Source organism: Streptomyces sp. NPDC003035, assembly GCF_042888285.1.
In the GTDB taxonomy this organism is placed as follows: Bacteria; Actinomycetota; Actinomycetes; order Streptomycetales; family Streptomycetaceae; genus Streptomyces.
On the sequence record NZ_JBIAPJ010000011.1, the window covers coordinates 55,973 to 112,938 of the forward strand.

Here is a 56,966-nt window from a genome sequence, read left to right on the forward strand (position 1 = left end):
CCACGTACACCCTCGGCGAGGTCCTGACGTACGAGCAGCGCCACACCTCCGTCGCCACGGACTTCGGTCACGGCCTCGGCGAGATCATCACCTCCTCGGCCGCCCGACTGCCCGGCGGCGACCTCACCTTCTCCGAGACGATCTTCCAGCTCACGCAGCAGAGCCCGTACCACTTCGGCGTCACCACCCAGCTGCTGAGCGAGACCGACAAGGGCTTCAACACCGGCTCCATGCGCAACATCTACTCGCCCAACGTCCGGTGCGCGCAGGAGCTGGTCGTCGACGAGCTCGCCCGGCGGATGGGCAAGGACGCCTACGCGTTCCGCCGCCAGTACCTCAAGGACGAGCGCGCGCGGGCGGTCCTCGACAAGGCCGCCGAGGTGGGGGACTGGGGCCGGGCGCTGCCCGCGGGCGTGGCGCAGGGGATCGCGGTCCACCCGGAGTACCACTCCTTCGTCGCCGTCCTCGCCGAGATCGACTGCCGGCCGGAGACGACCGGACGGAAGGTCGAGGACGCGTACACGGGTCCGCGTGTCACCAAGGTCGTCTGCGCCGCCGACGTCGGCCTCGTGGTCAACCCGCGCGGCCTCCAGGCCCAGATGATGGGCGGCATCATCGACGGCATCGCCGTCACCCTCACCTCCGGCCTCCACCTGCGCGACGGGCATTTCCAGGAGGCCAGCTGGGACAACTACTTCTACACCCGCCAGTGGAACACCCCGCCGAGCTGGAGATCGTCGTGATGCCGTCGACCTCGGACCGGCCGGGCGGCGCGGGCGAGCTGGCCGTCGCGGGCGCGATGGCCGCGGTCGCCTGCGCGTACGGCCGGGCCACCGGCACCATGCCGACGACCTTCCCCGTCAACCACGCCGAGCCGCTCGGGTTCGAGCCGAAGCCCACCGTCCCGCCGATCCCCGCCTCGCCGGTCGACGGTCTCGACCGCGCCTTCTAGGACCAGGAGCCACCGTGCCGCAACACACCTTCATCCTCAACGGCAAGGCCGTCACGGCCGACGTCGAGGACGACGTCCGGCTGCTGTGGGTGCTCCGGGACGTCCTGGGCGTCACCGGACCGAAGTACGGCTGCGGGATCGGCGTCTGCCAGGCCTGCACCAGCCACATCAACGGCAAGGCGTTCAACCCCTGCTCGGTCCCGGTCAAGGACATCGCGGCCACCGACGAGATCACCACCATCGAGGGGCTGCCCGCGACCGTCGGACAGGACCTCCACCCGATGCAGGAGGCCTGGCTCGACCTCGACGTGGCCCAGTGCGGCTACTGCCAGCCCGGGCAGATCATGACGGCGGTCGCCAAGGTCCGCCGGGCCCGTGAGGCCGGCCGGGAGGTCGACGAGGCCGATCTCGACGAGATCCGCAACATCTGCCGCTGCGGGACCTATAACCGGATCCGGGAGGCGATCGTGGCGGGAGCCCGCCGCATGCCCTGACCCGCACAGCGACCCAGCGCGAGGGAGACCGGACCATGGCTAGGAAGATCGTCCTGATGATGGGGGTCTCCCTCGACGGCTACATCGAGGGCCCGGACCGTGAGATCGACTGGCACGTGGTCGACGGGGAGCTGCACCGGCACTTCAACACGGAGCTCGCCGCGATGGGCGGCTTCCTCCACGGGCGGGTCGTGTACGAGCTGATGGCCGGGGTCTGGCCGACGGCGGACACCGACCCCGCGAGCACCCCGGAGATGGTGGAGTTCGCCGGCATCTGGCGCGACAAGCCGAAGATCGTCTACTCCACGACCCTGGAGCGCGCCGACTGGAACACCACGCTCGTGCGCCGGGTCGACGCCGACGAGGTCCGGGCGCTGAAGGCGGAGCCAGGGGGAGACCTGGTCCTCGGCGGCGCGGACCTCGCCGCGTCGTTCATGGACCTCGACCTGATCGACGCGTACCGGATCTATGTCCATCCCGTCCTCATCGGCCGAGGCAAGCCCCTCTTCCGGGACCGCGACGCGCTGACCCGGCTCGACCTCGTCGAAACGCACGCCTTCGGCAACGGCGTGGTGCTCCTCCAATACGACCGCGCCGCCCGGTGAGAGGGTGGGTCGGGGCCCTGGGAGGCGGGGGCCCGTATCGACTCTCCGCGCCGACTTCCCCGTACCAAGGTCTTGTCGCGAGCGCGACAACTCCCTACCGTCGGGTAAGTTGCCCTGACCGGCAGGGCAGATGATGCCGCACGGCCTCCCGGAAGGACCCCCATGCCTGCTGCCCGGACGCGTGGAGCGCGCCGTCTCATGCTCGGCTCCCTCGCCGCCGCCCTCGCGCTCACCGTCACCGGGGGCGGCGCCGTCGCCGCCGTACCGCCCGCCGACTCCGCGCGGCCGGCCGGACTGCGCCAGGTGATGTTCGTGGGCAACAACTGGGACGGCACCGCCGACGTCATCGAGTCCACCGGCGACCTGGCGCGCATCGGCCGCGTCAACGTGATCCCCGACCGCCAGGCGCGCATGTGGGAGATCGGGCTCAACCCGGTCAAGCTGGCGTACTTCCTGGGCATCCGGCAAGGCCCCGGCGAGGGCCACGACCAGTTCGTCGACGACATGTACGCCACCCCGGACGGCTCGGCGATGGTGGTCTCCCGGCCGAGCTTCGCCGACGTCGTCTCCATCGACCTCCGCTCGGGCGCGATCAACTGGCGCTTCCCCGTGTCCGGTTTCCGCTCCGACCACATGGCCGTCTCGCCCGACGGCACCCGGGTCGCCGTCTCCGCCTCGACCGCCAACCGGGTGCACGTCCTGGACATCACCACCGGCCGGGAAGTCGGGTCCTTCGCCACCGGCGACAAGCCGCACGAGAACGTCTTCACGGCCGACGGGCGCCACCTCTGGAACATGTCCATCGGCGAGGTCACCACCGCCCTCGACGCCCCGGCCTGGGACTGGACCAAGGGCGATCGCCGCATCACCGTCGTCGACGCCCGCACCTTCGAGCAGGTCCGCGTCGTCGACATGCGCGCCCGGCTCGACGCCTTCGGCCGCAAGGACCTCTCCGACGCCGTGCGCCCCGTCGCCTTCACCCCGGACGAGTCCACGCTCTACTTCCAGGTCTCGTTCTTCAACGGCTTCGTCGAGTACGACGTCGCCACCGACCGCGTCACCCGCGTCAAGACGCTCCCCGAGAACCCGGCGACCGACCCCGACCGCACCACCTGGGTCAACGACTCCCGCCACCACGGCATGTCCATGAGCCCCGACGGCAAGCGGCTCTGCGTCGCCGCCACCATGGACGACTACGCCACCGTCGTCGACCGCGCGACCCTGACGGAGGGCCCGCTGGTGGAGGCGTCGAAGCCCTACTGGGCCACGGTCAGCGGCGACGGCCGTGCCTGCGTCATCTCGGAGAGCGGCTCGGACCGGGTGACCGCGATCGACTTCGCCACCGGCCGCCGCGTCGCCTCCGTCGCCGTCGGCGACCACCCCCAGCGGGTCCGCCTCGCGCACGTGCCCGTGGACTGGACCGGACCGACAGCGCGCTGAGACCGTCAGGAAGCGGATGGGGGTTCGGTCATCCGGTCGCGCTCGTTCGCGAGGGTAGTCACGGGATCTCGCTTGACCCTGACACCAATGTGAGGGTTTCAGATACGAGGCATGAGCAACCCCACCTCGTCGAAGACCGGTTCACCCGCACCCTCACCCGCACGCGTATCAGGACCCGTACCGCCCTCCGGAAAGCTGCCGCTCCCCGCCCTCCTCGCCCTGGCCACGGCCGTCTTCATCACCAGCCTGACCGAGACCCTCCCCGCCGGCGTCCTGCCCGCGATGAGCGCCGACCTCGGCGTCGGCGAGGCGGCCATGGGCCAGTCCGTCACCATCTACGCGATCGGGACCGCGCTCACCGCGATCCCGCTCACCGCCGCCACCGCCGGCTGGCGGCGCAAGCGCCTGCTCCTCACCGCGGTCGCGGGCTTCGCTCTCGCCAACACGGTCACCGCCGTCTCCACCCACTACCCCCTCACCATGGCCGCCCGGTTCGTGGCCGGCGTCGCCGCCGGCCTCGCCTGGGCCCTGCTCGCCGGATACGCCCGCCGCCTGGCGCCGGTCCACCTCCAGGGCAAGGCGATCGCCGTCGTCATGACGGGCGTTCCGCTCGCGCTCTCCCTGGGCGTACCCGCCGGCACCTTCCTCGGCGCCGCGCTCGGCTGGCAGATCACCTTCCTGGTCATGACCGCTCTCGCCGCCGTGCTCCTCGCCTGGATCACGCTCACCGTCCCCGACCATCCCGGGCAGCCCAGGGGCGGCCGCGCGCCCATCCGGCGGACGCTCGCCGTCCCCGGTGTGGCCCCCGTCCTGCTCGTCACCCTTGTCCTCGTCCTCGCCCACACCATCCTCTACACCTATGTGGCCACCTTCCTCGACCACCTCGGCATGGGCGGCTCCACCGGCCTCGTCCTCCTCGTCTTCGGCGGCTCCTCCCTGCTGAGCATCTGGTTCACCGGCCTGCACATCGACCGCCGGCTGCGGGTCCTGGCCCTCGCCGGGACCGTGATGTTCGCCGTCGCCTCCGGCACCCTTGCCGTGGCCGCCGACAGCACCGCCCTCGTCTACGCCGCCGCCGCGCTCTGGGGACTCGGCTGGGGCGGAGCGCCGACCGTGCTGCAGACCGCCGTGTCCGACGCCGGCGGCGAGACGGCGGACACGGCGCAGACCATGCTTGTCAGCCTCTGGAACGCGGCCATGGCGGGCGGAGGCGTCGTCGGCGGACTCCTCCTCGACCGCCTCGGCGCCGCCGCACTGCCCTGGAGCGTCCTGCTGCTCCTCGCCCCCGTCCTGATCGTCGTGACGGCCGCCCGCACCCACGGCTTCCCCGCCCGCCGAGCCCGTACCGGCGCCTGAGCCTCCGTCCCCGGCGCCTGAGCCTCCGTCCCCGGCGCCGCGACTGCGACCCGTAGTACTTGAGAGCTACCCGCGGACTGTCCTCTCCGGCGGGACGCCGACCACAGGGCGTGATCCATACGTTCGGTACCGGAACGAAGCACCTCGTCCGGTACGGAAGGACCACACCATGGCGTCCCGCCCGCGCAGTCGCCGCCTGCGCCGCACGCTGCTCGCCGTACTCGTCACCGCCTCGGTGGCGGTACCGACGGCGGGCGCCGCCCACCCCGCCGCCGTCCCGGCACCCGCCCCCGCCGCGCTCCGCCCCCTCACCCCGTCCTCGGCCACGGCCGCGGGCCTCGACGCGCGGTACGCCGCCAACCGGGACGCCATCCGCGCCGCCGAACGGACGGCCGCCGACCACGGCTACCGGAAGAGGGCCACCACCCTGCGCGCCATGGCGGACCCCACCCGGCACTTCCTCTCCTTCGACGGCCGCGACGGCGGCCGCGGCGTCGAGGTCCTCGGCGACCTCGCGCGTGCCGAACGCATCGCCGTCCTCGTCCCCGGCTCCGACACGGCGCTCGGCAGCGAGCGGTTCCGGAACGGCGCCCTCGCCCTCCAGCGGCAGCTGGGCGAGCGCGCCGCCGTCCTCGCCTGGCTCGGCTACCGCACCCCCGCCACCGCGAGCGCGGCCGCCGTCACCCCCGGGCGGGCCGAGGCGGCAGCTCCCGCACTCCGGGACCTCGTCGGGGAGTTGAAGGCCGCCAAGCCCACCGCCCGCCTCACCCTCCTCTGCCACTCCTACGGCTCCGTCGTCTGCGCCGAGGCGGCCCCCGGGCTCCCCGTCGCCGGCATCGTCCTGTACGGAAGCCCCGGCACCGGCGCCGACAGCGCCGCGGACCTGCAGACCCCGGCCACCGTCTGGGCCGGGCGCGCCGCGCGCGACTGGATCGCCCACGTGCCCCATGTCCGCCTGCCCCTGCTTCTCGGGGAGTTGGGGTTCGGCACCGACCCGATCGCGCCGGAGTTCGGGGCCCGCGTCTTCGACGCCGGCGACGGCGGACACAGCGACTACCTCGTCCCCGGTTCCGTACCCCTGGAGAACCTCGCCCGGATCGTCGACGGGCAGGAGCCCGCCGATGCGTGAACTCGTCCGCCGGATCGAGGCCGCCACCCCACCGGACCGCGACCGCGCCCTCGACGCCCTGCGCGCCCTCGCCATCCTCGGCGTGGTGCTCGGCCACTGGCTCGTGACCGCCCTCGTCGCCGACAGCGGCACCATCCGCGCGGCCGGACCCCTCCAGCACCTGCCGGAATTCGCCCCGGTCTCCTGGGTCTTCCAGACCCTGGCCGTCTTCTTCCTCGTCGGTGGGCAGGTGGCCGCCAGGAGCCACGCCGCCGCCCGGGCCCGGCGGGAGAGCTACGGCCACTGGCTCGCGGCCCGGCTGGAACGGTTCTTCCGTCCCGTCGTCGCCCTGCTCGCGGTATGGACCGTGGCGACGCTCGCGATGCTCGCCGCCGGTGTGCCCTGGCAGACCCTGTACACGCTCGGCAAGCTCGTCGTCTCCCCGCTCTGGTTCCTGCTCGTCCTCGCCGCGCTCACCGCGGCGACCCCCCTCGTCGCCCGGGTGCACCCGCTGTGGCCGCTGGCCGTCGTCCTCCACGTCGACCTGATCCGGTTCGGCCTCGACGGACCCGACGGCCTCGGCTGGATCAACGTGGCCGCCGGCTGGCTCGTCCCGTACTGCCTGGGCGCTGCCTGGTCCCGGCACGGGCTCCCGGGCCGGACGACCGGCTGGGCCCTGCTGCTCGGGGGAGCCGCGGCCACCGCCCTCCTCGTCCTCTGCGCGGGCTACCCCGCCTCCATGGTCGGCGTGCCCGGCGCGCCGGTCTCCAACCTCAACCCGCCCACCCTGGCGGCCGTCACCTTCGGTCTCGCCCAGTGCGGGGGAGCCCTGCTGCTGCTCGGACCGCTGCGCCGCGCCCTGCGCCGGCCCGTCGCCTGGGCCGCGGTGGCGCTGCTGAACCTCGGCGCGATGACCGTCTTCCTCTGGCACCAGACCGCGCTGATGGCCGTGACCGTCACCGGCCTCCAGGCCGGCGAACTCGTGGGCCTGGGACCGCTCCTGGGCCTGCACACCGTGCCCGACGGGTACGGCTGGGTCCTGGCCCGGCTCGCCTGGCTGCCGTTCTTCGCGCTCGCGCTGCTGGTGTGCGTCGCCGCGTTCCGTACGTACGAACAGGGCGGCCGCCGCCCCGGTCGCGAGAGGCGACCCGCCGCGAGGAAGGAGATCCGAGGTGCCTAGGGCCTGTCTCTTGGATCAGGCCGGGCTCGCGACGCCCGGCACGCACGCTCGCTGCGTTGTCGTCAGTCGTCGATGGCCCCCTGTGCCTAGCGGCACGGGAGGTACCCCCACCGCATGGACTCCCTCCTCCGCCTTGCGATCGCACGCACCGGGCGCCGCTCGCTGATCCGGCCTGATCCAAGAGACAGGCCCTAGGCTGGACGCGACGGACAAGGGGGAACGGGTGGGGGACGGTTACGGGCGGGCGCTGATCGTTGCCCTGCGGGGAGTACCGCGCACCCTGCGGCATGACCTGTTGACGACGGCGCGCGACCCGCTGCCCCGGCAGGCGTGGTTCGGCTGGCTGCCGCACGGCCACCTCGTGCTGCTCGCCGTCCTCGCGGGCACGGCCAACATGGCCGCCTACAACCACGCGGCCGTGCTCACGGCGCCCGTACAGCTGCTCGTCGTCCTCCAGGCCGCCGCCCTGGTCCTCGCCCTGAGCCGCCCCCTGCCCGCCTGGTGGCTCTCCACGACCGCGCTCTTCCTCATCGCCAGGATCGGGGACTCGACCGTCGGGCCGGACATGGCCTGGCCCTGGAGCATCTGGGGCATCGTCGTCCACACCTTCGTCGTCCTGCTGCTCGCCCTTCGCGTCCCCCTGCGGGTCACGGTCGTCACCCTCGTGATCACCGTGCTGAGCGGAGTGGTCAACGCGGTGATGCCGACGGGCTTTCCCCACAACGACGACATCACCGGCGGCTCCCTCTCCTTCGCGACCGCGGCGGTGGTCGGAGCCTCGCTGCGCATCAGCCGTGTGGCGCGGACGAGGCTTGTCGAGCAGGAGGTCCTCACCGCCGAGGAGCGGGCCCGCCGCACCGTCCTGGAGGAGCGCGGACGCATCGCCCGGGAGCTGCACGACGTCGTCGCCCACCACATGTCGGTCATCTCCATCCAGGCCCAGGTCGCCCCCCACCTCGTCGAGAACCCCTCCGAGGAGCTCAAGGAGAACCTGGCGGGCATCCGCCAGAACGCCGTCGAGGCGCTGACCGAACTGCGCCGTGTCCTCGGCGTCCTGCGCGCCGAGGACCAGGCCGCCGACTCCGTACGGCACACCCCCCAGCCCACCCTGGACCGGCTCGACGACCTCCTCGACAACGTCCGCGCCGCCGGGCTCACCGTCGACGCGGGGACCGCGGGAGAACGCCGCGCGCTCGCACCGGGCGTCGAACTCTCCGCGTACCGCATCGTCCAGGAGGCGCTGAGCAACGCCATGCGGCACGCACCGGGGGCCCGGGTGCGGGTGGAGACGGGCTATCGCCCCACCGGGATCCACCTACGGATCGTCAACACCCCGCCGACCCGCCCCACCGATCCCGCCGCGGCCCGGCTCTCGCGGGGACCGGGGCACGGGCTGCTCGGCATGCGCGAGCGCACCGCCATGCTGGGCGGCGAACTGACCGCGGGGCCCACCCCGGACGGCGGCTACGAGGTGACCGCCACTCTTCCCACCGAGAGCAGCAAGGACGGCACATGACGAGCGGTACGATCCGGGTCCTCATCGTCGACGACCAGAAGATGGTCCGTCAGGGCTTCACCGTGCTGCTCGACGCCGAGCCCGGCATCGAGGTCGTCGGCCAGGCCGTGGACGGCGACGACGCCGTCGCCCAGGTCGCCGAACTCGCCCCGGACGTCGTCCTGATGGACATCCGGATGCCCGGCACCGGCGGCATCGAGGCCACCCGCCGCATCACCGGACCCGCGGGCACCACCGTGAAGGTGCTCGTCCTGACCACCTTCGACCTCGACGAGTACGTGTACGAGGCGCTGCGCGCCGGCGCTTCCGGCTTCCTCCTCAAGGACGCCTCCGCCGACGAACTCGCCCACGCCGTACGGGTGGTGGCGGCCGGCGACGCGCTGCTCGCCCCGAACGTCACCAAGCGCCTCATCGCCGAGTTCTCCCGGCTCAGCGCAGGACCCCGCACCCCGCTCAAGGACCGCGTCGGCGCGCTGACGGAACGCGAGACCGAGGTCCTGGGCCTCATCGCCCACGGTCTGTCCAACGCCGAGATAGCCACCCGGCTGGTCGTCGCCGAGCAGACCGTCAAGACCCACGTGAGCCGCATCCTGATCAAGCTCGGTCTGCGCGACCGCACCCAGGCGGCGGTCTACGCCTACGACACGGGCCTGGTCCGCCCGGCCGGGCACTGAGGCGCCCCCTACCGGGCGGACCGGGGTGTCGGCCGCGACTGCCGGGCAGCCGCGGCCGCTCAGGTGCCTCAGACGGCCGGCGGCACCCGCGACGGGCGGCCGGAGCCCCGCGTCAGGGAGTGGCCGGCGATACCGGCGAGCGCGCCGAGGACTCCGCCGACCGCGGTCCAGACCCAGCGGTCGGACCACCAGCCGGAGGACCAGCCGTCCTCGGGAGCCCGCGCCTCGACCGCCGACGGCGCGTCGGCCGCGGCCGCGTCCTCCGCCGTGGCGCCCGGGACGAGCGGGGCGGCGAGCGAGCCGCCGCCCGCGTACGCACCGCCCTGCTCGACGGAGACCGCACCCACGCGAGCCGTGAACGGCTGGCCCAGATCGTCCTCGGGAAGGCCGGTGACCGTCAGGCGGACGTAGTAGCTGCCGGGCAGCGGGTCGTCGTCCCAGGTGTCGGCCCAGGGGCGGATCGTGCGCAGGGTGCAGGACAGTTCCACGGACGCGGCCTCCTTCGCGGCGGCCCTGGACTGCATCCCGTACATGCACGGCTGGCGGCGGCGCAGTCCGTCGTAGACGTCGATCCGCCAGGTCGAGGCGCCGTGCCGGGCGGCCGCCTCGGGAAGGGTGACCGAGGCCGTCACGGTGGGCCGCTGCCCGGTGTCCGCGGGGAACACCCAGTAGAGGTAGTCACCCGTGGATGCCTCGGCGGTGGCCTGCTGCCCCTGCCGGAAGAAGGCGGCGGTACGGAAGGTGGTGCCGGCCTCCGTCGGCCCGGCCGTCGCGGCGGCGCTCGCGCTGCCGCTCGGGGACGGGGAGTCGGCGAGGGCGGGCACGACGGCCGGACCGAGCAGCCCTGCCCCCGCCAGCAGGACGGTGGTCAGCGTGCGTACGGTACGCATCAGTTGGTCCTCCAGACGGCGACGCGCCAGCGGGACAGCCAGCCCCACAGCAGACCGCCCACGAAACCGGCCAGTACCAGTACGCCGAGCAGCCACCAGCCGCGGCCGAGGCCGAAGGCGGCCACGTCGGACGCCTCGTCGGGCGCGTCGACCAGGTCGACGGTCAGCTCGATCGGCATGCCGGGCGTCGTCTTCACCGACGGCGGCGCCGAGAAGGAGTTGCTGACCTGGAGACAGACCGTCTCCGCCGCGGGCTTCGTGTCGTTGTCGATGCCGTCGACCGGCGGCTTGGGATAGCGCAGCCCGGTCGAGATGACGTCCGTCCGCCCGTCGCCCGCCTCGGAGCCCCGGACGACCTTACGGCCGTGCACGGTCACCGCGCGCAGCAGGACGCCGTAGTCGTCGTTGACGGCCCGGTCGGCCGCGATGCTCACCGAGGCGCGCAGTTCCTGCCCGGGCAGCACGTCCACCCGGTACCAGCGGTGCCGCCCGAAGACCTGACGGTCGGTGTACAGACCGGCCTCCAGCCGCGGGGCGTCCGCGCACCGCTCGGCGCCCTCGGTGGCCACTGGGGTCACGACCGGGTCCGCGGCGCGGTCGACCAGCTGGCGGACCCGCTTGGAGAGTTCCTCGGTGTGCCGGACCGAGGTGTAGGTGCCGCCGGTCGCCTCGGCGATGCAGGTGAGCTGCTGCCGGATCTTGGCGTTCGGCACCAGGCCCAGGGTGTCGATGGTCAGGCCGATGCCCTTGGCGGCGATCTCGCGCGCCACTTCGCAGGGGTCGAGCGGGGCGCAGGTGTCCTCGCCGTCCGTGATGAGCACGATCCGGCGGGTGGCGTTGCCGTCGCCCTTGAGGTCCTCGGCCGCCCCGAGCAGGGCCGGACCGATCGGGGTCCAGCCGGTGGGGGCCAGGGTGGCCACCGCCGTCTTCGCCTCGGTCCGGTCGAGCGGGCCGACGGGGTAGAGCTGCCGGGTGTCCTTGCAGCCCTTCTGCCGGTCCGGCCCGGGGTAGTCGGCGCCGAGGGTGCGTATGCCGAGCCGCACCTCCTCGGGCACCGCGTCGAGCACCTCGTTGAAGGCCTGCTTGGCCGCGGCCATGCGCGACTGGCCGTCGATGTCGCGGGCCCGCATCGAGCCGCTGACGTCGAGGACCAGCTCGACCTTGGGGGGTTCCTTCGCCGCCGGTTCGTCGGCGGCGGCGCCGGTCGGGACGAGCCCGACGGCCAGGGCGGCGAGCAGCGCGCAGGCTCCGGTCGCCAGCCGTTTTCTCGTGATCATCTGCCGGATCGTAGGGATGATCGTCCGACAATCCAAAACGGGCGCTCGCGGAGCCTCCTGAGGGGGCGTCCGCGCACGGACCAGGCCGACCGGTCAGCGGTGTTCGGGGTTCGGGAAGTCCGACCGGCAGCCGGCGTCCCAGGCCGAACGCTGGTTGCCGTGCGCCGGGACGCCGCCCGCCCGCTTCAGCATTTCCGCCAGATGCATCAGGTTCCACGCCATGAACGAGGTGTTGCGGTTGGTGAAGTCGTTCTGAGGACCGCCCGAGCCCGGGTCCAGATAGGAAGGCCCCGGCCCGGCCTCACCGATCCAGCCCGCGTCCGCCTGCGGCGGGATCACGTAGCCCAGGTGCTGGAGGCTGTAGAGCACGTTCATCGAGCAGTGCTTGGCCCCGTCCTCGTTCCCCGTGATCAGACAACCGCCCACCCGGCCGTAATAGGCGTACTGCCCCTCCTCGTTGAGGAGGCTCGAGCAGGCGTACAGCCGCTCGATCACCTGCTTCATCACCGAGCTGTTGTCCCCGAGCCAGATCGGACCGCACAGCACGAGGATGTCGGCCCCCATGACCTGCTCGTACAGCTCGGGCCAGGCGTCCGACTCCCACCCGTGCTCGGTCATGTCCGGCCACACGCCCGTCGCGATGTCGTGGTCGACGGGCCGTACCAGCGAGGTCGCCACGCCCTGCCGCTCCATCACGGCCCTGCTGAGGTCGATCAGGCCCTCGGTGTTGCTGATCTCGGGGGAGCGCTTGAGTGTGCAGTTGAGGTACAGGGCGCGCAGATCGTCGTAGCGGTACGGAGTGGGAGTGGGAGTGGGAGTGGCAGTGGGAGGCGGAGTCGCGGACATCGGCGGTCTCCTCGCGGGGGCAGGGGAGCCGCGGGGCCGCGGCGCCCGGACCAGCCTCCCTTCTTGGGGTGCGACCGGCCAACCGGGGCGACCGACCGGATGACGGGCGCGCGACCGGCGCCGTGGGGCGCGGCCTCGGCCGCCGGTCGCGCCGCGATGTCGTCAGAACCGCACGCGCGCGGCCACCGGCAGATGGTCGCTGCCCGTGTCGGGCAGCGTCCACGTCGCGGTGACCTCGGCGCCGCGGGCCAGCACGTGATCGATGCGCGCGAGGGGCACGCCGGCCGGCCAGCTGAAGGCGAACTCGCCGCGGCTGCCGCGTACCTGTCGCATGACGGGGGCCAGTCCCCGGTCGTCGGCGGTGCCGTTGAGGTCGCCGAGGACCAGCACCGTCGGTGACCCGTCCGCGGCGAGCGCGCGACCGAGCCGGCCGGCGCTCTCGTCGCGCCACCCCGTGGCGTACCCCTCGGCCGGCCGCACCCGGACCGACGGCAGGTGCGCCACATAGGTCGCCACCTCGCCGTGCGGGCCGCGGACGACGGCGCGCAGCCCGCGGTCCCAGCCGTCGCCGACCTCACGCGGCTTGATGTCGACCCGGGCGACGTCCGTCAGCGGATACTTCGACCACAGCCCGACCGTCCCCACCGTCGCGTGGTGCGGATGGGTCGGGCCGAGGACGATCCGGAACGCGGGCAGGCTCGACGCCGTCAGCTCCTGCAGCGCGATGACGTCGGGGTCCGGGGCGAGCAGGATGCGCCCGACACGGGACGGGCTGGTGTTCTCGTCGCTCACGTTGTGCTGGACGACGGTCATGTCGTACGTCTCCGGTGAGGCGGACGCCGAGAGCGGCAGCGGCGCCCGGAACACCCCCACCCAGACGGCCGCGACGAGCAGAGACGCCACCGCCGCGACGGCCGACCGGCGGACGACGGCGACGATCAGCCCGACCGGCACGGCGAGGCCGAGCCACGGCAGGAAGGTCTCCACCAGGCTCATCACGTTTCCCGGCAGGCGAGGCACGGCGGAGGCGAACAGCAGCAGTCCGCCGACGACGGCCAGCACCGCCCCGGTGACCAGCCCCCGCGTCCTTCGAATCGTCTCCATCGCACCCCTTCCCGGACCGAGGACGCGGCGCGGGCGGAACCGGTTCCCAGGTCAGGGGCTACGCAGGACCGCGATGCCGAGCGGGCGTTCCCCGACGGCGAGGCGCCGGGCGTCCCGGGCGGCGGCGGGGCCTCATCGGGGCGTCTCCCGTCCCCGGGAGCCGGCGCGCGCCGAGGCGGCCTCCAGCAGCCCGGCGATCCGGCCGAAGCCGCGTCGGCGCGCGTGATGGAGCGGCGTCGTGCCGTCGTGGTCCGCCAGCTGGGGGTCGGCCCCGGCGGTGATCAGCAGTTCGACGATCTCCTCGTGCGCGCGACCACCGTCGCCGAGGATCACCGCCTCCAGCAGCGCGGTCCAGCCGAGCCGGTTGACATGATCTACGTCGATGTCGGTCTCGCGCAGGACCGCCCGGACGTACGCGACGTGGCCGCGTTCGGCGGCCGGGATCAGCGAGGTCCCGCCGAAGCGGTTGGTGAGACGCAGGTCGGGGCCCGCCGCCAGCAGGACGCGCATCATGCGCACACTGCCCGTGACTCCCGTGACCAGCCAGGGCGTGTCGTCCTGGCCGTCCCGTGCGTCGGGGTCCCCGCCCGCCTCGACCAGGATCTCCGCGGCGCCCACCTGGTCCGCCCGCGCGGCCAGCAGCAGCGGGGTGCGCTGCTCGGCGTCACGGCACTCCACGTCCGCGCCGGCCTCGAGCGCGGCACGGACCCCGAGGGTGTCCCCGCGGCGTGCCGCCGCGAGCAGCAGCAGGTCGTTCGTGTCCATGGACGTTCTCCTTCGCGTGGCCGTCAACAGCACGGACGTCGTCCCTTCGCGGTGGGCGGAGGCGGCCGATCCGCTCCGGCCGCCGCGAGCGCCTCACGGGTCCGCTCGCCTTCTCCTCCATCCTGGGTCCGGCCGAGCCCCGCGGGGTCTGTACGGGCCTCGCCGGGCTCGCCGACGCGGCCTGGCCGTACGCCGCACACCTCTACCCCGACGACGCGTTCGACTGGCCCGACTTCGATCCGGGCCTGCTCGCCAAGGTGCGACCGGCCTTCCCCGGGCTCCCGCCCGCCGGAGTGGCCCTGGCCCTGCGGATCTGGGGGCATGTGCACGGCCTGGTCTCCCTGGAGGTCTACGGCCACCTGCGCTCGCAGACCGTCAGCCCGGACAAGCTCTTCCGTGCGGAACTGACCGCACTCGTCAGGTCGCTGGGCATGCCGGTGCTCCCGCGCGAGGACGGCGCACAGCAGTCGTAAGTCGGCGCTGGAACCACCCCGGGTCGGTGAGAGGGAGGAGGGGCGCACGGCCGGGCACCCCTCCTCCCAGGCGCCGGGAAAAGCGTTGTCGGCTCGAGGCCTCCGCAGGTGAGAATGGGCCACCACCGACCAGGAGGAACCCATGAGCCAGGCGTACCTGACTCTCCACGAGCTGCTGCCGCCGCAGGAGTTGACGGCCGCGATCGACGCCGGACACGTGACCCGCAAGGCACACCCCGAACTGCCGCTGTCGATCTACACGTACACGCGCACCTGCCAGTACGAGCGGATCTGGAACCGGGTGACCACGCGCTGCCGCGGACTCGTCGCCGACGACACGACCGGGGCGGTCGTCGCCCTGCCGCTGCCCAAGTTCTTCAACATCGGTGAGCACGCGTCCGGACAGCCCTACGCGCCCGCGCTGCCCGACGAGCCGTTCGACGTCTACGACAAGGTCGACGGCAGCCTCGCGGTGGTCTTCCACTACGCGGGCCGTTGGCGGGTGGCGTCCAAGGGGTCCTTCAGCAGCGCACAGGCGACCTGGGCGCAGCGCCGGCTCGACGCCCGGGACACCCGCGCGCTGACGCCGGGAGTCACCTACCTCGCGGAGATCGTCTACCCGCAGAACCGTATCGTCGTCGACTACGGCGACCGCCGGGACCTGGTCCTGCTCGCCGCCTTCGGCCCGGACGGCACGGAGCTGGCCCTGGCCGAGGCAGCCGCCGACTGGACGGAGATCGGATCGGTCGTACGGACCTGGCCCGCGATGTCCCTCGCCGAACTGGTCACTCTCACCGAGTCGAACACGCTGCCCGGCGGCCGCGCCGCCACCGGGACCGACGCCGAGGGCTTCGTCCTGCGGTACGCCTCGGGAGTGCGGGCGAAGGCCAAGCTGAGCGAGTACGTACGGCTCCACAAGGTCCTGACCGGGGTCACCGAGCGGGACATCTGGCGCAGCCACGGCATCCAGCGATTCGCCGGCATGTCCGTCAAACGGCTGGCGCAGGGACTGGGGTGCTCCGTCGCCGAACTCGGCGGCATCAGGAGCGCGGGCGGCCGGCCGCTGGACGCCCTGCTGGAGCAGGTGCCCGACGAGTTCGACACCTGGGTGCGCGGAGTCATCGCCCGCCTGGAGGACGAGGCGGCCGCCCGCGAGCGCGCCATCGACGAGGCGTACACGTGCGTCGCCCACCTGGCCGGGGACCGGGGCGCCTTCGCCCGGGCGGTCAAGGCGCTCCCGGTCGACCGGGACGTCCGCGCGGCCATGTTCCTGCGCCTCGACGGACGACCCACCGACCTGGTCGTCTGGCGTGCCGTCAGGCCCGAGGCGACCGACCCCTTCACGACCGACGAGGAGAACTGAACCGTGCCCGTGGTACACGTCATGACGGGCCTTCCCGCCTCGGGAAAGACCACGGCCGCCCGCCGCCTCCAGGCGGAGTCCGGGGGCCGGATGCGCCGCGTCAACCTCGACGACCTGCGCACCATGCTCGACGTCCCGGACCCCGAGCGCGGCCGCTCGCACGCGCACGAGCGGACCGTCCTCGACATCCAGGACGCGGCCGTCCGCTCCGCCGTCGAGGGCGGTTTCGACGTCGTGGTCGACAACACGCACCTGACCCCGCACATCCCCAGGCGGCTCATCGCCGCCGTCACCGGCCTCGACGCCGGCTTCGTCGTGCACGACTTCACCGAGGTGCCGGTCGAGGAATGCGTACGGCGCGACGCCGCGCGCGAGCGGTCCGTCGGCGAGGAGATCATCCGCATCCTCGCCGACAAGCACGCCAAGGCCACCCGCGGCGGCTGGCGGCTGACGGCCGAGTGGCTGAGCACCCGGCCGTCGGCCACGCCCTACGTCCCCGATCCGGCGCTGCCGTCCGCGGTGATGTGCGACATCGACGGCACGCTCGCGCTGCGCGGCGACCGCGGTCCGTACGACTTCTCGCGCTGCGACCTCGACCTGATCAACGTCTCGGTGCGGCAGGCCCTGCGCGCCTTCCGCGCCGCCGAGAACGACACGATCGTGCTGGTCTCCGGCCGTAGCGAGGACCACCGGCCCATGACCGAGGCATGGCTCGCCCGCCATGAAGTGCCTTACGACGAGCTGTGGATGCGGGCCTCGGACGACGGCCGCAGCGACGACATCGTCAAGGCCGAGCTCTTCGACGCGCACGTGCGGAACCGGTACGCGGTACGGGTCTCCCTCGACGACCGCGACCGCGTGGTCGCCCTCTGGCGCCGCATGGGCCTGCCGACCTGGCAGGTCAACTACGGGAACTTCTAGGGGTGTCGTGTCCGGGCGGCCGCGGTCGGGGCCGTGTCATGTCCGGGCGGTCTCGCCCGAGGCCGCGTCGAGGAGGATCCGGGCCAGCTCGTGCGGCCGGGAGAACATGGGCCAGTGGCCCGTGGTCATCCGCACGAGCTGCCAGCGCTCGCTCTTGAGCAGCTGCGCGACGTCGTCGCTCGGCTCGGCCCCGTCGAGCAGGCACTTGACGTACGTCGCCGGGAGCTCGCCGATCGACCGCTCCATGACGGCCGGCTCGGTGACCGTCGCGCCCGGCTGCGGGGTGGCCCTGCCGACGATCCCGTCGATCTGCTCGTCGGTGAGATCCTGCCCGGCGAATTCGGGGGCGGTCGGTATCCAGAACCCGTCGTTCTCGGCGAGCGCCGCCTCGAAGGCCGCCTGCCCCTGCCACCAGGCGGAGGACATCGACGCGCCGTGCGTCGGCACGGCGGAGTCGACGAAGACCACCCGGGCCAGCCGGTCGCCGATCCGCTCGGCGGCCTGTCCGACAGGGATGCCCGCGTAGCTGTGGCCGACGAGGACGACGTCCCGCAGCCCGAGCCGCTCGACCTCCCCCACGATGTCCTCCACATGGGTCTGTTGCCCCGCGGGCACGCCCTTCCGCTCCGCGAGCCCGGACAGCGTCACCGCACGGGCGTCGTGGCCGGCCGCCCGCAACTCCGGCACCACCTCGTCCCACGCCCACGCTCCGAGCCACGCGCCTGCCACCAGTACGTAGGAAGTCATGGGCGCAACGTAGTGCAGGGGTCCGACACTCGGGCCGACGGTCCTCGTCGTGCACGGCCCGCCGGTCCGGCCTAGCCTGGACGGGGGAGTAGCCCTCGTCCGGCGGGAGGCCTGCCGTGAGGTACTCACAAGCGCACGCGCGCTCACAGGCGCACGCGCCCTCACACACGCACGCGCCCTCGCGAGCGCGGTGGCGCCGGGTCTGCGTGGTTCTGGCCGCGACCGGCATGCTGGCCGTCCCCGCCTCCGCCGGAGCGGCCCTCTCCGCCCCCGCCCTCCCGTACAGCGCTTCCGCCACCCCGTACAACGCCCCGGCGCCCGTCCCCGACGTCACGGACGGCGAGTTCACCGAGCTCACCCCGGCCGTCGCCGCCCGCCTGGACACCGCGATCCAGCAGGTCATGCGGGAGGCCGGGGTGCCGGGCGTGATGGTCTCGCTGTCCGCACCCGGCAAGGGCAACTACATCAAGGCGTTCGGGGTCGCCGACAAGGCCACCAAGGTCCCCATGGACCCGAACCTCTACATGCGGATCGGCAGCGAGACGAAGACCTTCACCGTGACGGCGATGCTCGAACTGGTCGACCAGGGCAAGGTGGGACTGGACGATCCGATCGACAAGTACGTCGACGGCGTCCCCAACGGCGATCGCATCACGCTGCGCCAACTCGCCGGCATGCGCAGCGGATTGTTCAACTACTCCATGGACGAAGGGTTCTACAAAGCCCTGACCTCCGACCCGGACCGGTCCTTCACGCCGCAGGAGCTGCTCGACTTCTCCTTCAAGCATCCGGTGAACTTCCAGCCGGGCGCCGATTTCGAGTACTGCAACACCAATACGATCCTGCTGGGGCTCGTCGTGGAGAAGGCCGGCGGGCAGCCGCTGCACGAGTTCGTCCAGGAGAACGTCATCGAGCCGGCCGGACTGCGGCACACGATCTTCCCGACCGGTGCCGAGTTCCCCAGCCCGCACGCCCACGGCTACACCGATCAGACGGCCACCGGGAAGACCGAGGACGCCACGGACTGGAACCCCTCCTGGGGATGGGCGGCGGGAGCGATGATCTCCGACCTGCGGGACATGCGGACCTGGGCACGGGTCGTCGCCACCGGCACCCTGCTCACCCCGGAGACCCAGGAGCAGCGCCTCAAGGTCGGGGGGACGGACCTGGCCGGCACCGGCTACGGTCTGGGCATCTTCAACGTCGAGGGCTGGATCGGTCACAACGGCTCGCTGCCCGGTTACGAGTCGCTGACCGTCTACCTGCCCGAGGCGCAGGCCACGATGGTCGTCCTGCTGAACACGGACACCAACCACGACGGGCAGGAACCGAGCACGCTCTTCGGCCGGGCGATCACCCGCATCGTGAGCCCCGAGCACGTGTACGACCTCCCGGCGGTGCAGTCACCGCCGACCTCGCAGCCGCCGTCGCCGACGTCGAAGCCCCCGGCCCCGCGCTGAGCCCCGGCCGCCCCACACCACCGCGTCTACCCTGGGTCTATGGGCAGTGACCTGGTCGGACTCTTCCTCTGCGGCGATGTGATGCTCGGCCGCGGGGTCGACCAGATCCTTCCCCATCCCGGCGACCCCGCCCTCCGCGAGCGCTACATGCACGATGCACGCTCCTATGTGGCGCTCGCCGAGGCGGTCAACGGCCCCATCCCCCACCGTGTGGACTTCGCCTACCCCTGGGGCGTCGCGCTCGACGCCCTCGACGCCGCCGCGCCCGACGTGCGGCTCACCAACCTGGAGACGGCCGTCACCACGCACGACGCGTTCGCTCCCGGCAAGGCCGTCCACTACCGGATGCACCCGGAGAACCTGCCGAGCCTGACGGCCGTCCGCCCCGACGTCTGCGTCCTGGCCAACAACCACGTCCTGGACCTGGGCCGCGGCGGGCTCGACGACACCCTCGCCGCCCTCGCCGGTGGGGGACTGCGCACGGCCGGAGCGGGCCGGAACGCCGAGGAGGCCGGGCGGCCCGCCGTCGTCGGCCTCCCCGGGGGCGGACGGCTCGTCGTCCACGCCCTGGGCATGGCCTCCAGCGGCATCCCTCGCCACTGGGCCGCCACGGCCGAGCTCGGGGGCGTCCACTTCGCCGCCGGACCCGCCGACACCACCGCGAAGCGCCTCGCCGCCCGGATACGGGAGACCAAGAGCCCGGGCGACATCGTCGTGGTCTCGGTCCACTGGGGCTCGAACTGGGGCTACGCCCTCTCGCGCGCCGACGTCGACTTCGCCCACGCCCTGATCGACAGCGGAGCCGACATCGTCCACGGGCACTCCTCACACCATCCCCGGCCCGTGGAGGTGTACCGGGGCAGACTCGTCCTCCACGGCTGCGGCGACCTGATCAACGACTACGAGGGCATCACCGGCTACGAGCAGTACCGCGACGACCTGCGGCTGCTGTACATCGCGTCGGTGAGGCCCGAAGACGGCGGACTCCAGGAGGTGCGCATCATTCCTCTGCGGGCCCGGCGCATGCGGCTGGAGCACGCCCCCGGCCGGGATGCGCGGTGGCTCCACGACGTTCTCGGCCGGACGAGCCGGCCCTACGGCGCGCAGGTCACCCTCGACCAGGACGGAACCCTCGTCGCGCGCCCCGCCTAGGGGCCGCACTCGGCACCGGCCGCGCGCACGCTCCGACCAGGGAGACGAGCGGGACATGTACTTCACCGACCGTACGGACGCCGGACGGCGACTCGCCGCCCGCCTGGACCATCTCAAGGGCCACGACGTCGTGGTCCTGGGGCTTCCGCGCGGCGGCGTGCCGGTCGCCGAACACGTCGCCGACGCCCTCGGGGCGCCCCTGGACGTCTGTCTCGTACGCAAACTGGGGGTGCCCTTCCAGCCGGAACTCGCCATGGGCGCCATCGGGGAGGGCGGCGTGCGGGTCGTCAACGCGCGCGTGCTGGCCGAGACCGGCGTCTCCGACCGTGACCTCGCCGCCGTCGAGGAGCGGGAGGGGGAGCTGCTGCGGCAGCGGGCCCAGCGCTATCGCGGGACGCTGAGCCCGGCCCGCCTCGACGGCCGCACGGCCGTGGTGGTCGACGACGGCCTGGCGACGGGCGCCACGGCGCTGGCCGCCTGCCGGGTCGTGCGCGCACGGGGAGCCGCGCGGATCGTCCTCGCCGTGCCGGTCGCGCCGCAGGGCTGGCCGGAGCGGATCGGCGGGGAGGCCGACGAGACGGTCAGCGTGTACGAGCCGGAGGTCTTCTACGCGATCGGCCAGTTCTACCAGGACTTCTCGCAGACCCCGGACGAGGAGGTCATCGCCTGCCTGGAGCGCAACCGTACCGCGCGCGGATCGAGCCCCGGCCGTCCCTGACGCCCTCGCGTCATGGCCGCGCGGCCCGAGGCCGGACGGCGAAGCCCCGGCCCCGAGAGGGGGCCGGGGCTTCGCCCGAGTGACGCGCCGGCGATCAGTAGGGTCCGTTGACGTTGTCGATGGAGCCGTAGCGGTCCGCGGCGTAGTTGCAGGCCGCGGTGATGTTGGCGATGGGGTCGAAGAGGTCCATCGAGGTGCCGGGCACGTGGTACGCCAGGAAGGTCGGCTCGATGACCTGCAGGAGCCCCTTGGACGGGGTGCCCTTGGCGGCGTTCGAGTCCCAGAGGTTGATGGCCTGCGGGTTGCCCGAGGACTCGCGCATGATGTTGCGGTGGATGCCCTCGTACGTACCGGGGATGCCGTACTGCGCCATGACGTCCAGCGATTCGCGGATCCAGCCGTCGAGGTCGTTGGTGTAGCTCTTGGCGGCCGCGGGTGCGGCCTTCGCCGGGGCCGGCTTCGCGGGAGCCGCCTTGGCCGGGGTGGCGCTCCGCTGCTGCGAGCGGTCGGCCCGGTCGGCGTCCTTACTGGCCGGGGACGCGGGCTTCTTGGGAGCCGCGGCGGATTTCCCGCGGAGCGTCAGTTCCAGGCCCGGATGGATAAGTGACGGGTTGTCACCCACAATGCTGCGATTCGCTCGGTACAGGGCCTTCCAGCCGCCCTGCACACTCTGCTCCTGCGCGATCAACGAAAGGGAGTCGCCGCGAACGACCTTATAGGTCTTGGCGGGGGCGTTCTTCGCGGCGGGAATCGATTCCGCGATCTTCGCCGGAGCGCTGAAGACGGTCTTTCCGGCGGGGGCGGTCTCGGGTGCCGTGCCGGGCGTCGCGTGCGCGGTGGCCGTGCCGACCAGGGGCAGGGCCAGCGCGGCACCACCCGTGCTCGCGAGGGCGATTCCGCGGGTCAAGGGACGTCTCTTGGGGCGCCGGTGCTTACCGTGTGCGGGCATGATGCATTCCTCTCCGGCGCCTGCGGGGTGAGCTGTCGGGTTCGGGCTGGAGATGCCCGGCCGCACGTGTGCGACTTCACCCCGAGCCGCTCCGGAGAATCCGGACCGGCGAATAGTGGGTCCCCCGCTCCTGCCTTCGGGTGAATGATCGGCATTTTCGGACGGTGGCAGGATTCGGCGATCCGTCCGGGTCGAGGTGACCGTAGGCGAGAAATGTCGACAGAAACAAGACGTCGCGTTCGTGGGGAATTCCGGGAGAGGTTCTTCGCCACCCCCACCGCGCCGAACTTCCTTGAAAGGAAAGGGAACGGCCGGGGTCGAGAGATCACCTCGACCCCGGCGTGATTCATGTCACCGCAGCGCCATATCGGTCATTACGGTAAATTCAGCCGAGTTGAGAAAAGGGATACAAGGGGCGCTAAAAACCCCTTGTATCCGTTTTGGCCGGAACTGTGGTCGTACGTCAGCCGGAGACGCTCGCGGCACCCGTCTCGCCGTGACGCGCCGCGAGCACCCGCGCCAGCGGGGTCGGTGCCAGCGTGCGGTCCAGGTTCGTGCGCATCGTGGTCGCCGCGTCCAGGACGTAGTTCTGGCGGACCTTCCACGGGCCCCGGTCGCCCTGGCGCGGGAAGGCGTCGATCGAGCGCCGGACGTATCCCGCCGCCAGGTCGAGCAGAGGGCGCTCGCGCAGCGGACCCTCCGGCTTCGGCACCACCGCCGCGTACCGCCTGCCGCCCATGTGGTTGAGCACCTTGCACACGAGGCGCGAGGTGAGGTCGGCGCGCAGCGTCCAGGAGGCGTTCGTGTAGCCGACGCAGAAGGCGAAGTTGGGAACGGAGGTGAGCATCGTCCCCCGCCACACGAACTGCTCCGACAGCTTCACCGGCCGGCCGTCCACCGTCGGCTCGATTCCGCCGAAGGCCAGCAGTTCCAGGCCGGTGGCCGTCACCACGACGTCCGCCTCCAGCACACGGCCCGACGCCAGCCGGATCCCCTCGGGGACGAAACGGTCGACGCGGTCGGTGACGATCTCTGCCTCCCCCTTCTTGAGCGCGTGGAAGAGGTCGGCGTCGGGGACGGCACAGAGCCGCTGGTCCCAGGGGTCGTAGCGGGGCGTCAGATGCTCGCGGATCAGCCCCTTGTCCCGCAGGACACGCTGGTTCAGCCCGCTCAGGACGCGCCGTGCCGTCTTCGGCGCGCGGCGGCAGAACTGGTACACCCCGATGGTGAACAGGATGTTCTTCGTCCGGACCACCCGGTGCGCCGCGTTCGCCGGCAGGACCGCCCGCACGGCATCGGCCACCACGTCCCTCGACGGCAGCGAGCTGATCCAGGTGGGGCTGCGCTGCAGCATCGTGACGTGCGCGGCCCGCCCGGCCATGGCGGGCACCAGGGTGACCGCGGTCGCGCCGCTGCCGATGACGACGACGCGCTTGCCGGTGTGGTCGAGGGCCTCGGGCCAGAACTGGGGGTGGACGACCTCTCCCTCGTACGAACCGATCCCCGGGAACTCCGGGGAATGCCCTCGCTCGTAGTTGTAGTAACCCGCGCACGTATAGAGGAAGTCGCAGGTCAGCGTCTGCCGCGTGACCGCGCCGTGCGCGTCGGTACGCTCCAGCGTGAGGGTCCATCGGGCCGTCACGGACGACCAGTCGGCGGCCAGCACGCGCGTGCCGTAGTGGATGTGCCGGTCGATACCGAACTCGGCCGCCGTCTCCTTGATGTAGCCGAGGATGGACGCGCCGTCGGCGAGCACCTTGGAGTCCCGCCAGGGCTTGAACGGATATCCGAGCGTGAACATGTCCGAATCGGAGCGCACCCCGGGATAGCGGAACAGGTCCCATGTTCCGCCCATGGCCTGCCGGGCCTCGAAGATCGCGTACGAACGGTCGGGGCACTCGGTCTGGAGCCGGTACCCGGCACCGACGCCGGAGAGGCCGGCGCCGACGACCACGACATCGATGTGCTCGGGCAGGGGAGGCGTGGCAGGCGCTGTCGGAGCGGAGGGCGCGGACGGTGTTCCGGAGCTCGTCGTCATGGTTCCTAGTGTCGGAAGCAACACGGAGCAAGAATTGACTCCGTACGACAGATTCTTGACCCTGGGCGACATGCCAGTGATCAGATCGGCCGGGCTCCGGGGCTTCCGCGCGACCGTCGCCGAGCTCGGCGGGGACGCCGAGGACTTCGTACGAAGGGTGAATCTGCCCCTCGCGGCCCTCGACTCCGACGACCTGCTGGTCGAGGACGAGGCCATGGCCACGGTCCTGGAGCTCGCCGCCGCCGACCTCGCCTGCCCCGACCTCGGTCTGCGGATGGCGTCCCGTCAGGACCTCGGAATGCTCGGCGCCCTGGCCCTCGCCATCCAGAACTCGCCCACCCTCGGCGACGCCCTCGCCTGCACCGTCCGCTATCTCTTCGTCCACACCGAATCCATGCGGCTCGGTCTCGAACCGGATCCGTACGGAACACCGGGGATCGTCGCGCTCGGCCTCGGCGCCGCGCCCGGACGGGAGTTCCCGCCGCAGGCGATGGACCTGAGCCTCGGCTTCATCCACCGCTCGATCACGTTCCTGACCGGCCCCTACGGGCTGCGCACGGTCGAGCTCCCGCACGTCCCGGCCGCGCCCCTGTCCGCGTACGAGGAGTTCTACGGCGTACCCGTGCGCACGGGCCGGCCCGCCGCCCTGCTGCGCGTGCCCCACACCCTCGAAAGCCGCCCGCTCACCGGCGGCGACACCCATCTGCGCGATCTGGCCGTCGCGTTCCTCGCCGAGCACACCCCCGGCGGGAGCCCCGACCTCCCCACCCGCGTGCGCGCGGCCGTCCGCCAGTCGCTGGGCACCTCGACGCCCACCGTCACGACCGTCGCCGACCTGCTGAGCCTTCACCCCCGCACGCTCCAGCGCAGGCTCGCGGAGCGGCACACCACGTTCGCCGCCCTCCTCGACGAGGAACGCCGCCGCGCCGCCCGGCGCTACCTCACCGCCACCGACCTCCCCTTCGGACAGATCGCGGGCCTCCTCGCCCTCTCCGAGCAGTCCGCCCTCAACCGCTGCTGCCGCAGATGGTGGGGCACGACCCCGAAGGAAGCCCGACGGCACGGCCTCCCCGCGGAGGCCGGCCTCACCGGGAGGGGCCGCGCGGAGCGGGCGGCGCCGCTGCCCGCCCCGTACGGGAGTCGTCCCGCGCCCACAGGGACCGTACGTGGCTGAGATGGCGCACCATGCAGGCCTCGGCGCCCATCGCGTCGCCGGCCAGCATGAGGTCGAGGAGCTCCAGATGCTCCTCGGCGGAGGGCAGCAGCTCGCCCCGCTCGTCCAGCGCCGTCAGGCCGTAGAGCCGGGAGCGCTTGCGCAGGTCGCCGACGGCCGGCAGTTCAGGGGCGCGTTCGGCGATCTCGTACGCCCGGCGGACATCGCCGCTGAACTCCTTCACCGCCACGATGTGGCCGTCCGCGTGCAGCGCGGCGAGCAGGGGGGGTGAGGTCCACCTTGGTGTTGTGCGGGTTGTTGTACGCGACGACCGGCGGGCCGACGGAGGCCACCTCCGCGTAGTGGGCGCGGACGGCGGTGGCATCGCATGTGTAGGCGTTGGGCGGGAGGAGCAGGACCGCACCACAGCCCGCCTCGGCGGCCTGTTCGGTCCAGCGGCGACCCCAGGGAGGAGGCGACGGCGAGCAGCAGGGGACCGCTGCCCGCGACCACGCCTCGTCCGCCGGGCAGCACGAGCCCGGCCTTGAGCATGGCCTGCGCGCCTCCCGCGCCGATCACCCCCGGCAGGGTCCAGCCGGGAAAGGGCAGTTGACGCTCGGCCCCCGGAGCACCACCCGGCTCGCGCGAGAGGGACTACAGAAGCTGACGGTGCATAAGGCTTCTCAGTGCAATTTCACATTGCTATGTTACAGGGCATGTCCAGGGCAAGATCGCCTCAACTGCCCTGCTCTCGAAGGAAGTCCACCCCCCATCACAGGAGACCTCGTGTCCCAGCACAGAACCGTGCGCACGACCCTTCTCGCCGCAGTCCTCGCGACCGGCCTCACCGCCCCGCTCGCATACTCGGCCCAGGCCGCGGCCCCCGTGCGGACCCCGGCCGGCTTCGCGCCGGGGAGCACGGCCCAGGCCGCCCCGACCGTCCCCGCGGCCCCGGCGCGCCACGCCCCGAACCCGCACGACGAGGTCGACCGCCTCGCCCAGGCGCCCGCCGCGAAGACCGGACCCGCCGCCGCGCCCCGCGGCGTCACCGCCGGACGTGTCCCCGGCGTGCAGGGCGAAGGCCCCGGTGCTCAGAGCCTGACCCGTACGGCACGGGCGGCCACCACCCGGGCCGGTGTTCCCTGCACGCTCGACGGCATCACACGGCTGAGCCCCGCCCAGCTGGCCGACTTCCTCGCCGATCCCGCCGTCCAGGCCGACGGCTGCCTGCGCGGACTCGTCTGGACCTGGGACGCGCGCCTCGCGCCCGTGATGTCGGACGCCCACGTCCAGGCCGTCGCCGCCCGGATCACCGGCCTCGCCGCCGGTCACGACGGCACCAACTCCACCCACCTCCTGGAGATGTTCACCTATCTCCACGCGGTCGCCTACCACGACTTCGGCCGCCCCGAGATCGACCTCACCGACGCCCCCACCGTCGAGGCGATGCGCGCCGCCACCACCGCCTACGCCACCGCCCCGCGCACCTTCGACGTGACCCCGCAGAACGCCCAGACCCTCCGCGAGGCGCTCTACACCGGCAGCGCCCCCGGCCTGCGGCAGCACCAACTCGGCCTGATCACCGCGGTCCTCGCCCGCATGGGCGACGGCCACGCGCAGACCGCCGGCGACCCCGCCTGGGGCGGCGCGGCCCTCGCCGCGCTCTCGGTGAACTACCTCGGCGTCCACCCCGGCAACCAGGACACCGCCTTCCGTGACGCCGTCGCGAAGGACCCCTCCTACCGCGCCGCATTCAAGACCTTCTCCGGCCACACGCACCTGAAGGGCACCGCCAACGCCTGGGTCGTCCGCGATGCCCTCGGCGAGTACGGCCGCTTCGGCCAGATCGACGCCCTCAGGACAGGGATCGTCGCCGACCTCGGGGGACTCCTCGCACCCGTGGAGACCGGCTTCGGCACGGGCAGCGCACCCTGGGCCTCCCTGGTGGGCTGGCTCAACTTCTACGACGCCTGCGCCCCGTACAAGGTCTGCAAGGCCGACATCGAGGCGAGGATCTTCCCCCACACGTACGCCTACGACAACGGGGGGATCAAGGTCCGCACCGGCCTCGACCGGGCCACCGTCGACCAGCTCTACTACGCGAGCAAGCAGGTCAAGGCCCAGTTCCACCGGGTGCTCGGCACGGAGCAGCCGCTCGCCGGAGACCCCCACTCCGTGCTCACCGTGGTGCTCTACGCGTCACGGCAGGACTACGAGACGTACCACCCCATCCTCACCGGCATGGGGACCGACAACGGCGGCATCTACATCGAGCGCGGCGCGACCTTCTACACGTACCAGCGGCGCGTCCCGCAGGACTCCAGCCTCACCCTCGAAGAGCTCTTCCGCCACGAGTACGTCCACTACCTCAACGGGCGTTACGCCGTCCCCGGGTTCTTCGGCGAGGGCCCGTGGTACGAGAACGACCGCACCACCGCCATGGACGAGGGCACGGCGGAGTTCTTCGACGGCGCCACCCGCGACGACGGGACAGCCGTGCGCAAGTCACTCGTGGAGAGCGTCATCAGCGACACCTCCGCGGGCGGCCCGCGCATGACGGTGAATCAGATCCTGCATGCCACCTACGACGGCGACGGCTTCCGCTTCTACGCCTACGCGGGCACGTTCTTCGCGTACCTGTGGACCGAGCGGCCCGCCCTGCTGCGCGCCATGTACGGCCACCTCCGCGCGGGAGACGTCCGCGGCTACGACACCTGGCGCGACCGCGTCGGCAAGGACGCCGGGACGCAGGCCGCGTACGACGCCTTCCTCGACCGGCAGATCGCCCGGGTCGACGAGCTGTTCGTGCCCGACACCCGGCACGAGCCCACCGCGACGCTGCGCCACGCCACCCCCGCCGAGATACGCGCCGCCTTCGCCACCGCCACGAGCAACACACCCACCTGCACCGGCAGCCGCGACCCCCGGCTGCCGCGCTTCGTCTGCACCGGCCGGATCACCGCCCGCCTCGCCGACGCGGCCGACCCCGACCAGGTGTTCAAGGACATGTCCGAGACCGTCGACTACTTCGTCCTCGACCGCAGCCGGAGCGGCGGCAACAACTTCAACGACATGAACTGTTCCTTCGGACCGGTGGAGATCTGGTCCACCGGACGCGCCGGCACGGCCGGCTTCAGCTGCGAGGGTCCGCTGCGCCGCTGACCCCGCCCGCACCGTCCCGCACCGGACCCGCCTCCTCCAGGGGGCGGGTCGCGGGCCCCTGGAGCACCCGCCCGTCGGCCGCCGCGAAACGCGAACCGTGACACGGGCACTCCCAGGTGTCCTCCAGCTCGTTGAAGCCGAGCTCGCACCCCATGTGGGTGCAGCGCGGCCGCCGCCCGGCGAGGAAGTGCCGCGCCACGGACGCCTGGGCCCGCACCACGTCGGGGAACTCCCGCAGCGGCAGCCGGCGGCGCGGGTCGAAGAGCTCGGTCCAGTCCGGACGCGGGGCACCGGTCACCTGGGCGGCCAGCAGCCGGCCCGCCATCACCCCGTTGCTCATGCCCCAGCCGCCGAACCCGGTGGCCACGAAGACGTGCTGCGTGTCCGGGTGCTCATGACCGACGTACGGAAGGTGGTCCACCGACCGCACGTCCTGCGCGGCCCACCGGAAGACGGGCCCGGTCGCGCCGAAGCCCGGGAAAGCCTGGCGGGCCCACCCGCTGAGCCGTTCGAGACGCTCGCCCGGGTGACCGGTACCGGGCTCGTGGGCCTCGCCGGTGACGATCAGCAGCCGGTGGCCTTCGTCGTACGGCGCGGTGCGCACCGAACGGGTGCGGTCCTCGGGCGTGAGGTACATGCCCCGGGGCGCCGATGCCGTGGCGATCGGGGCGGCGAGCACCAGCTCACGGCGTACCGACAGCCGGGCCAGGAGCGAACTGTGCACGCTCAGGGGAAAGTTCGTGGCGATGACGACGTCCCGGGCGCGGACGCTCGCTCCGCTCTCCGTGGTCAGCGCGCACTCCGCGCGCTCCCGCAGAGAGGTGACCCGGGTGTGTTCGTGGACGATGCCGCCCCGGGCCACGAGATCCTCGGCGAGACCGAGCAGGAACCTGCGCGGGTGGAAGAGGAGCTGGCCGTCGAGGCGCACCGCCCCGGCCACCGGGAAGGGTAGATCGGTGTCCGTCACGTACGTGGCGTCGAGTCCGGCCTCCAGGGCGGCGGCCGCCTCCGCGCGGACCTCCCCGGACCGTTCCTCGTCCGTGACGTAGGTGAAGGCCGGGGCCCGCTCCAGATCGGCGTCGATGCCGATGTCGGCGCACAGGCCGACGACATGGTCGAGAGCCTCCTGCTGCGCCATGGCGTACCGCGTGGCGGCCAGGACGCCATGGGCGTCCCGCAGGCGTGCGTACGTGAGGCCGTGCAGGGCCGTGAGCTTGCCCGTGGTGTGGCCGGAGACACCGGCGGCGATGCGGTCGGCCTCCAGCAGCACGACCTGCCGGCCGGCGCGGACCAGCTCGTGGGCGGTGCACAGCCCCGCGATGCCGCCCCCGATGACGACGACGTCGGCCGTCAGATCGTCGGCGAGGGCGGGCCGCTCGGGGGAGGGGGTGCCGTGCATCCAGTACGAGCCATCGATGTGCGCGTCCGCCGGCATGGCGCGCTCCTTCCCGGCGCGGCTGCTGCTGCCTCGCGCATGCCCGGAGCGCGGCGAACCATGCGGAGGCCGTCTGCGACGCGGGGCCGGGGTGGACGCGGGGCCGTCGGCGACGCGGGGCCGGGGTGTCAGGCCACCGGCTGCGCCGAGAGCGACCGGAAGGCCGGCAGCCGGCGCGTCACCCGCGAGGCCGCCGCGGCGAAGGCGATGCCGAAGAGGAGGGAGGCGGGCAGGGCGAGGAGCGGTGATCCCTCCAGGAGCGGGAAGACCTGCCAGTGGGTGACGTAGATGTAGAGGGAGCTGCCGGCCAGCAGCCCCGCGAGGCGGTTGAGCACGCCGAGGCTGGGCAGCTTCCGCACCCAGATCAGCAGCACCAGGCCGCCGACGACGACCGCCTCGCGGGCGGGCTGGTCGAAGAGGCCGGGGACGGTGGCGAGGGTGAGCGCGGTGACCACGAGTCGCTGGGTCGGGCCGGTGGCCCGAGCGGCCGCCCAGCCCAGGGCGAAGAGCCAGCAGACCGTGGCGGCGAGGGGCACGTGCCCCCCGGCGTCGAGGCCGAACAGGTCGTAGCGGCCGGCGAGCGCCACGCAGGCGAGGGCCAGCGGGAACGCGAACGGGAAGCGCCGCTCGGCACGGTCGGCGCGGGGGAGCGCCAGCAAGGCGGTGACCAGGAGCAGGATGTACACCAGCGACTCGACGAACCAGAAACCGTCGTTCGGGCCGAGCAGACTGGTGAGCAGGAACACCGTGCGCACCCCGTAGTCGCCCGTGACCAGCATCATCAGGGCGAGCCAGGCCGAGCAGGGCAGCACGATGCGGAGCAGGCTCCGTCCGATGCCCCGCAGCCGGTCCACGCGGTCCGCCGGGGTGAGGTGGAAGCGGGCGAAGTTGTATCCGGCGACGCCGAGGAGCACATGGGCGCCGCCCTTCACCGTGAAGAGCTCGATGTGCGAACCGACGATCAGCACGATGGCGACCGCGCGCAGCGCTATCCCGGTCTCCACGGTCCGTATCCGGGTACGCAGCCAGAAGCCGCTGCCCGACGAGGCGGCGGGCTCCCCGGCGTCCCGCCCGGGCCCTGCCGCGGCGGCGTGGCGCAGCTCGCGCAGCGGAAGGAGGTGCCAGTCGTCGGGGAGCGAGCCGAGCGCCTCCTCCAGATGGAGGGACATCTCGACATAGCTGAGCGAGTCGCCGCCGAGGCCGACGAAGCTGCTGTCCGGCGACACGTCGTCCCGGTCGAGGATCGTCGCGTACAGGCGCACCAGGTCGCCGTGCGACGCGCCGTCCGCCGTCACAGGGGAGCCGTCCCTCGATACCGACGCGCCACCCTTGCCGGCCGGCGCGCCGTCCTCGCTCGTCGGTGCGGCGCCTCCCGTCAGCGGCGAAGCGCCTCCGGTCACCGGCGTGCGGTCGAGCGTGCGGAGTGCCGTGCGCACCGATCCGTAATCGATCTTTCCCGTGGTGAGCCGGGGCAGCTCCGGCAGTACGCCGACCCGTACGGCGCGGGCCGGCAGCCCGCAGAGTCCGGTGACCCGGCGCCGGACCGGCGCCGGGAGGAGCGTCCCGGTGTCGCCCTCCACGGCGACGAGCAGCTCGTCGTCGCCGCCCACACAGGCCGCCGCGATCCCTTCCGCGCCGAGCACGGCCTCGACCTGCTGCGGATCGATGCGCAGGCCCAGGATCTTCGCGAACCGGCTGCTGCGCCCGATCACCTCGTACAGTCCGTCGGCGGCCAGCCGGGCCACATCACCCGTCGGCAGCTCGTCCAGCGTGCGGCCGAGACCGAGGTCCCGCGGGCTCTCGGCGTAGCCGAGCATCACGTTGGGGCCGGAGTAGAGAAGCTCGCCGGTGTCCTCGCCGGGCCACTCGGCCAGCGGCCGCAGCCGGAAGGAGCCGCCTGGGACGGGAACGCCCACCGCGTCGGGCCGGCTCTCGGCGAGCGCCGGCGGCAGATAGGCCATGCGCGCGGTCGCCTCCGTCTGCCCGTACATGACGAAGAGGTCCCACCCCCGGACACGCCCCAGCGCCGCGTAGCGCGCGACCCGGTCGGGGGCCAGCCGGCCGCCCGCCTGGGTCACGTACCGGAGTTGGGGCAGGTCCATCGAGGCGAAGCCGATGCGGTCCAGCAGGTCGAAGGTGTACGGGACGCCGGCGAAGGTGGTCGCGCGGGCGGCCGTGAACCGTTCCCAGAAGCAGGAGTCCGACACGGACAGGTCGGTGAGGAGCAGCCCGGCGCCGCGCAGCAGGTGGCTGTGCACGACGGACAGGCCGTAGCAGTAGTGCAGCGGCAGGGTGGTCGCGGCGACGTCGGTGGTCCGGATGCCGAGGTACTGGGCTATCGACTCCGCGTTGGACTGCAGGTTGTCGTGCGACAGACGGACGAGCTTGGGCGAGCCGGTGGAGCCGGAGGTGCTCAGGAGCAGCGCCAGATCGGGGTGGAGGTCGTGTGCCGTCCCGTCCCGGCGTTCGTCGAGGACCCAGCCGGGGCCGGTGACACCGTCCCCGGGGCGGGTGACGTCGTCACCCGGGCGGGCGACGACATCGGGGTCGTAGGCATCGACGAGCGAGCGTACGGCGTCGGGATGGTCGCCGGGCACGAGGAGCAGCGGGTGGCCCGAGGACAGCGCGGCCAGGTGGACGACGAGGGCGTCGAGGGTATTGGCGGCGACGAGGAGGACCAGGCGGCGGACCGGGCCGAGGCGTTCGGCGACGGACTCGACGCGGGCCGCGAGCTCGCGGTAGGACACCGCCCCGTCGGCCGTGAGAACCGCGGTGCGGTCGCCATGGCTCGCGAGGCCGGTGGCGAACGGGACGGTCCGAAGGCGGGAGGTCAGGGGTGGTGGTGCTGTCACGGACGCATCGTAGGCAAGGCTTACCTCATTGCCCAGTCACAGAAACATCACAGGTGATCCACAGCGTGCACACACGTGTCACCCTGCCCCAGGGGCCTCAGGGGCAGGTCCGGCCGCCCGTGTCGCGTACCCGACATCGCGACCGACCCACTTGACCTTTAGGTTAGCTTTACCTTATTCCTAAGGCGTTCCGTAGATCCCAGGCCTCCGCGGTCCTCCGCGGCACCGCTAGGAAGGCACCTCGATGCGACGCCCCCTGATCCGACGTCTGACGGCGCTCGCCGCGGCCGCACTGCTCGTCCCCACGCTCGCGAGCTGCGGCAGCGACGAGGACGACGCCGGGCTCATCATCTACTCCGGGCGCAACGAGAACCTCGTCAAGCCGCTCCTCGACGAGCTGGAGAAAGCGGTCGGCACCAGCGTCGCCGTCCGCTACGGCGACAGCGCCGAACTCTCCGCGCAGATCCTCGAGGAGGGCGACAAGACCAAGGCCGGGCTCTTCTTCTCGCAGGACGCCGGAGCGCTCGGCGCCCTCTCCTCCCAGGGCCGGCTGCGGAAGCTCCCCGACGCCACGCTGAACCAGGTCGACCCCGCCTTCCGCGGCGGCGCCGGTGACTGGGTGGGCACCTCGGGCCGCGTCCGCGTCCTCGCGTACGACCCGAAGCAGGTCACCAAGGCGCCCGACAGCGTGCACGAGCTGGTGAAGCCGGAGTGGAAGGGCAAGATCGGCTTCGTCCCGACCAACGCCTCGTTCCAGTCGTTCGTCACCGGCATGCGCGTCCTGGAGGGCGACGACGCCACCCGCACCTGGCTCAAGGGCCTCAAGGCCAACGAGCCCAAGGCGTACGAGAACAACCTCAAGGTGATGGACGCCGTCGGCGCCGGCGAGGTCTCCCTCGGCCTGGTCAACCACTACTACTGGTACGAGCAGGTCGCCGAGAAGGGCGAGGACAAGGTCGGCGCGAAGATCCACTTCCTGCCCGGCGGAGACCCCGGCGCGCTCGTCAACACCGCGGGCGTCGGCATCGTCAAGGGCGGCAAGGGCGCCGACATCGCCCAGAAGGCCGTGGACTTCCTGCTGTCCAAGAAGGCGCAGACCTACTTCGCGGACGAGACGAAGGAGTACCCGCTCGCCGCCGGTGTCACCACCACGACCAAGGGCCTGCCGCCGCTGAAGTCCCTGGACGCCCCGAAGATCGACCTCGGCAAGCTCGAATCGCTTCAGGAGACCCTGAAGATGCTGCAGGACGTCGGGCTGGTCTGAGAGGCATGAGACCCGTTTCCCCGAAGGGACGGCAGGCCGACGGCACGGGCACGACGGCCTCGGACGGCACGACGACCTCGGACGGCGTGACCCCGGGCGCGGCGCCGGACGACACCGCCACGCCGTCCGGCGATGCCGCCCCGGCCGCGCCGGCGCCTGGCGGTGCGCCTCCCGCCCGCCGCACACCCGGCGGGCGGCCCCGCGCGCCGCGCCCCGCCCGCCGCCCCCCGGCCGTGCTCGTCGTCCCGGCCGCCGTCGCCGCCCTCCTCGCGCTGCTCCCGCTCGGCTATCTCGCGGTCCGCGCCCTGGAGAAGGGGCCCGGCCACGCCTGGGGCGTCGTCGTCGGCGAGCGCAGCGCCGAACTCCTCGGCCGCAGCCTCTCCCTCGCCGCGTTCGTCGTCGCCGCCTGCCTCCTGCTCGGGATCTCGCTGGCCTGGCTGACCGTCCGTACGGCGCTGCCCGGCGCCCGCGCCTGGTCCGTCCTGGTGACCCTGCCGCTCGCCGTGCCCAGCTACGTCGCGGCGTTCACCTGGCTCTCCGCGTTCCCGCGGCTCGTCGGATTCTGGGGCGCCGCGCTCACCCTGACCCTGGTCAGCTTCCCGTACGTCTACCTGCCCGTCACCGCGGCCCTGCGCGGCACCGACCCCGCACAGGAGGAGGTGGCGCGCTCGCTCGGACTCGGCCCGCTGCGCACCTTCCTCCGGGTCACCCTGCCGCAGCTGCGGCACGCCGCGGCGGGCGGCGCGGTGCTCGTCGCGCTGTACGTGTTCTCCGACTTCGGAGCCGTGTCCCTGATGCGGTACGACACCTTCACCCGCGGCATCTACACCTCCTACCGGGCCAGCTTCGACCGCACGCCGGCCGCCGCGCTCAGCGTCGTCCTCGTCGTGATGACCGTCGCCCTCGTATGGGCCGAGGGCCGCACGCGCGGACGCGCGGGGCAGGCCAGGACCGGCACGGGCACGGCACGCCCCGCCGTACCGGTGCCGCTCGGCCGCTGGAAGGCGCCCGCCCTCCTCTGGTGCGGCGCCGTCGTCGCCGTCGCCGTGGCCGCCCCGCTGTCCACCCTCGGCTACTGGCTGGCCGTGGGCAGCTCCGCCACCTGGGACCCGGCCGCACTCGCCGACATCGCCGGCACCACCCTCGGCGTCGCCGCCGCCGGCGCGGCGCTGACCACCCTGCTCGCCCTGCCCGTCGGCGTCATCGCCGCCCGCCACACGGGCCGACTCGCCCGGCTCCTCGAGCACTCCGCGTACGCCGGACACGCCCTGCCGGGCATCACGGTCGCGCTCTCGCTGGTCTTCTTCGCCGTGCGGTACGCCGAGCCGGTCTACCAGGAGATCCCGCTGCTGGTCTGCGCGTACGCCGTGCTCTTCCTGCCCGTCGCCGTGGCGGCGACCCGCGCCGCCGTCCTCCAGGCCCCGCCCGTCCTGGAGGACGTCGCCCGCTCGCTCGGCCGCTCCCCGCTGCGGGTGCTGCGTGACGTGACCGTCCCGCTGGCCGCGCCCGGTGTCGCCGCCGGCGCCGCGCTCACCTTCGTGGTCTGCATGAAGGAACTGCCGGCGACCCTGCTGCTTCGCCCCACCGGCATGGACACCCTCGCCACCCGGCTCTGGACCGAGACCGGTTCCGGCTCGTTCGCCGCGGCCGCCCCCTACGCCGCCACGCTGATCCTGCTCGCCGCCGTCCCCTCGTACCTCCTCGGGAGACACCGCACATGACCGACCTGCAGATCTCCGGGGTGTCCAAGGCATACGGCTCCGGCGCCACCGTCCTCGACGGACTCGACCTCACCGTGCCCGGCGGCTCGTTCACCGCCCTGCTCGGCCCGTCCGGCTGCGGCAAGACCACCCTGCTGCGGATCATCGCCGGGTTCCTGCGCGCCGACGCGGGCACCGTGACGGTCGGCGGGCGCACCCTGACCGGACCCGGCACCCATGTGCCGCCGGAGAGCCGCCGGATCGGCATCGTCCCCCAGGAAGGCGCCCTCTTCCCGCACCTGAGCGTCGCCCGCAACGTCGCCTTCGGCCTCTCCGGCACCGACCGCGCGGCCCGCCGCCGCCGTACCGAGGAGATGCTGGAACTGGTCGGCCTCGGCGGCTACGGCGACCGGATGCCGCACGAGCTGTCCGGCGGCCAGCAGCAGCGCGTGGCACTGGCCCGGGCCGTCGCCCCGGCACCCGACCTGGTGCTCCTCGACGAGCCGTTCAACGCACTCGACAGCGCCCTGCGCGCCGGTGTCCGCGCGGACGTCCGGAGCGCCCTGCGCGCCACCGGGGCCACCGCGCTGCTCGTCACCCACGACCAGCAGGAGGCCCTCTCCACCGCCGACCTGGTCGCGGTGGTGCGGGACGGCCGCGTGGCCCAGTGCGCCACCCCGCAGGAGCTCTACCAGGACCCCGCCGACCCGTGGGTGGCCGGCTTCGTCGGTGACGCCGTTCTCCTCCCCGCGACGGCCGCCGACGGAGCCGCCGACACCGCCCTCGGCCGCCTCTTCCTGACCGGCGCGAAAGCCCCCGCCCGGGGAACGGTCCTGCTGCGCCCCGAACAACTGCGCCTGGTCGAGGCGGAGTCCGCGCCCGCGCACGGCACGGTGACCGAGGTCCGCTACTACGGCCACGACGCCATGGTCAGCGTCGCCGTGGACGGCCTCGAGACCCCCGTCGACGTCCGCGTGACGGGCACGGCCGGCGTGCGCCCCGGCGACCGAACGGGCATCGCGGTGACGGGCACGGCGACGCTGCATCCGTGAACGACACGCTGCGTCCGTGAACGACACGCTGCATCCGCGAGCGACGCCGCGTCCGTGAACCTGGCGGCGCGCGGGGGTCACGGCTCCGGCGCCAGCCGTTCGACCGCGACGAGCGCCGCGTCGTCGCCGAGACGCCCGCCCGCGTGGGCGTGGAGGTCGTCCCGCAGGTGGCCGAGCAGAGTGGGCGGGTCGTCTCCCACCCATGCCGGGAGCCGCTCGGCGAGGGGATAGAAGACCCCATCGTGATCACGGGCCTCCACCACCCCGTCGGTGTAGAGCAGCAGGACGTCCCCGACGTCGAAGGGGAAGGACTCCACGACGACCTCGGGGGAGTGGACGTCCGCGAGTCCCAGCGGCGGGCTCGATTCGCCCGTGTCGAGGGCGCTGACCCGCCCCTGCCTCAGGAGCAGCGGCGGCGGATGCCCGCAGTTGGCCAGCCGGACCACCGGCTCGTCGTCGGGGATGTCCAGCACCAGGGCCGTGACGAACGCCTCCTGCGTCGTGTCGGGGCCCCCGGGACCGTCGCCCTCCTTCATGGGCTCGTCCTCCTCCGCCGAACCGACACCGGCCTCCAGCTGCCCGATCAGCTCGGGCAGTTCCGTCCGCCGGCCGGCGGCGACGCGGAAGGCGCCCAGCACGAGCGAGGCCTCGCTGATCGCGTCGAGCCCCTTGCCGCGGGCGTCCCCGATCAGCAGCCTCGTCCCCGACTCCGTACGGGCGGCCGCGTAGAGGTCGCCGCCCATCTGCGCCTCCTCCTCCGCCGCCAGATAGACCGAGGCGATCCGCAGCGGGCCCGACCGGTGGGGGAGCGGCCGCAGGACCACGCTCTGCGCGGCCTCCGCGATGGAGCGCAGCCGCGTCACCTTCTGCTCGTGCCGCTCGCGCAGAAGCGCGAAGAACGTGACGATGACCGAGATGAGGATCAGCGCGACGATCTGATACGTGTGGTTGAGGTCGGTCAGGCGCGTGCGCACCACCGCCACCACGGCCTGCGCGAGGACCGCGACCGCGCCCACGAAGGCCGTCATCCGGGGGCCGGCGAACGAGGCCGTCACCGCGGGCGCGGCGATGAGGAACGGACCGAGGTGGACCTCCGGCGGCGACAGGATGTCGACCACGGTGACCGCCGCGATCAGCGCGAAGGGAGCGGCGAGAAGGAGCCGCCCACCGCGCCGGGAGAGGCGGGGCGCGATGCCTCGCGGCCGGGGGTCCATGGGAAAGGCATACCTCAGGTGGTGGGGCATGTCCTGTTGCCGGAAATCCGGGCGCGGCGCGTCGTTACGGCTCCACTCTCCGTGACGGGTCGTCGATCCCGGCCGGCTGTCGAGTCCGGTAGCGATCGGATGGCGGCCGCCTCGGGGATGCGCCGCGGCGGTGAGCGTCAGGCCGTGCCGATCGTCATGCGGTGGCAGGGGAACCGCACCCGGCCCACCCGTTCCGCGAAGACGACGTGGTCGGCGCCGAGCCGTTCGCGCGGCCGCGGCCGAGCGGTATGGCCCGTGGCCCGTGGCTCGTGGCCCGGCGAACGGCGATCAGCCGGTCAGGCCGGGGCGGCGGTGTAGTCGGCCAGGGTGCGTTTGGCCCGCCAGCCCTGGCCCTCGGCCCGGGACACGTCGAGGACGACGGTGTGGGCCAGCTGGTCCACGGCGTACCGGGTCAGCGGAGGCTCCGCGTGCGGCCGAAGACGGGACAGCGACTCCGCGGCGACGGCCGCGGCGCGCGCCACGGGCAGGGGAAGCCGGCCGATCCGCGCCCGGACGCCATGGGCGCGCAGCACCGCCCGGATCGCCTCGTCGCGGCGGTACGGCACCGGGTCGGCGATGTTGTACGCGCCCGCGCGCCAATCCGCCGCGGAGAGGCACGCGTCGGCGAGGTTCTCGACGGCCGTCAGCGACAGGAGCACGTCGCGGCCGGGCAGGAGCAGCAGACCGGCCCTCACGCGGGCGAGCAGCCGCGGTACGAGATGGGGGTCGCCGGGACCGTAGACCGCGCGCGGGCGGAGCACGACCGCGCCGGCCGCCAGCGCGAGCGCCTCGCCGGCCGCCTTCGTCCGGCCGTAGGCGTTCAGCTGCCCGCGGACGGGGTGGTCCTCCGTGATCCGGGCCCGGTCGGGCCCGGGGGCGTACACGCTGGCGCTGCTCACCCAGACGACGGGCCGGCCGGCGGCCGCCTCCAGGAGGCGGGCGGTGCCGTCGACGTTCACGGCACGCATCGTGGCCTCGGCGGGTGAGCCGGGCAGAGGGTCGCCCACGGCGGCCGCGCAGTGCACGACGAGGTCGGCGCCGGCCAGGTCGGGAGGGCCGCTCTCGGCGTCCCACGCCACGTGCCGGCCGACGGGCCCCGGCCGGCGCCCCACGCACAGGACGTCGGCGCCACGGGCGGCGGCGAGGGAGGCGACGTGCGAACCGCAGAAGCCGCTCGCTCCGGTGACGGCGATCCTGGTCATGTGCGCTGCTCCGTGCGGGCAAGGGTGTTCATGGGGTTCATGGGCGCTGCTTCGTGCGGGCAGAAGCCGTGACCGCGCCGTTCTGGCGGGCAGAAGTCGTGGCGCGTGCTTCCGCCCCCCCCACGGGCAGGAGCGCGGTCATCGTCTTCCCCCGGCGCGCTGCTCCGTGCGCGAAGGAGTGGCCACACACGCTCCCTACGGACAGGAGGGGCCACGCGCGCTCCCTACGGACAGGAGCCGTCATCGTCGTTCCTCCCGGCCGGAGGGCCGGTGGTCGCGCGGACGGTCAGCAGGCGCCAGCCGGGCAGCGCCGCCCGTCGGTCCACCCGGGCGCGCACCACGGTCGGCCGGTACGGGGCCAGCGTGGCGAGGACGTCGTCCAGCTGCGCACGGGCCAGCCGCGCGCCCGGGCAGGCGTGCGGGCCGGCGCCGAAGACGAGTTGGGCGACGGCGGGCGGGGCCGGGCGCCGGGCGTCCGGCGGATCGCGGTGCGCTCCCACGGCGTTCCGCGCCACCAGCACCAGCCGGTCCCCGGCCCGCACCGGACACCCGTCGAGCTCGGCGTCCGCCGCTGCCACGCGCGGCAGCAGCGGTGACGGGGCGACGACCCGGAGGAGCTCGGTCACCAGCGCCGCCCGCAGCCGTTCGTCCCCGGCCTCCTCCCACAGCCCGCCGTCGGCGCACCACGCGACCGCGCGCGGCACTGCGGCCACGGTCGTGTTGACGGCGGCCACGGCGAGCATGGCCCGCAGCCCGGCGTCGCCCCCGCCTCCGCCCCCGAGCAGGGCCTCCAGACGGGCCGTCGCCTCGGCCGCCGCCCGCGCGGCCCCCGGCGACCGAGGGCCGGGCAGGTGGTCCCGTACGGCGGCCGACGCCGCGTCCGCGGCCGCCTCGGCCAGCGCCGACGGGTCGGCGCCGGTGTCCAGCAGGGCGCACACCGTCGTCCCGGCCAGTTCGCGTGCCAGCGCGACCAGGTCGACCGTGCGACCGGCACCGAGCGGGGCGAGCCGGCGGGACAGGACCTCCTGCCAGACCGGGCGCAGCCGCGCCACACCGTCCGCGCCCAGATCCCCGGCCACGGCCCGCCGGGTGTCCCGGTGGCCCGCGCCCTCCTGGTCGAACAGCAGCCCGCCGCCGGACAGTTCACGGGCCGCGCCGCCCGTGGTGCCGGCGGCCGCGCGGTCCAGCGGGATGCGGGTGAGAGCCTGACGGTACGGCTCGGCGCCGCTCACGAGGACGGCCCGGCCGATCCGTACCACGGGCCTCCGCCGGACCGCCGCGAGCAGGGCGAACAGCAGAGGGTGGGAGCGCGTGTACACCCGCCGGTCGCGGCGGCGCGCCGCGCGCGGGGCGGACGACGTCGGGATGCCGCTCACCGGACGTGCACCTCCCGCGGGTCGGCGGGGAGGTAGCGGCGGTCCCAGCACCACAGCAGGGTGCGACGGGCACCCCACGCCCGCAGCCTGCGCAGACTGGCGCGTACGACCATCCGCTCGGCCCGCCTGATCCGGTCGCTGTGCTCACGCGCCCGGTTGAGCAGCACGACGTCCTCCGGCGGCCCCTCCAGCGGGACCCTCGGCGCGCCGCCGCACCGTACGTACAGATCGGCGGTGACGGCGATGTTGTGGCCGTGACACAGGACGTACGGGGTGCGGTAGCGCGGATGCCGGTGCTCCGTGCGCAGGCGCCCGTACAGCGCCGTCACCCGGACCACCGCCGGCAGCACGTACCGCTCCGCGACGGACGGGGACTCGTCGAGGCGCGGCAGGCTGCGTCCGCACGCCATCTCCGCGCCCCCGGCGAACGCCGCCTTCGCGGCGGCGATCCAGTCGGGCGCGGGCAGACAGTCGGCGTCCGTACGCACCAACAGCGCGGCCCCCCGGTCGATGGCGTACCGGAAACCGGTGTCGGCGGCGGCCCCCGCGCCCGGTTCGCGCTCCTCGACGAGATGGACCGGGAACGGCGCGTCGGCGGCGAACCGCCGCACGATGCCGGGCGTCCCGTCCGTGGAGGCGTTGTCCACGACGACCAGCGTGAACCCGGTGTCGGACTGCGCCGCGAGGGCGTCGAGCGTCGCGCCGAGCGAGGCCTCCTCGTCGAAGGCGGGCACCACCGCCCACAGCGCCGCCTCCGCGAGCGCCGTCATCGGACCGTTCCTCTCGTGCGTCGTGCCGCATCCCTCGTGCGGGCGGCGGCCAGCCTCGCCGTCGCCGCGCGATCGGGCTTCGACGAGCGGCCGGACAGCGGGATGTCGGCGAGCAGCAGCGCGTCCGGGCGCGCGGCGCCCATCCGCTCCAGCGGCGCCGCCAGCGCGGCGCGCACCCGCCCGTGGTCCGCCTCCCGGCGAGGCTGGACCACGGCGACGAGACGCTCGTCCCCGTCCCCGGCCGGCACGCCCACCAGCACGGCCAGTTCGACCCCGGGCACGTGCAGCGCGGGCTCGTAGAGCCCCGGGTAGATGTTCTCCGCCCGCCGCAGGACCATGTCCTTGCAGCGGCCCTCCAGCACGATCCGGCCGTCCGCGTCGAACCGCGCCCGGTCGCCGGTGCCGACCCAGGGCGCCGGGTCCTCGCCGAGGTAGCGGTCCCGGGCCGCCGGGCCGGAGAGCACCAACTCCCCGGTCGCGTCGGTCTTGGCCTCCACCCCCGGCAGCGGCGCGCCCACCAGATCGCCCTCGCCGCCGAAGGCGGCCTTGTCGGCCTGCTCGACGGCCGCCGCGGGGAACAGCTCCGTGAGCGCGTACACCCCCCACGCCTCGTCCGCTCCCGCGGCCTTCACGCGGGTGAGCAGATCGGCGCTCGCCGGGGCCGAGCCGGTCCACACGCGGCCGGTGAACCGAGCCTCCTCGGCCAGCGCCGCTCGCAGTTGAGGGGGCGTCAGATAGGTGGCCTGCGGCGCCAGTCGGCGCAGCTGCCGGGCCAGGACGCGCGGCGAGCGGGCGGGGAGCGCGACCGGCGCACCGCTCGCGAGGGACGGTACGAGGACGAAGAACGTACCGCCGAGGACCGGGCGGCCGGGCTCCGGCCGTACGAGGCCGGTCACCGTGGCCATGCCGGCGGCGAGCGAGGAACGGGTGTGGACCACCGCGCGGGGCCGCGAGGTGGTGCCCGAGGTGAAGACGATCACCGCGTCGCCGTCCTCGTCCACCGGACGCGGCAGGACCGCCGTACCGACGCCGGTGTCCAGCGCGGGGGCGCAGCCCGGCAGCCTCCGGCCGACCGTGGCCACCGGGCCCAGCTCGGCGAGGTCCGGCAGGGCGAGACGGGCCCGGCGGGCGAGCGGCCGGGCCCAGCCGGCGACCGCCTGGGCCGTCGCGTCGGCCAGGACGACGTCCGGCCGGGCGAGCGCCAGCCGGGCGCGCAGGACGTCCGGGCCCGCGGCCGGATCGAGTACCGCGGCGCGGAGCCCCAGCCGGTGCACCGCGAGCATCACGGCCAGCGCGCGTGGCCCGGGCCGTACCGCGACACCGACCGTGCCGCCGCGCGGGACTCCGCGCGCGTGCAGGGCGGCGGCGTACCTGTCGGCGAGATCGGCGAGCTCCCCGCAGGTGGCCTTGGTGCGGACGGCGCCGGTGCGTGTGGTGCCGAGGACGGCGGGACGGTCCGGGTGCGATCGCAAGGTGTGGGCGAGAGCGTCGAGCATCAGCGCGGGTCCTCCCCGTGACGCCCCGGGCCCTTGTCGAGGTACCAGCGGGCGGTTCCGACGATTCCGTAGGCGCGCAGGCGCCGGGTGGAGTTCTCCACGACCATGTCGCGGGCGTGGACGATGGCGGTGGTGTGCCGCCGTACCCGGTTCAGGAAGAGCCGGTCGGTGGGCGAGGGGCGGCGGGGCATCCCGCCGACGGCCTCGTACAGCCGCGCGGTGACGGCCATGTTGTTGCCGGCGTGCATCCGGTACGGAGCCAGGTAGCCGTGCCGGCGGCGGTGGGCCGGGCGTATCCGGCCGAAGAACGCGGCGACGCGCACAAGCGTACGGAACAGGGCGCGGCCCAGTGGCCCGTGCTCGTCCCGGCGGGCGTCGATGCGCCCGCAGACCAGACCGGCGCCGCTCCCCAGCGCGGCCCGGGCCGCCGCCGTCCAGCCGGGGTGCGGCAGACAGTCGGCGTCGGTGCGGGCGAGCAGCGTGGCCCCGCGCCCGATCGCGTACCGGAACCCGGTGTCGACGGCGCAGCCCACGCCCTTGTCCTGCTCGTCGAGGACGTGCACGGGGAACGGCGCCCGCTCCGCGAACGCGCGGGCGATCGCGGCGGTGTCGTCCGCGGAGGCGTTGTCCACCACGACCAGCTCGAAGTCCCGGTCCGTCTGCGCGGCGAGCGCCTCCAGGGTGTCACCGACGCGTGCGGCCTCCTGATGGGCGGGCACCACCACCCACAGCGCGCTCATGCCTTCTCCCAGACCATCGTCATGATGCTGACGCCACCGCCGAGACCGACGAACAGGACTCGGTCTCCCGGGCGCAACCCGTCGTGGACCCGGTCGAGCTGCACGCCCAGACTCGCGCTGGCGACGTTCCCGAGCTCGGGGACGGTGACCACGAGCCGGTCCCGGGGAACGCCGGTGATCTCCACGAACCGCTCCAGGTACGGGACGGTGACCTGATGGACCAGGACGTACCGGAAGTGCCGCCACTCCAGCCCCGTACGGTGCCGTACCCGGTCGATCACCGAGGCACCGACCTTCTCGAACACCTCGCGCAGCTCGCTGCCGTCGCCGCGGAAGTAGGTGTGCTCGTCCCCGCGCGGATGCCGTGAACCGCCGCCGAATATCCCGCCGACCCCCCAGTGCTCGGAGTGGGTCTCGCTGTCCACGTCGACGATCCCGCCGCGGTCCACCGCTTCGAGGACCACCGCCGCGCCCGCGTCGCCGAAGGTGTAGCCGGCGAAGCCGTCGCGGAACTGGGCCAGGTCGGCCGGGTCGTGCCGGACGGCCCGGCTCGGCGTCTCACCGGTGACGACGAGGGCCCGCCGGGCGCGCCCCGCCAGGATCATGGTGCGGGCGAGGTCGATGCCGTTGACGAAGCTGTTGCAGGCGTTGGTCACGTCCAGGGCGTGCGCCCGGGAACCGAGCTCGGCCTGCACGATGTGCGCGGTGGCCGGCTCCACCATGTCGCGCGTGGCGGAGGCGAACACCAGCAGGTCGACGTCCGCCGGCCCGATCCCCGCCCGCTCCAGCGCCCGGTGGGCGGCCCCCACCGCGAGGGTGGACGCGTACTCGTCCGGCCGGGCCACCCGACGCGTGACGATCCCGGTGGCCCGCTCGAACACTCCGGCGGGCAGCGCGAACCCGCTGCCCGCGGCCACCCGTCGCCGCAGCTGCTCCGAGTCCACGACCTGCTCGGGGAGGAAGGCGCCGACCCCGGTGATCCCGACGCGGAGGGAGCCGTCGGCGACGGCATGATGACTGTTCATGGCCGGGAGGCTACGAGCCGGCGAGGGCGGGTGGCCTGAGTGCCCGTACTCAACTCCTCTGGGGGAAAGTTCCTGTTCCCCGGCGGGGCGACTCATCCCTGGACGGGCATGAAGCCGCCGCGGGCGACACCGCCGGTCAGCAGGGCGTCCCAGTCGAGCGACTGCGGCAGCTCGGGGAGATCGGCCAGTTCAGGCAATTCAGGCCGCTCCGGCAGTTCGGGCAGCTCAGGCAGCTCAGGCAGCTCGGGCAGCTCAGGCAGCGAGAGCACGACCGCCCCGCCCGCCCGTTCGACGTCCTCGCACCAGCCCACCATGCCGTCCGGGCTCCCGGAGCCGCCGAACACCGGGGCCATGAGGGCGGGGATCACGCACCCGGCGTCACCCGGCCCGTCCACCACGCACAGCGTGAGCCGAGGCACGACGCTCCAGCCCGCGCACGCCGCCACCGTTCCACCGGGCGCGTCCACGGCGGGCAGGTCCGCGTGGACGGGCGCGCCGCCGAGGAGCAGTACGGGCGTGGAACCGGGCATGAACAGGGTGTTCTCGGGAGGCATGAGCATGGCAGCAACTGTTCCACAGGCGTTCCTCCCGCCGGCGACCGGGGAGCGTGGGGGAGTGATCGATGATCGCCTGTCGTCAGGGAGGCCTCACCGGATACGGTGGCCGGAAGATCGCCCTGGAGGGAAGTGACGGGATCATGCGACTCAGCGAGGCCCCCGACGGGGCCACCGGCCCGGCGGAGCCCCTGCGATGACCGCGACCGACAGTCCGCACGTCCTGGTGCACACCGAAGGGCGGGCCGGGTTCATCACTCTGAACCGGCCGAAGGCCATCAACGCGCTCACCCACGCCATGGTGCGCCGTATCGACGAGGCCCTGACCGCGTGGGAGGACGATCCGGCGATCGGAACCGTCGTCATCGAGGGCGCCGGAGAGCGCGGGCTGTGCGCCGGCGGCGACATCCGCGCGATCCACGACGACGCCCGCTCCGGCGGCCGCGCCTCCGTCGGCTTCTGGCGCGACGAATACCGGCTCAACGCCCGCATCGCCCGCTACCCCAAGCCCTATGTGGCGTTCATGGACGGCATCGTGATGGGCGGCGGTGTCGGCGTCTCGGCCCACGGCTCCGTCCGCGTCGTCACCGAACGCTCCCGTGTGGCGATGCCCGAGACGGGCATCGGCTTTGTGCCCGACGTCGGCGGTACGTATCTGCTCGGCCGGGCGCCCGGCGAACTGGGCACCCATCTCGCCCTGACCGGCGCCCAGGCCGGCGCCGCCGACGCGCTGCTCACCGGGCTCGCCGACCACTTCGTACCGTCGTACGACCTGCCCCGGCTCGCCGAGGAACTCACCCGGGTCCCCGCCCACGAGGCCGTCGCCCGGTTCTCCCGGCCGGCCCCGCCCGGCGAGCTGGCCGACCGACGCGCCTGGATCGACGCCTGCTACGCGGCGGAGACGGTGGAGACCGTCGTCGACCGGCTGACCGACTCCGGGGTGCCCGAGGCCAAGGAGGCGGCCACCATTCTCCTGAGCCGCTCGCCCGTCGCCCTCAAGGTCACCCTGGCGGCGATCCGCCGCGCCCGGCGCCTCGACTCCCTGGAATCCGTCCTGGACATGGAGTTCCGGCTCTCCTGCGCAGCTCTGTCCTCCGCGGACCTCGTCGAGGGCATCCGCGCGCAGGTCGTCGACAAGGACCGCGACCCGCGCTGGTCCCCACCCACGCTGGCCGAGGTGACGGACGACGCCGTGGCCCGCTACTTCGCCCCGGCGGGCGCCCCGGAGCCGTTCTCGGCGTGACCGCGCGGGGCGGGGACGTCCGGTGGCCTGTCCGCGCGGAGGCTCTGTCACGTCCTGGACCGTCCGGAGCAGTCGGGATGCGCCCGGCCGGACCTGGGCGGACGCTGTACGCATGTCTCATCAGGAGCCGCAGCCCGGCTGGGGCGCGCCGACGCCCGGGCAGGCAGGTGGATCCCTCCCTCCCCGTAAGCGCAATACGGGCAGGATCATCGGCTTTTCGTGCCTGGGCGTGATCGCTCTGGTGGTGGTGCTGACCGTTGCCGTCCTGGCCATCGGCGGAGACGGGGATGACGCGCCGGAGCGCAGGACCCCGTCAAGCCCGGCGGGGGAGAGACCGCAGGAGGAGAGCGGGGCCCGCGGTGACGTGAGGATCACGGCATGCGAGGTGGATCCCCAGACGAAGTGGCCGAGCGCCGAGTTGCTGGTCACGAACCGCTCCAGCAAGTCCAGCGACTACCTCGTGCATGTCGAGTTCGTCGACGCGTCCGGCAAGCGGTTGAGTGAGGCGTATACGTCGACGAACGACGTGGCGCCCGAGCAGCGGTCGAAGGTGACGGCGCAGTCGCTGGATCAGGTCACGGCCAAGGTCACGTGCCGGATCGTCGACGTCACTCGGCGCGCGTCCTGACGGTGCGAGGCGTGGTGTCGGGTGCGGCGGCCCCCTGACCGAGAAGCCGGCGTGGCCGAGCCGCCGGCGCCCGGCCACCCAGCCGCGGGGGCATGCGACCCCGACCTCCCTACAGACAGTCCCTGGGCAGCGTCTCGTTCCAGGTGCGGGAGAACACCCGGCGCTCGCCCTCGTAGCCGTCGAGAGTCGCGTCCACGAAGAACTCGGTCTCGCTGCACGTCAGTTGCGTCCGGGTCTCCACGCGCACATCCCAGTCGTCCCGTCGGAAACGCATCGTCCACGCCGATTCGCCCCCCACGGAGGTGAAGTCGTCGGCCGTGGCGGTGTAGCGCTCGTACGCCCGGCAGCCGACATCGAGCCCGATGTCGTCGATGCGTACGGTGCCCCGGTCCTTGACGATCTCCAGGGCCCACGCGTAATCGACCAGATCACGCGTGACCTCCCAGCGCTGCTGCGGAGCGGTCAGCGAGGTGGTCGCGAGGGGCCGCGTGCCCTCCGGCTCCTCGAAGGGGCGCTGCGGAACCTCGTCCGGCTCCCCGGCCGGGCGCACCGGCAGCGTGAGCGTGCTGGTCCGCTCATGGACGCTCAGCATGACAGGACGCGGCGGCGGCCACGCCAGCGGCCAGTACGAGGTGGACAGCGACAGCCGGATGCGATGGCCGGTCGGGAAGACCTGGGCCACGCCGTTGAGTTCGACCCGCACCCGGTACCGGCGGCCCGGCTCAACGGGTTCCGGCTCACCCGTGCCGCTGCGGTGGGCCAGATTCAGCAGCCCGTACGTCACACGTGTCGCCCGGCCGTCCGGTGCGACGTCGGAGAGGCGGACCGCGACGGTGGCCACGGGTTCGCTGACGGACACGTCGAGCTCGACCGTCGGCGAGCCGAGGATCTCGACGGGCTCGCTCAGCGGGTCGGTCTCGAAGACGAGCGAGCCGCCGTCCTCCTCGCGCTGGTCGTACGGCAGGTCCGGCGGGGCGTTGTACGAAGCCCACTTGCCCGCGTACTGGCCGACGGACAGCGGTGACTGCACGGTCATCGCGTCGCCCCGGCCGTCGCCCTCAGCCGGCACCGCATCCTCCGGCATCACGATGCGATGGCGCAGCAACGGATGGGTGACCGGTTTTATGTGCGGCGAGGGCCAGTCCGGCTCGCCGACCCAGCGGCCGGGCCGTTCCTCGTACGAGGTCGACGGCGGCACGCTGTCCTGCATCCACGCCCGCAGCATGGGTCCGTCCATGACGCCGTTGTCCACGCCCTTGAGCCAGTGGTCCCACCAGCGCACCACCTCCTGCAGGTAGCCGATGGCGGGCCCCGGTTCGCCCAGGTGCGGCAACTTGTGCGACCAGGGACCGATCAGACCCTTGCGCGGCACGTCCAGATGGGACAACAGCCGTGTCACGGCGTTGGAGTACCCGTCGGCCCAGCCGCTGGACGCCAGGACGGGACACTGCACGGCCGCGTAGTCCTCGCAGACCGAGGCGCGCCTCCAGTAATCGTCCCGCCGCTGGTGGCGGAGCCACTCCAGCACCCAGGGCCGGGTGTGCTCCAGGCGTTCGTGCCACATGTCGCGCCAGCGCTCGCCGACCACGGCGGGGTCCGGGGGGCAGGTGGCGTACGCGAACATGGTGCCCGCCTCGGCGAGGTTGTCCGACAACATGGTGCCGCCCATGTAGTGCATGTCGTCGGCGTAACGGTCGTCCGTGAAGGACGCGATGACGATCGCGCGCAGGTTCGGCGGCCGGCGGGCCGCCGTCTGGAGAGCGGCGAAAGCGCCCCAGGAAATGCCCATCATGCCGGTCGCGCCGTCGCACCAGGGCTGCTCGGCCAGCCAGGCGAGAACCTCCTCCGCGTCGGCCTGCTCCTGTTCCGTGTACTCGTCGGTCATCACCCCCTCGGACTCGCCGGTGCCCCGCAGATCCACCCGCACGCACGCGTAGCCGTGACCGGCGATGTACGGGTGGTGGATCGAGTCGCGGCGGGCGGTCAGGTCCCGCTTGCGGTACGGGATGTACTCCAGCACCGCCGGCACCGGCTCCTGGTCCGAGGAGACCGGGCGCCAGACGCGGGCCGACAGCCGAGTGCCGTCGGACATGGGGACGACGACGTGTTCCTCTTCCTTGGTCGCACAGGGGAGATTGCCGACATAACGCATGGACCGGTTCGCTCCTTCCCTCAGAGGTGCTTCAGGCGTTCTTCGTGTCTCGGCCACCGGGTGTGGTCTCGTCGAACGCGAGGCCGAGTGCCGCCACACAGCGGTCGTACTTCGCCCGCAGGTCCTCCTCGCTGTCCCCGCCGGTGAAGATGTGGGCCAGTTCGTAGCTGTAGCTGTCCTGCTGCGGGGTCCGCGACAGACGCTGCCCCTCCTCGGGCACCACATCGATCCGTACGCCGGGGATCTCGCGCTCGATCCGGTCGAGGTCCTCGCGCGTGGGCACCTGATGCACCACGCCGTCGGCGAACCACCGGTGATACCACTTGGCCGCCATCTTGTACGGGCCGGCCCGGTACGGCAGGGACGGATCCCTGCCCAGGGCCAGGCTGACCATGCAGTGGTGGTTCGGTACGCCATCGACGTACTCGAACAGCTCGGCGTGCGACTGGGAGTGCCGGGGGTTGATCTCCAGCAGATTGATCGCGTCGGCCTGCGGATCGTAGAAGTACTCGATGCTGAACGTCGCCGAATCCATGCCGATCTGCCGCATGACGCGTGCCGAGACGTCGTGCAGCCGCCGGACCACCGGCTCGGGCAGGGCGGACGGGTACTGGTGGCGCAGGAAGCTCGACGAGTCCGGGTAGTTGATGGAGTCGAGGACGCCGTACACGGTGACCTCGCCGCCGTGGACATAGCCCTCCACGGCGACCTGGACGCCGGAGAGCGACTCCTCGGCGAGGCAGACCTGCCCACCGACGCCGGCCATCTCGGCGGGCAGATCGAGCCGGTCGAGGACGTACTCGAAGGGCCGGCCCACCCGGCCGACTCCCTTGCGGATCTCCTCCACCGCCTCGCGGAACTCCTGCTCGTCCTTCACCCCGAAGGCCAGCTCGGAGGAGTACGACAGGGCGGGCTTGACCCACAGGGGAAAGCTCATGCCCTCGGGCGGACGCGGGACGTCCGCCTCCAGATCCACCCGGCCGAACCGCGGATGCTCGTCGACGACCTTCTGCTGCTCCAGACGGCTCCAGTACTTGTGCTCGCACTTGACGACCGACTCCAGGCTCGTGCTGCGCGTTCCGTAGCGCTCACCGAGCATCGGCACGAGCGTGCTGACCGGGAAATCCCAGTAACCGACGATGGCGTCGATGCTGCCGTCGAAGGAGTCCAGGATGCTCTCCGCCTTCTCCTTCAGCTCGGCCACGGACACCTCGCCGTGCTGGAGCTCCTCCACGGTCAGCAGCGGGTGGAACACGTACGCGTCGGCGTGGGGCACATTGCGCAGGGTGGGCAGATTCGCCTCGTCCAGTCCGAGCACGAATATGTTCTTGCGTTCGGTCACAGGCTCTCTCCGGTGGTGAGGTACGCGGGATCGTCCTGGACGCCTTCCTCGACAGACTGATCTCACACATCGGAGATCCGGCAAGACCCGTGACCCGTGACCCGGGACCGGGGCCGCCCGCACCACCGCTGCGCCGAGGTCCCTCCGCCGCGACAGGTGCGGCCCCCGGTCCACCGTCTCTCCCCGCATACGGCGGTTCAGGGGAGCCGTGGTTCAGGGGAGCGTGGCTTACCTCGGTGCCGCCCGGCCGCCGGCGAAGGATCGCGGGCGGCAGTGTCCTGGCCCCGCTTGGGGGCGGAGCACCCATCGAGCCGGCGCACGCAGTGGTGGGCCCTCGGCGGGAACCAGCGGCAGCCGGTCGGCAGTCTGCTCGGGCATGACCTTCGAGCGGATCGTCCACGGCTGTGCCCAGTTCTGGCGCTTCGGGCTTGACCAGGTGCGGGCCGTCGCCTTCGCCGTCGCGCTGGTCGGCGGCATCGGTGCCTCGCGGCTGCTGCCCGCCGATCTTCCGGTCGCGCGGTACGACCTGCTCCTGGTCTTCGGCGTGGTGCTGACGATCCTGGCACGCAAGCTCGGCTGGGACGGCCCCCGGGACACCGCCGTGATCCTGGGCTGCCATCTCGTGGGGCTGCTGTTCGAGCTGGTCAAGGTACGGATGGGCTCATGGAGCTATCCGGAGGATGCCGTGTTCAAGGTCGCGGGCGTTCCGCTCTACGGCGGGTTCCTCTACAGCGCCGTCGGCAGCTACTGCTGCCGCGCCTGGAAGATCATGGATCTGTCGCTGTCCGGTTACCGGCCGCGGACGATGGCCGTACTCGCGGCCGCCGTGTACCTGAACTTCTTCACGCACCACTGGCTGCCGGACATCCGGATCCCGCTCGCCCTTGTGCTGCTCGCCGCCATGCGCGGCACGTGGGTGCACTTCACGGTGGGCACTGCCCGCTACCGCCTTCCGCTGGCGCTTGCTTTCACCCTGATCGGCTTCTTCCTCTGGATCGCGGAGAACGCGGCCACCTACGCCGGTGCGTGGAGCTACCCCCACCAACTCGACGGCTGGCAAGCGGTCCCATTGGCCAAGTTCGGCGCCTGGGCACTGCTGATCAGCGTCACCTTCGTGCTGGTCGCCCGTACGCGGGACGCCTCGGTGACAGGCGGTCGAGCGACATCGGATCCGGACATGGGGCCCGGCACGGTGGGCGTGGCGGAGAAGTCCGCGCTCGCCGGAGTGTCGTCGCACCCGACGAGGGGTGCCGGAAAGCCGTGGAGGTAGCGCCCGGTGGGCTGAGGCTCGAAGGGGTCCCCGGCCCCGGCAATGGCCCCAGTAGCTTTCCACCGACATCGAAAGGATGGCGCCGCGCCCCGTTCCGCGCCGCGTGTGTGGGCCCGCCTCTGCCTCGGAGCCGCTGGTTCGCGGCATCCCACCGATCCGCTCACACCGCCGACCACGTCACCGCCGCCCGGCAGGGTGCACGGCGACAAGGGCCGCCTCATCCGTGCGGACGCACGGAAACCGGTCGGTGGGAGGCTGCTCCCACGGTGCGCGCCCAGACCCGCATGAGCACCACCTCTGGCTCGACCGAGTTCTGCTCCGTGTGGTTTCGCACGTCTTCCAGGCTCGACCAGCCCATGGCGCCCGGCTCACCCTCGGCCAGGAATCCCTCGATGACTGTCCCGAGGTCGTCGGAAAGTACGTAGGCGCCGCCGAACGGCAACGCATCCGCGGGCACCGATGCCGTCGAGCACCGGAGCTGACCGGCCTGCTCGTCATGCCACACGTAGAACGTCACGACTCCGGAAAAGCCCAGCTCGCTGATACGGACCTGGATGGCTGAGACAGTCCGCGCGAAAGCGGCCACCACCTCGGAGACGGACAACGACCTCCTGTCCTCGTCCTCCGCACTCAGCCACCAGGTGTTGGTCTCCCACTCCACCCGACGGTCAGCAGGCTCCAGTCTCGTTTCCTTTGGCAGTTCCATCGAGATCACGTACTGAACTGGTCTTCCTGGCGACGCTGCCGACATGCCATCGCCCGGGGCTGTCACCATCAGCGAAGAACCAGATCAGGGCGTGGTTGCTGCCGGCGTTGGCTCAGCCTTAGCTTTGAGCAGGGAGAAGAAGACGTGCCTCCCAAGCAGCCATCCGCTCCTTCGCGAACGCTCCGCTCCATGCGTAGTAGGTGACGGTGCCGCTCGCCACCTTCAGGACGTGGTCGGTGCGACGAAGAAGCGTGCGCCTGGATTTGATCACCGCATGACCCGACAGGACGTTGATGATGACCTGTCGAAGGCATGACGTGTCGATTTGATCGAAGTGCCATCCCTCGAGGATGAGGCGGACGGACGCATCGATTCGTTTGTCGTGCATGACGTCGAACTGCACGACCTCGCCGTCAAGCCTCATGACGCATTCGCTCATCCAGCCGCCACCGTCGAGCCCCCGCTCCTTGATCTCCGGCTCCGTGGCACCAAGAGCACTCACAGCTGCGGAGATCTCGGCTGCGACACTCAGCTTCTCCGGTTTCACTTGCGCCACCTCGCAGTCACCTCCCCATGGCCAGGTGGATCTTACGGCTCCTGGAAGCCGTTTCACCTGGTCAGTCGTCGGTAGTCGATGAGGCTGGTGGCGATGGCTGCGAAGCCGAGGAAGTGTTCTGGCTTGCCATCGTAGCGGCGGTCGAGCCGGCGGCAGCCGACGAGCCAGGACATGGTCCGCTCGATGACCCACCGGGAGCGTCCGAGCCGCTGTGAGGTCTCGATGCCACGGCGGGCGATCCGCGGTGCGATGCCGCGAGCCGCGAGAGTTGTCGCCGTGAAGCTTGTCGGGCCGTCTGCAGCGGGGCCGCGGCGGCTGCGGATCGGCGGTATCGACGCGACGAGCGGCTTCAGCGCGAGGCTGTCATGGGTGTGGGCCACGGAGATGGCGACTGCGACCGGAAGGCCGGACCGGTCGGTGACGAGATGGATCTTCGATCCGTTCTTGCCGCGGTCGGTCGGATTCGGACGGTCAGAAGCGCCCTTTGAGGGCCCGGACGCTCACCGAGTCGATGGCGAAGCGCGACCAGTCCAGCTTCCCCAGGGCGCCGAGTTCGTCCAGGATGACCCGGTGGAGCCGGGCCCAGACCCTGTCCTTGCTCCAGCGGGCGAAACGCCGGTAGACCGTCGGCCAGGCCGGCCCGAACAGCGGCGGCACCTGCCGCCACGTACGGCCCGACGTGGCCACGAACACGATCGCGGCCAGACACTCACGATCCCCGGCCCGACGACGACCGTCTCCCTGCGGCCGCACCACGACCGTTTCGGGCACCCCGCGCCGGAACAACTCCCACCACTCATCCGGCACCAGCCGCTCGACAAGAATCGTCATGCCCAGCACAACGAGCCAACCGCCAAAGGAAACAACGTCTTAGCTTGTTCTTTATGGTCTGGCCTGGTCGCGTTCGATGAGGGTCTCGGGTCGTTTCACGGTTTTGCCCACGTCGTAGCGGGTGGCGGGCCGCTGGTTCTTCGAGCCGACGGGCCTGCCGGGGCCGGGCCGGTTCGGTTTCGGCGCATGGGCCGGGCATGGCAGGTGAGCGCGGAGGTTCCGAAACCCGCGGCGGACCCGGGCCGGGGTGAGCCGGCCGGGTTCGGCGGGCTTCTCCCGAGGACGGCGGAGGTCTTCTGCCAGCGGAAGGGCCAGGCGGAGCTGGGTGTGGGCGGTGATGATCAGCCACGTCCAGCGGTCTGCCGCCTCGGGAGTGCGGAGGTTCAGCGGGTCCAGCCGAGGGTCTGCTTGATCATGCGTAAGGTGTGTTCCAGGTCGAATCTGCGGAGGAATGCTTGCCAGCGCAGGTCCACGTCGGCGCTGGTCATGCCGGTCTTTGAGGACCATAGCCAGACCGGCAGCGGATTTCCGCCGCCGGGCAGGTGGTCGACTTCCAGGGCGGATCAACGTGCCCTCGATGAGGGGAACGTCGCCGTCATGGTCGATCCAGGCGGAGCGATGGGTGAGGCGAGGGTGGAGGCGGTCCCAGGCCATCGTCTGCGCGGTGCCATAGCGGTCGGTGACCCGCACGGTCGCCACGTCTGGCTCGCCCCAGGTCTCCGGCTTGGCGGCGCGGAACTCCTTGCCGTGCTTCGGAGGGCGCCCACCCTGGGGCGGGCAGATCCATGGCCTGGGGACGGGCTTGCGCATCACCCGGTCCGACCGCAGCCGGCCCAGTACTTCGACCGGCAGATCCTGAAGTAGGTGGGCCATGCGAGGGGCGTCGTATCCGGCATCGAAGATGACCAGGATGCTCAGATCCCCAGCCTTCCACCGGCCGCCACGGACGAGGTCCTCGACGACGCGGCGGACCTGTACGGCGGCGACGTCGTCCTCGGGGCCGAGGCGGACGGCGTCCAGCAGCTGGCACCACGATGTCCGCCCGGCTTCGAGGACGGCGACGAACGAGTAAGGCCAGCCGGGAATCATCAGGTGCTGGTCCCGGCCACGGCCGAAGGTGTGGCAGAACAACCGTTCCGGGCTGCACTCGGCGTCCGGCCGCAGCCAGTTGCTCACGTCCACGGCCAGGACCAGCCGGCTGTCCGCCGCCCGCGGCTGCGGCAGCGCGGCGAGGGCTCGCCGCAGCCGGACCACGTCGATGCGGCCGTCGTTCAGCGCGGCGTACAGCGCGCCGTGTCCGCGTCGGTGCTCGGCCAGCAGCGTCAGGTCCACCGGCGTCCTCACCGGCCCGTCCGCGCACAACAACGCGTCCGTCAGTTCGAACAGTTCGTCACGGTGCGTGTGTAGGCAGGCATAGAAGGTGTCCCGGAAGTGTGACGCCACAGCGGATGGATCCCGCTGGGCATCGTGATGCAGCAAACTCATTCCCCCACGGCCTTCGTGCTGGTCAGGTGCCTCTTTGGTCGGAGCACAGGATCAGGCGAAGGCCGTGTTCACGTCCCCGGAATATCCGTACGGGTGATCACGCTCGGGGCATCGTTCGAACCCGCATGGGACCTATGCGACGTCGGAGTAGGCGAGGTGGGTCGCGCAGCCACGGCACCGGAACAGATACGCCGGTTGGTCATCTTTGTCCAGCGAGCCGAGGTAGTGCTCGACCTGATCCGACGGCCAGCCCCAACCGTTCATTTCCTGTCGTAGTGTCTCCAGCGCGTCAGGGTGAGCGGCGAGTTCGGCGAGCCCGACACGGCCCAGAAACGCGGCGCCTTCGCCACAGTGGAAGAACCACTGGGGCTCCTGCAACGCTGAGAAGCCTGGGGTACGCCTGTCGACTGCCGAGAAGACCTCAAGAGGTACGTCGTCGCCCAGGCAAGTCCCTGCCGTGAAGTGCGCGTCAAACAATTCGGCGGCGCTGCCGCTTGCGATGCACCATGGGCACAGTCGGTCCTTGAGGTCTTCGACGGCGTAGACCGGGCCCGTGTAGATGTACCCGCGTCCGCGCCCACAGCAGATGCAGGTCACATCTGAAGGCACAACCACGCCCGTGGCGACGGGGTCGGGGTGGTACGGGAACTCAGGAAGCCGCTCAGTCACAACCGTGACCGTAACAGTCGTCACGGACGGTCAGTCCTCCCGACCATAAAGAACAAGCTTAGAAGGGTTCGGCGGCCCGCAGGAGGCTCTGTGGGAGGTAGGGGGATTCGACGCGGATGGTCCAGCCGCGGCGGCGGGCGTGGCAGGCGAGGGCGAGGATGTCGAGGTTGATGGAGACGTCCGGATCGTCGGCGCGGTCGGCGACCTGGTAGTAGTCGCGATGGGCTTCGAGCGCGTCGGCCAGGGCCAGGTTGAAGCTCTCCTCGTCCCCGTCCACGAGCTGCGAGAGCAGCACGGCCGGCGGCATGTCGAAGCCCCAGTCCTTGGCCTTCTCGGCCTGCTGCAGTGCCCGCTGCGCGGCCGGTTCGGGATCGGCGCCCTTCAGGTAGGCGTGGAGCGCCTCGCGGTACGCGGCGAAGGCGGAGCCGTCCGGACGGGCAAAGGCGGGGCCGGTGAGGACCAGCGGGGCGAGGTCCTCGCGTACGCCCGTGATCAGGGCGAAGGCGGTGGCCGCCTGCCAGCTGTGGGCACCGGCTTCCTCGCCCCGCTCGGCCGGGTAGCGCAGCGTGCGGCCGTCGATGGTCACCTCCACCTCGGTGCCCGGCTCCGCCAGGGCGATGCGGAACAGGGCCGCCCCCATCTGGGAGACCAGCCGAAGGGTCGTGAACTGGGCTTCCCTGACGCCGCCGGGGTCACCCGCGCGCCACTTGAAGAGGCGTTCCTGATCGCCCATGACCCAGCCGAGCCGCGAGACGGTGAGGGGCTTCCCGTCGACAGGCGTGAACGCCTCCCGGAGGTCCTCCTCGTACATGGCCTCGGTCTGTGGGTGCACGGTCCGCTCGCAGGCCGGCCGCTCCACCACCAGCGGGCCGGCGGCGAGCGCGGCGACCGCGTCCGGCCGCCGGTCCCGGCCGAATCCCGCGACCCGCGGGCCTCGGGTCTCGAAGCCGGTGATCAGGGCGTGCGGGAGGTAGTCGGTGTGGACGGCAGGCGTCCAGCCCAGGGTCCGGTACGCGAGCGCGGCAAGGGCG

General features: G+C 72.5%; 47 protein-coding genes, 6 pseudogenes and 1 riboswitch (2 of these 54 running past the window's edge). Of the genes and pseudogenes, 23 read left to right on the forward strand and 30 right to left on the reverse strand.

Translation table 11 applies throughout. The annotated features are described in order from the left end of the window. From ACFYV5_RS30470 to ACFYV5_RS30510, 9 genes and pseudogenes are all read left to right on the forward strand, one after another. A pseudogene (locus tag ACFYV5_RS30470) lies at positions 1–952 on the forward strand (molybdopterin cofactor-binding domain-containing protein) (it extends 1,405 nt beyond the left edge of the window). A 14-nt stretch (positions 953–966) separates the two neighbouring features. Further along, positions 967–1,446, forward strand: a complete 480-nt coding sequence (locus ACFYV5_RS30475; protein WP_355112798.1) for a (2Fe-2S)-binding protein — start codon at positions 967–969, stop codon at positions 1,444–1,446. Positions 1,447–1,481: 35 nt separating this feature from the next. Continuing rightward, positions 1,482–2,051 carry a dihydrofolate reductase family protein gene (locus tag ACFYV5_RS30480; RefSeq protein ID WP_389173665.1) on the forward strand — a complete coding sequence of 190 codons (570 nt, stop codon included), beginning with the start codon at positions 1,482–1,484 and terminating at the stop codon, positions 2,049–2,051. 162 nt (positions 2,052–2,213) lie between these two features. After that, complete coding sequence (locus tag ACFYV5_RS30485) at positions 2,214–3,491, forward strand: YncE family protein (protein WP_389173667.1); 1,278 nt, start codon at positions 2,214–2,216, stop codon at positions 3,489–3,491. Between the two features lie 111 nt (positions 3,492–3,602). Further along, on the forward strand, positions 3,603–4,847 hold the full coding sequence (locus ACFYV5_RS30490; RefSeq protein ID WP_389173669.1) for an MFS transporter: 1,245 nt from the start codon (positions 3,603–3,605) through the stop codon (positions 4,845–4,847). Positions 4,848–5,016: 169 nt separating this feature from the next. Continuing rightward, complete coding sequence (locus ACFYV5_RS30495) at positions 5,017–5,976, forward strand: alpha/beta hydrolase (protein ID WP_389173671.1); 960 nt, start codon at positions 5,017–5,019, stop codon at positions 5,974–5,976. After that, complete coding sequence (locus ACFYV5_RS30500) at positions 5,969–7,135, forward strand: acyltransferase (RefSeq protein ID WP_389173673.1); 1,167 nt, start codon at positions 5,969–5,971, stop codon at positions 7,133–7,135. Before ACFYV5_RS30495 ends, ACFYV5_RS30500 begins: the two co-directional genes overlap by 8 nt. A gap of 223 nt (positions 7,136–7,358) precedes the next feature. Then, complete coding sequence (locus ACFYV5_RS30505; protein ID WP_389173675.1) at positions 7,359–8,651, forward strand: sensor histidine kinase; 1,293 nt, start codon at positions 7,359–7,361, stop codon at positions 8,649–8,651. Further along, positions 8,648–9,325, forward strand: coding sequence for a response regulator (locus tag ACFYV5_RS30510; protein ID WP_389173677.1), 678 nt, complete (start codon positions 8,648–8,650; stop codon positions 9,323–9,325). Before ACFYV5_RS30505 ends, ACFYV5_RS30510 begins: the two co-directional genes overlap by 4 nt. Before the next feature lie 68 nt (positions 9,326–9,393). On the opposite strand, the gene ACFYV5_RS30515 is transcribed toward ACFYV5_RS30510, so the two are convergent. The 5 genes from ACFYV5_RS30515 to ACFYV5_RS30535 form a co-directional block, all read right to left on the reverse strand. After that, entirely contained in the window at positions 9,394–10,215 is an 822-nt protein-coding gene (locus ACFYV5_RS30515) for a hypothetical protein (RefSeq protein WP_389173679.1), read from the reverse strand. After that, positions 10,215–11,492 carry a VWA domain-containing protein gene (locus tag ACFYV5_RS30520; RefSeq protein WP_389173681.1) on the reverse strand — a complete coding sequence of 426 codons (1,278 nt, stop codon included), beginning with the start codon at positions 11,490–11,492 and terminating at the stop codon, positions 10,215–10,217. The genes ACFYV5_RS30515 and ACFYV5_RS30520 overlap by 1 nt, the downstream gene beginning before the upstream one ends. 93 nt (positions 11,493–11,585) lie before the next feature. Continuing rightward, entirely contained in the window at positions 11,586–12,338 is a 753-nt protein-coding gene (locus tag ACFYV5_RS30525) for a flavodoxin family protein (protein ID WP_389173683.1), read from the reverse strand. Positions 12,339–12,500: 162 nt separating this feature from the next. Next, on the reverse strand, positions 12,501–13,442 hold the full coding sequence (locus ACFYV5_RS30530; RefSeq protein WP_389173685.1) for an endonuclease/exonuclease/phosphatase family protein: 942 nt from the start codon (positions 13,440–13,442) through the stop codon (positions 12,501–12,503). A gap of 132 nt (positions 13,443–13,574) precedes the next feature. Continuing rightward, positions 13,575–14,207, reverse strand: coding sequence for an ankyrin repeat domain-containing protein (locus ACFYV5_RS30535; protein WP_389173687.1), 633 nt, complete (start codon positions 14,205–14,207; stop codon positions 13,575–13,577). Between ACFYV5_RS30535 and ACFYV5_RS30540 the strand changes: the two genes are divergently transcribed. From ACFYV5_RS30540 to ACFYV5_RS30550, 3 genes are all read left to right on the forward strand, one after another. After that, entirely contained in the window at positions 14,171–14,680 is a 510-nt protein-coding gene (locus ACFYV5_RS30540) for a TetR-like C-terminal domain-containing protein (RefSeq protein WP_389173689.1), read from the forward strand. The genes ACFYV5_RS30535 and ACFYV5_RS30540 overlap by 37 nt on opposite strands. 142 nt (positions 14,681–14,822) lie before the next feature. Next, positions 14,823–16,043, forward strand: a complete 1,221-nt coding sequence (locus ACFYV5_RS30545) for an RNA ligase (protein ID WP_389173691.1) — start codon at positions 14,823–14,825, stop codon at positions 16,041–16,043. Between the two features lie 3 nt (positions 16,044–16,046). Then, a complete protein-coding gene (locus ACFYV5_RS30550; protein WP_389173693.1) occupies positions 16,047–16,964 on the forward strand; it encodes an AAA family ATPase in 918 nt (305 codons plus the stop codon). A 36-nt stretch (positions 16,965–17,000) separates the two neighbouring features. Here ACFYV5_RS30550 and ACFYV5_RS30555 read toward each other — a convergent pair whose 3' ends face one another. Then, on the reverse strand, positions 17,001–17,711 hold the full coding sequence (locus ACFYV5_RS30555; RefSeq protein ID WP_389173695.1) for an alpha/beta fold hydrolase: 711 nt from the start codon (positions 17,709–17,711) through the stop codon (positions 17,001–17,003). 227 nt (positions 17,712–17,938) lie between these two features. On the opposite strand from ACFYV5_RS30555, the gene ACFYV5_RS30560 reads away from it, so the two are divergent. The 3 genes and pseudogenes from ACFYV5_RS30560 to ACFYV5_RS30570 all read left to right on the forward strand — a co-directional run. Then, complete coding sequence (locus tag ACFYV5_RS30560) at positions 17,939–19,171, forward strand: serine hydrolase domain-containing protein (protein ID WP_389174003.1); 1,233 nt, start codon at positions 17,939–17,941, stop codon at positions 19,169–19,171. Positions 19,172–19,210: 39 nt separating this feature from the next. Further along, positions 19,211–20,323: a CapA family protein gene (locus ACFYV5_RS30565; protein WP_389173697.1), complete on the forward strand. Its 1,113-nt coding sequence runs from the start codon at positions 19,211–19,213 to the stop codon at positions 20,321–20,323. A 55-nt stretch (positions 20,324–20,378) separates the two neighbouring features. Beyond that, positions 20,379–21,026 (forward strand): annotated as a pseudogene (locus ACFYV5_RS30570) (phosphoribosyltransferase); the annotation flags it as partial. A 109-nt stretch (positions 21,027–21,135) separates the two neighbouring features. Here the strand turns inward: ACFYV5_RS30570 and ACFYV5_RS30575 are convergent. Both ACFYV5_RS30575 and ACFYV5_RS30580 read right to left on the reverse strand, forming a co-directional pair. After that, positions 21,136–21,990 (reverse strand): transglycosylase SLT domain-containing protein, encoded by an 855-nt coding sequence (locus ACFYV5_RS30575; RefSeq protein ID WP_389173699.1) that lies wholly within the window; start codon positions 21,988–21,990, stop codon positions 21,136–21,138. 4 nt (positions 21,991–21,994) lie between these two features. Continuing rightward, positions 21,995–22,154: riboswitch (cyclic di-AMP (ydaO/yuaA leader) on the reverse strand. Positions 22,155–22,453: 299 nt separating this feature from the next. Then, positions 22,454–24,028, reverse strand: a complete 1,575-nt coding sequence (locus tag ACFYV5_RS30580) for a flavin-containing monooxygenase (RefSeq protein WP_389173701.1) — start codon at positions 24,026–24,028, stop codon at positions 22,454–22,456. Between the two features lie 70 nt (positions 24,029–24,098). On the opposite strand from ACFYV5_RS30580, the gene ACFYV5_RS30585 reads away from it, so the two are divergent. Then, positions 24,099–25,202, forward strand: coding sequence for an AraC family transcriptional regulator ligand-binding domain-containing protein (locus ACFYV5_RS30585; protein WP_389173703.1), 1,104 nt, complete (start codon positions 24,099–24,101; stop codon positions 25,200–25,202). Here the strand turns inward: ACFYV5_RS30585 and ACFYV5_RS30590 are convergent. The 3 pseudogenes from ACFYV5_RS30590 to ACFYV5_RS30600 all read right to left on the reverse strand — a co-directional run. Further along, positions 25,114–25,356, reverse strand: a pseudogene (locus ACFYV5_RS30590) (FCD domain-containing protein); the annotation flags it as partial. The gene ACFYV5_RS30585 and the pseudogene ACFYV5_RS30590 sit on opposite strands and share 89 nt — an antisense overlap. Positions 25,357–25,362: 6 nt before the next feature. Beyond that, positions 25,363–25,642 (reverse strand): annotated as a pseudogene (locus tag ACFYV5_RS30595) (dihydrodipicolinate synthase family protein); the annotation flags it as partial. Then, positions 25,643–25,811: pseudogene (locus ACFYV5_RS30600) on the reverse strand (FAD/NAD(P)-binding oxidoreductase); the annotation flags it as partial. Positions 25,812–25,967: 156 nt separating this feature from the next. Here ACFYV5_RS30600 and ACFYV5_RS30605 point away from each other — a divergent pair. Continuing rightward, positions 25,968–28,343, forward strand: coding sequence for a collagenase (locus tag ACFYV5_RS30605; RefSeq protein WP_389173705.1), 2,376 nt, complete (start codon positions 25,968–25,970; stop codon positions 28,341–28,343). Here the strand turns inward: ACFYV5_RS30605 and ACFYV5_RS30610 are convergent. Next, a complete protein-coding gene (locus ACFYV5_RS30610) occupies positions 28,315–29,778 on the reverse strand; it encodes an FAD-dependent oxidoreductase (RefSeq protein WP_389173707.1) in 1,464 nt (487 codons plus the stop codon). The two genes, ACFYV5_RS30605 and ACFYV5_RS30610, sit on opposite strands and share 29 nt — an antisense overlap. 128 nt (positions 29,779–29,906) lie before the next feature. Then, positions 29,907–32,630: an AMP-binding protein gene (locus ACFYV5_RS30615; protein ID WP_389173709.1), complete on the reverse strand. Its 2,724-nt coding sequence runs from the start codon at positions 32,628–32,630 to the stop codon at positions 29,907–29,909. Between the two features lie 244 nt (positions 32,631–32,874). Here ACFYV5_RS30615 and ACFYV5_RS30620 point away from each other — a divergent pair, with 244 nt between their 5' ends. The 3 genes from ACFYV5_RS30620 to ACFYV5_RS30630 are packed head-to-tail and all read left to right on the forward strand — an operon-like array spanning position 32,875 to position 36,646. Then, a complete protein-coding gene (locus ACFYV5_RS30620; RefSeq protein ID WP_389173711.1) occupies positions 32,875–33,894 on the forward strand; it encodes an iron ABC transporter substrate-binding protein in 1,020 nt (339 codons plus the stop codon). Between the two features lie 5 nt (positions 33,895–33,899). Next, complete coding sequence (locus tag ACFYV5_RS30625; protein ID WP_389173713.1) at positions 33,900–35,615, forward strand: ABC transporter permease; 1,716 nt, start codon at positions 33,900–33,902, stop codon at positions 35,613–35,615. After that, positions 35,612–36,646, forward strand: coding sequence for an ABC transporter ATP-binding protein (locus ACFYV5_RS30630; RefSeq protein WP_389173715.1), 1,035 nt, complete (start codon positions 35,612–35,614; stop codon positions 36,644–36,646). Before ACFYV5_RS30625 ends, ACFYV5_RS30630 begins: the two co-directional genes overlap by 4 nt. Before the next feature lie 77 nt (positions 36,647–36,723). Here ACFYV5_RS30630 and ACFYV5_RS30635 read toward each other — a convergent pair whose 3' ends face one another. The 8 genes from ACFYV5_RS30635 to ACFYV5_RS30670 form a co-directional block, all read right to left on the reverse strand. Further along, a complete protein-coding gene (locus ACFYV5_RS30635; protein ID WP_389173717.1) occupies positions 36,724–37,860 on the reverse strand; it encodes a PP2C family protein-serine/threonine phosphatase in 1,137 nt (378 codons plus the stop codon). 326 nt (positions 37,861–38,186) lie between these two features. Then, the gene (locus tag ACFYV5_RS30640; protein ID WP_389173719.1) at positions 38,187–39,092 is read right to left on the reverse strand and encodes an NAD-dependent epimerase/dehydratase family protein; all 906 of its coding nucleotides are present in this window, start codon (positions 39,090–39,092) and stop codon (positions 38,187–38,189) included. A gap of 224 nt (positions 39,093–39,316) precedes the next feature. Next, complete coding sequence (locus tag ACFYV5_RS30645; protein ID WP_355112847.1) at positions 39,317–40,468, reverse strand: cytochrome P450; 1,152 nt, start codon at positions 40,466–40,468, stop codon at positions 39,317–39,319. After that, complete coding sequence (locus ACFYV5_RS30650) at positions 40,465–41,238, reverse strand: glycosyltransferase (protein WP_389173722.1); 774 nt, start codon at positions 41,236–41,238, stop codon at positions 40,465–40,467. The genes ACFYV5_RS30645 and ACFYV5_RS30650 overlap by 4 nt, the downstream gene beginning before the upstream one ends. Continuing rightward, positions 41,235–42,734 carry a class I adenylate-forming enzyme family protein gene (locus ACFYV5_RS30655; RefSeq protein ID WP_389173724.1) on the reverse strand — a complete coding sequence of 500 codons (1,500 nt, stop codon included), beginning with the start codon at positions 42,732–42,734 and terminating at the stop codon, positions 41,235–41,237. The genes ACFYV5_RS30650 and ACFYV5_RS30655 overlap by 4 nt, the downstream gene beginning before the upstream one ends. After that, entirely contained in the window at positions 42,734–43,474 is a 741-nt protein-coding gene (locus ACFYV5_RS30660) for a glycosyltransferase family A protein (RefSeq protein WP_355112853.1), read from the reverse strand. Before ACFYV5_RS30660 ends, ACFYV5_RS30655 begins: the two co-directional genes overlap by 1 nt. Beyond that, on the reverse strand, positions 43,471–44,499 hold the full coding sequence (locus ACFYV5_RS30665) for a ketoacyl-ACP synthase III (RefSeq protein ID WP_355112855.1): 1,029 nt from the start codon (positions 44,497–44,499) through the stop codon (positions 43,471–43,473). Before ACFYV5_RS30665 ends, ACFYV5_RS30660 begins: the two co-directional genes overlap by 4 nt. A gap of 92 nt (positions 44,500–44,591) precedes the next feature. Beyond that, positions 44,592–45,059 (reverse strand): hypothetical protein, encoded by a 468-nt coding sequence (locus ACFYV5_RS30670; RefSeq protein WP_389173726.1) that lies wholly within the window; start codon positions 45,057–45,059, stop codon positions 44,592–44,594. Positions 45,060–45,249: 190 nt separating this feature from the next. Between ACFYV5_RS30670 and ACFYV5_RS30675 the strand changes: the two genes are divergently transcribed. After that, positions 45,250–46,296, forward strand: coding sequence for an enoyl-CoA hydratase/isomerase family protein (locus tag ACFYV5_RS30675; RefSeq protein WP_389173728.1), 1,047 nt, complete (start codon positions 45,250–45,252; stop codon positions 46,294–46,296). 112 nt (positions 46,297–46,408) lie between these two features. Next, positions 46,409–46,924 carry an FxLYD domain-containing protein gene (locus ACFYV5_RS30680; protein ID WP_389173730.1) on the forward strand — a complete coding sequence of 172 codons (516 nt, stop codon included), beginning with the start codon at positions 46,409–46,411 and terminating at the stop codon, positions 46,922–46,924. A 109-nt stretch (positions 46,925–47,033) separates the two neighbouring features. Here the strand turns inward: ACFYV5_RS30680 and ACFYV5_RS30685 are convergent, their stop codons facing one another. Then, positions 47,034–49,076: a CocE/NonD family hydrolase gene (locus ACFYV5_RS30685; RefSeq protein WP_389173732.1), complete on the reverse strand. Its 2,043-nt coding sequence runs from the start codon at positions 49,074–49,076 to the stop codon at positions 47,034–47,036. A 31-nt stretch (positions 49,077–49,107) separates the two neighbouring features. Continuing rightward, complete coding sequence (locus tag ACFYV5_RS30690) at positions 49,108–50,418, reverse strand: acetyl-CoA carboxylase biotin carboxylase subunit family protein (RefSeq protein WP_389173734.1); 1,311 nt, start codon at positions 50,416–50,418, stop codon at positions 49,108–49,110. Positions 50,419–50,794: 376 nt separating this feature from the next. On the opposite strand from ACFYV5_RS30690, the gene ACFYV5_RS30695 reads away from it, so the two are divergent. After that, entirely contained in the window at positions 50,795–51,688 is an 894-nt protein-coding gene (locus ACFYV5_RS30695; protein ID WP_389173736.1) for a DUF817 domain-containing protein, read from the forward strand. Positions 51,689–51,905: 217 nt separating this feature from the next. Here the strand turns inward: ACFYV5_RS30695 and ACFYV5_RS30700 are convergent, their stop codons facing one another. The 7 genes and pseudogenes from ACFYV5_RS30700 to ACFYV5_RS30730 form a co-directional block, all read right to left on the reverse strand. After that, a complete protein-coding gene (locus tag ACFYV5_RS30700) occupies positions 51,906–52,394 on the reverse strand; it encodes a hypothetical protein (protein WP_389174006.1) in 489 nt (162 codons plus the stop codon). A 118-nt stretch (positions 52,395–52,512) separates the two neighbouring features. Further along, positions 52,513–52,941, reverse strand: a complete 429-nt coding sequence (locus ACFYV5_RS30705; RefSeq protein ID WP_389173738.1) for a hypothetical protein — start codon at positions 52,939–52,941, stop codon at positions 52,513–52,515. Positions 52,942–53,003: 62 nt separating this feature from the next. Continuing rightward, positions 53,004–53,381: a transposase gene (locus ACFYV5_RS30710; RefSeq protein ID WP_389174009.1), complete on the reverse strand. Its 378-nt coding sequence runs from the start codon at positions 53,379–53,381 to the stop codon at positions 53,004–53,006. A 40-nt stretch (positions 53,382–53,421) separates the two neighbouring features. Next, complete coding sequence (locus ACFYV5_RS30715) at positions 53,422–53,781, reverse strand: transposase (protein WP_389173740.1); 360 nt, start codon at positions 53,779–53,781, stop codon at positions 53,422–53,424. Positions 53,782–53,832: 51 nt separating this feature from the next. Then, positions 53,833–55,266: pseudogene (locus tag ACFYV5_RS30720) on the reverse strand (NF041680 family putative transposase). 132 nt (positions 55,267–55,398) lie between these two features. Next, complete coding sequence (locus ACFYV5_RS30725; RefSeq protein WP_389173741.1) at positions 55,399–55,935, reverse strand: CbrC family protein; 537 nt, start codon at positions 55,933–55,935, stop codon at positions 55,399–55,401. A 58-nt stretch (positions 55,936–55,993) separates the two neighbouring features. Next, positions 55,994–56,966: the 3' portion of an immunity 49 family protein gene (locus tag ACFYV5_RS30730; RefSeq protein ID WP_389174012.1), read on the reverse strand. Its footprint extends 764 nt past the window's final position; the window shows 973 of its 1,737 coding nt (coding positions 765–1,737); its start codon lies off the right edge, out of view; it ends in the stop codon at positions 55,994–55,996.

Excerpts from the sequence above, each read along its gene's own strand:
- ACFYV5_RS30480 (WP_389173665.1), top strand. The coding sequence starts at position 1,482 with ATGGCTAGGAAGATCGTCCTGATGATGGGGGTCTCCCTCGACGGCTAC.
- ACFYV5_RS30485 (WP_389173667.1), top strand. The coding sequence starts at position 2,214 with ATGCCTGCTGCCCGGACGCGTGGAGCGCGCCGTCTCATGCTCGGCTCC.
- ACFYV5_RS30490 (WP_389173669.1), top strand. The coding sequence starts at position 3,603 with ATGAGCAACCCCACCTCGTCGAAGACCGGTTCACCCGCACCCTCACCC.
- ACFYV5_RS30495 (WP_389173671.1), top strand. The coding sequence starts at position 5,017 with ATGGCGTCCCGCCCGCGCAGTCGCCGCCTGCGCCGCACGCTGCTCGCC.
- ACFYV5_RS30500 (WP_389173673.1), top strand. The coding sequence starts at position 5,969 with ATGCGTGAACTCGTCCGCCGGATCGAGGCCGCCACCCCACCGGACCGC.
- ACFYV5_RS30510 (WP_389173677.1), top strand. The coding sequence starts at position 8,648 with ATGACGAGCGGTACGATCCGGGTCCTCATCGTCGACGACCAGAAGATG.
- ACFYV5_RS30515 (WP_389173679.1), bottom strand. The coding sequence starts at position 10,215 with ATGCGTACCGTACGCACGCTGACCACCGTCCTGCTGGCGGGGGCAGGG.
- ACFYV5_RS30520 (WP_389173681.1), bottom strand. The coding sequence starts at position 11,492 with ATGATCACGAGAAAACGGCTGGCGACCGGAGCCTGCGCGCTGCTCGCC.
- ACFYV5_RS30525 (WP_389173683.1), bottom strand. The coding sequence starts at position 12,338 with ATGTCCGCGACTCCGCCTCCCACTGCCACTCCCACTCCCACTCCCACT.
- ACFYV5_RS30530 (WP_389173685.1), bottom strand. The coding sequence starts at position 13,442 with ATGGAGACGATTCGAAGGACGCGGGGGCTGGTCACCGGGGCGGTGCTG.
- ACFYV5_RS30535 (WP_389173687.1), bottom strand. The coding sequence starts at position 14,207 with ATGGACACGAACGACCTGCTGCTGCTCGCGGCGGCACGCCGCGGGGAC.
- ACFYV5_RS30545 (WP_389173691.1), top strand. The coding sequence starts at position 14,823 with ATGAGCCAGGCGTACCTGACTCTCCACGAGCTGCTGCCGCCGCAGGAG.
- ACFYV5_RS30555 (WP_389173695.1), bottom strand. The coding sequence starts at position 17,711 with ATGACTTCCTACGTACTGGTGGCAGGCGCGTGGCTCGGAGCGTGGGCG.
- ACFYV5_RS30560 (WP_389174003.1), top strand. The coding sequence starts at position 17,939 with ATGCTGGCCGTCCCCGCCTCCGCCGGAGCGGCCCTCTCCGCCCCCGCC.
- ACFYV5_RS30565 (WP_389173697.1), top strand. The coding sequence starts at position 19,211 with ATGGGCAGTGACCTGGTCGGACTCTTCCTCTGCGGCGATGTGATGCTC.
- ACFYV5_RS30575 (WP_389173699.1), bottom strand. The coding sequence starts at position 21,990 with ATGCCCGCACACGGTAAGCACCGGCGCCCCAAGAGACGTCCCTTGACC.
- ACFYV5_RS30580 (WP_389173701.1), bottom strand. The coding sequence starts at position 24,028 with ATGACGACGAGCTCCGGAACACCGTCCGCGCCCTCCGCTCCGACAGCG.
- ACFYV5_RS30585 (WP_389173703.1), top strand. The coding sequence starts at position 24,099 with ATGCCAGTGATCAGATCGGCCGGGCTCCGGGGCTTCCGCGCGACCGTC.
- ACFYV5_RS30610 (WP_389173707.1), bottom strand. The coding sequence starts at position 29,778 with ATGCCGGCGGACGCGCACATCGATGGCTCGTACTGGATGCACGGCACC.
- ACFYV5_RS30620 (WP_389173711.1), top strand. The coding sequence starts at position 32,875 with ATGCGACGCCCCCTGATCCGACGTCTGACGGCGCTCGCCGCGGCCGCA.
- ACFYV5_RS30625 (WP_389173713.1), top strand. The coding sequence starts at position 33,900 with ATGAGACCCGTTTCCCCGAAGGGACGGCAGGCCGACGGCACGGGCACG.
- ACFYV5_RS30630 (WP_389173715.1), top strand. The coding sequence starts at position 35,612 with ATGACCGACCTGCAGATCTCCGGGGTGTCCAAGGCATACGGCTCCGGC.
- ACFYV5_RS30635 (WP_389173717.1), bottom strand. The coding sequence starts at position 37,860 with ATGGACCCCCGGCCGCGAGGCATCGCGCCCCGCCTCTCCCGGCGCGGT.
- ACFYV5_RS30640 (WP_389173719.1), bottom strand. The coding sequence starts at position 39,092 with ATGACCAGGATCGCCGTCACCGGAGCGAGCGGCTTCTGCGGTTCGCAC.
- ACFYV5_RS30650 (WP_389173722.1), bottom strand. The coding sequence starts at position 41,238 with ATGACGGCGCTCGCGGAGGCGGCGCTGTGGGCGGTGGTGCCCGCCTTC.
- ACFYV5_RS30655 (WP_389173724.1), bottom strand. The coding sequence starts at position 42,734 with ATGCTCGACGCTCTCGCCCACACCTTGCGATCGCACCCGGACCGTCCC.
- ACFYV5_RS30660 (WP_355112853.1), bottom strand. The coding sequence starts at position 43,474 with ATGAGCGCGCTGTGGGTGGTGGTGCCCGCCCATCAGGAGGCCGCACGC.
- ACFYV5_RS30665 (WP_355112855.1), bottom strand. The coding sequence starts at position 44,499 with ATGAACAGTCATCATGCCGTCGCCGACGGCTCCCTCCGCGTCGGGATC.
- ACFYV5_RS30670 (WP_389173726.1), bottom strand. The coding sequence starts at position 45,059 with ATGCTCATGCCTCCCGAGAACACCCTGTTCATGCCCGGTTCCACGCCC.
- ACFYV5_RS30675 (WP_389173728.1), top strand. The coding sequence starts at position 45,250 with ATGACCGCGACCGACAGTCCGCACGTCCTGGTGCACACCGAAGGGCGG.
- ACFYV5_RS30680 (WP_389173730.1), top strand. The coding sequence starts at position 46,409 with ATGTCTCATCAGGAGCCGCAGCCCGGCTGGGGCGCGCCGACGCCCGGG.
- ACFYV5_RS30685 (WP_389173732.1), bottom strand. The coding sequence starts at position 49,076 with ATGCGTTATGTCGGCAATCTCCCCTGTGCGACCAAGGAAGAGGAACAC.
- ACFYV5_RS30695 (WP_389173736.1), top strand. The coding sequence starts at position 50,795 with ATGACCTTCGAGCGGATCGTCCACGGCTGTGCCCAGTTCTGGCGCTTC.
- ACFYV5_RS30700 (WP_389174006.1), bottom strand. The coding sequence starts at position 52,394 with ATGGAACTGCCAAAGGAAACGAGACTGGAGCCTGCTGACCGTCGGGTG.
- ACFYV5_RS30715 (WP_389173740.1), bottom strand. The coding sequence starts at position 53,781 with ATGACGATTCTTGTCGAGCGGCTGGTGCCGGATGAGTGGTGGGAGTTG.